50 protein-coding genes, 2 rRNA genes and 2 pseudogenes (1 of these 54 only partly in view) are annotated in these 57,303 nt (G+C 70.9%); 38 read left to right on the top strand and 16 right to left on the bottom strand.

Translation table 11 applies throughout. From position 1 onward, the window contains the following. Positions 1-2,681 (top strand): 23S ribosomal RNA (locus C2L59_RS00005); the annotation flags it as partial. 72 nt (positions 2,682-2,753) lie between these two features. Further along, a 5S ribosomal RNA gene (gene rrf / locus C2L59_RS00010) occupies positions 2,754-2,870 on the top strand. A 119-nt stretch (positions 2,871-2,989) separates the two neighbouring features. Here the strand turns inward: rrf and C2L59_RS48450 are convergent. Further along, positions 2,990-4,633 (bottom strand): hypothetical protein, encoded by a 1,644-nt coding sequence (locus C2L59_RS48450; RefSeq protein ID WP_233223174.1) that lies wholly within the window; start codon positions 4,631-4,633, stop codon positions 2,990-2,992. Positions 4,634-4,663: 30 nt separating this feature from the next. Here C2L59_RS48450 and C2L59_RS48455 point away from each other — a divergent pair, with 30 nt between their 5' ends. The 10 genes from C2L59_RS48455 to C2L59_RS00060 all read left to right on the top strand — a co-directional run bounded on the left by C2L59_RS48455 (position 4,664) and on the right by C2L59_RS00060 (position 14,452). Beyond that, a complete protein-coding gene (locus C2L59_RS48455) occupies positions 4,664-5,173 on the top strand; it encodes a hypothetical protein (RefSeq protein WP_233223175.1) in 510 nt (169 codons plus the stop codon). Next, positions 5,166-6,137 carry an HAD-IIA family hydrolase gene (locus C2L59_RS00020; RefSeq protein WP_103347424.1) on the top strand — a complete coding sequence of 324 codons (972 nt, stop codon included), beginning with the start codon at positions 5,166-5,168 and terminating at the stop codon, positions 6,135-6,137. Before C2L59_RS48455 ends, C2L59_RS00020 begins: the two co-directional genes overlap by 8 nt. Before the next feature lie 17 nt (positions 6,138-6,154). Further along, on the top strand, positions 6,155-6,352 hold the full coding sequence (locus C2L59_RS00025; protein WP_103347425.1) for a hypothetical protein: 198 nt from the start codon (positions 6,155-6,157) through the stop codon (positions 6,350-6,352). Positions 6,353-6,357: 5 nt separating this feature from the next. Continuing rightward, the gene (locus C2L59_RS00030; RefSeq protein ID WP_103347426.1) at positions 6,358-7,200 is read left to right on the top strand and encodes a TlyA family RNA methyltransferase; all 843 of its coding nucleotides are present in this window, start codon (positions 6,358-6,360) and stop codon (positions 7,198-7,200) included. Next, the gene (locus tag C2L59_RS00035) at positions 7,197-8,123 is read left to right on the top strand and encodes an NAD kinase (RefSeq protein WP_103347427.1); all 927 of its coding nucleotides are present in this window, start codon (positions 7,197-7,199) and stop codon (positions 8,121-8,123) included. Before C2L59_RS00030 ends, C2L59_RS00035 begins: the two co-directional genes overlap by 4 nt. A gap of 89 nt (positions 8,124-8,212) precedes the next feature. Next, positions 8,213-9,994, top strand: a complete 1,782-nt coding sequence (recN, locus tag C2L59_RS00040) for a DNA repair protein RecN (RefSeq protein ID WP_199198838.1) — start codon at positions 8,213-8,215, stop codon at positions 9,992-9,994. Between the two features lie 69 nt (positions 9,995-10,063). Beyond that, positions 10,064-11,050: a zinc-binding alcohol dehydrogenase family protein gene (locus tag C2L59_RS00045; protein ID WP_103347429.1), complete on the top strand. Its 987-nt coding sequence runs from the start codon at positions 10,064-10,066 to the stop codon at positions 11,048-11,050. Then, on the top strand, positions 11,047-12,222 hold the full coding sequence (locus C2L59_RS00050) for a DUF1266 domain-containing protein (RefSeq protein WP_103347430.1): 1,176 nt from the start codon (positions 11,047-11,049) through the stop codon (positions 12,220-12,222). The genes C2L59_RS00045 and C2L59_RS00050 overlap by 4 nt, the downstream gene beginning before the upstream one ends. 98 nt (positions 12,223-12,320) lie before the next feature. Then, positions 12,321-13,505 (top strand): putative cytokinetic ring protein SteA, encoded by a 1,185-nt coding sequence (steA, locus tag C2L59_RS00055; protein WP_103347431.1) that lies wholly within the window; start codon positions 12,321-12,323, stop codon positions 13,503-13,505. Further along, on the top strand, positions 13,502-14,452 hold the full coding sequence (locus C2L59_RS00060) for a copper transporter (RefSeq protein WP_103347432.1): 951 nt from the start codon (positions 13,502-13,504) through the stop codon (positions 14,450-14,452). The genes steA and C2L59_RS00060 overlap by 4 nt, the downstream gene beginning before the upstream one ends. A 4-nt stretch (positions 14,453-14,456) precedes the next feature. On the opposite strand, the gene C2L59_RS50170 is transcribed toward C2L59_RS00060, so the two are convergent. Then, a complete protein-coding gene (locus C2L59_RS50170) occupies positions 14,457-14,555 on the bottom strand; it encodes a carbohydrate-binding protein (protein WP_370444699.1) in 99 nt (32 codons plus the stop codon). A 315-nt stretch (positions 14,556-14,870) separates the two neighbouring features. Here C2L59_RS50170 and C2L59_RS50175 point away from each other — a divergent pair, with 315 nt between their 5' ends. Continuing rightward, complete coding sequence (locus tag C2L59_RS50175; protein WP_370444700.1) at positions 14,871-15,158, top strand: hypothetical protein; 288 nt, start codon at positions 14,871-14,873, stop codon at positions 15,156-15,158. A gap of 74 nt (positions 15,159-15,232) precedes the next feature. Here C2L59_RS50175 and C2L59_RS00070 read toward each other — a convergent pair whose 3' ends face one another. The 3 genes from C2L59_RS00070 to C2L59_RS00080 form a co-directional block, all read right to left on the bottom strand. Next, positions 15,233-16,498 (bottom strand): alginate lyase family protein, encoded by a 1,266-nt coding sequence (locus tag C2L59_RS00070; RefSeq protein ID WP_233223176.1) that lies wholly within the window; start codon positions 16,496-16,498, stop codon positions 15,233-15,235. 92 nt (positions 16,499-16,590) lie between these two features. Further along, positions 16,591-17,301, bottom strand: a complete 711-nt coding sequence (locus C2L59_RS00075; RefSeq protein WP_103347434.1) for an aspartate/glutamate racemase family protein — start codon at positions 17,299-17,301, stop codon at positions 16,591-16,593. Continuing rightward, positions 17,298-18,719, bottom strand: a complete 1,422-nt coding sequence (locus tag C2L59_RS00080) for an NCS1 family nucleobase:cation symporter-1 (RefSeq protein WP_103347435.1) — start codon at positions 18,717-18,719, stop codon at positions 17,298-17,300. The genes C2L59_RS00075 and C2L59_RS00080 overlap by 4 nt, the downstream gene beginning before the upstream one ends. 148 nt (positions 18,720-18,867) lie before the next feature. Here C2L59_RS00080 and C2L59_RS00085 point away from each other — a divergent pair, with 148 nt between their 5' ends. From C2L59_RS00085 to C2L59_RS00105, 5 genes are all read left to right on the top strand, one after another. Next, positions 18,868-19,536, top strand: coding sequence for a GntR family transcriptional regulator (locus tag C2L59_RS00085; RefSeq protein ID WP_103347436.1), 669 nt, complete (start codon positions 18,868-18,870; stop codon positions 19,534-19,536). 159 nt (positions 19,537-19,695) lie between these two features. Then, on the top strand, positions 19,696-20,886 hold the full coding sequence (locus C2L59_RS00090) for a peptidase S8 (RefSeq protein WP_103347437.1): 1,191 nt from the start codon (positions 19,696-19,698) through the stop codon (positions 20,884-20,886). A gap of 234 nt (positions 20,887-21,120) precedes the next feature. Next, entirely contained in the window at positions 21,121-22,281 is a 1,161-nt protein-coding gene (locus C2L59_RS00095) for an acyltransferase (RefSeq protein ID WP_103347438.1), read from the top strand. An 88-nt stretch (positions 22,282-22,369) separates the two neighbouring features. Then, positions 22,370-24,070, top strand: a complete 1,701-nt coding sequence (locus C2L59_RS00100; RefSeq protein WP_103347439.1) for a CTP synthase — start codon at positions 22,370-22,372, stop codon at positions 24,068-24,070. Further along, positions 24,067-24,696 (top strand): NUDIX hydrolase, encoded by a 630-nt coding sequence (locus tag C2L59_RS00105; RefSeq protein WP_103347440.1) that lies wholly within the window; start codon positions 24,067-24,069, stop codon positions 24,694-24,696. The genes C2L59_RS00100 and C2L59_RS00105 overlap by 4 nt, the downstream gene beginning before the upstream one ends. A gap of 135 nt (positions 24,697-24,831) precedes the next feature. Here the strand turns inward: C2L59_RS00105 and C2L59_RS00110 are convergent, their stop codons facing one another. Then, on the bottom strand, positions 24,832-25,350 hold the full coding sequence (locus C2L59_RS00110) for a DUF1707 domain-containing protein (RefSeq protein WP_103347441.1): 519 nt from the start codon (positions 25,348-25,350) through the stop codon (positions 24,832-24,834). 104 nt (positions 25,351-25,454) lie between these two features. Here C2L59_RS00110 and xerD point away from each other — a divergent pair, with 104 nt between their 5' ends. The 6 genes from xerD to C2L59_RS00140 all read left to right on the top strand — a co-directional run bounded on the left by xerD (position 25,455) and on the right by C2L59_RS00140 (position 30,398). Then, complete coding sequence (gene xerD, locus C2L59_RS00115; RefSeq protein ID WP_103347442.1) at positions 25,455-26,357, top strand: site-specific tyrosine recombinase XerD; 903 nt, start codon at positions 25,455-25,457, stop codon at positions 26,355-26,357. Between the two features lie 200 nt (positions 26,358-26,557). After that, complete coding sequence (locus C2L59_RS00120) at positions 26,558-27,529, top strand: ParA family protein (protein WP_103347443.1); 972 nt, start codon at positions 26,558-26,560, stop codon at positions 27,527-27,529. Beyond that, entirely contained in the window at positions 27,526-27,948 is a 423-nt protein-coding gene (locus tag C2L59_RS00125) for a cobyrinic acid a,c-diamide synthase (RefSeq protein ID WP_103347444.1), read from the top strand. Before C2L59_RS00120 ends, C2L59_RS00125 begins: the two co-directional genes overlap by 4 nt. Beyond that, entirely contained in the window at positions 27,948-28,850 is a 903-nt protein-coding gene (locus C2L59_RS00130; protein ID WP_103347445.1) for a ScpA family protein, read from the top strand. The genes C2L59_RS00125 and C2L59_RS00130 overlap by 1 nt, the downstream gene beginning before the upstream one ends. Next, the gene (gene scpB / locus C2L59_RS00135) at positions 28,847-29,659 is read left to right on the top strand and encodes an SMC-Scp complex subunit ScpB (RefSeq protein ID WP_103347446.1); all 813 of its coding nucleotides are present in this window, start codon (positions 28,847-28,849) and stop codon (positions 29,657-29,659) included. The genes C2L59_RS00130 and scpB overlap by 4 nt, the downstream gene beginning before the upstream one ends. Next, positions 29,646-30,398 (top strand): pseudouridine synthase, encoded by a 753-nt coding sequence (locus C2L59_RS00140; protein WP_103347447.1) that lies wholly within the window; start codon positions 29,646-29,648, stop codon positions 30,396-30,398. The genes scpB and C2L59_RS00140 overlap by 14 nt, the downstream gene beginning before the upstream one ends. On the opposite strand, the gene C2L59_RS00145 is transcribed toward C2L59_RS00140, so the two are convergent. Further along, entirely contained in the window at positions 30,377-31,207 is an 831-nt protein-coding gene (locus C2L59_RS00145) for a class I SAM-dependent methyltransferase (protein ID WP_103347448.1), read from the bottom strand. The two genes, C2L59_RS00140 and C2L59_RS00145, sit on opposite strands and share 22 nt — an antisense overlap. A 67-nt stretch (positions 31,208-31,274) precedes the next feature. Here C2L59_RS00145 and C2L59_RS00150 point away from each other — a divergent pair, with 67 nt between their 5' ends. Together C2L59_RS00150 and C2L59_RS00155 are read left to right on the top strand one after the other, a co-directional pair. Continuing rightward, on the top strand, positions 31,275-33,119 hold the full coding sequence (locus tag C2L59_RS00150; protein WP_233223177.1) for a Xaa-Pro dipeptidyl-peptidase: 1,845 nt from the start codon (positions 31,275-31,277) through the stop codon (positions 33,117-33,119). 82 nt (positions 33,120-33,201) lie between these two features. Continuing rightward, the gene (locus C2L59_RS00155; RefSeq protein ID WP_103347450.1) at positions 33,202-33,561 is read left to right on the top strand and encodes a hypothetical protein; all 360 of its coding nucleotides are present in this window, start codon (positions 33,202-33,204) and stop codon (positions 33,559-33,561) included. A gap of 21 nt (positions 33,562-33,582) precedes the next feature. On the opposite strand, the gene C2L59_RS00160 is transcribed toward C2L59_RS00155, so the two are convergent. From C2L59_RS00160 to C2L59_RS00170, 3 genes are read right to left on the bottom strand one after another with little or no spacing between them, the layout of a single operon-like run. Beyond that, entirely contained in the window at positions 33,583-34,776 is a 1,194-nt protein-coding gene (locus C2L59_RS00160; protein ID WP_103347451.1) for a cation:proton antiporter, read from the bottom strand. Between the two features lie 7 nt (positions 34,777-34,783). Beyond that, positions 34,784-35,266, bottom strand: coding sequence for a cation:proton antiporter regulatory subunit (locus tag C2L59_RS00165; RefSeq protein ID WP_199198839.1), 483 nt, complete (start codon positions 35,264-35,266; stop codon positions 34,784-34,786). A gap of 36 nt (positions 35,267-35,302) precedes the next feature. Next, positions 35,303-35,671, bottom strand: coding sequence for a DUF4267 domain-containing protein (locus C2L59_RS00170; protein WP_103347453.1), 369 nt, complete (start codon positions 35,669-35,671; stop codon positions 35,303-35,305). Positions 35,672-35,783: 112 nt separating this feature from the next. On the opposite strand from C2L59_RS00170, the gene C2L59_RS00175 reads away from it, so the two are divergent. From C2L59_RS00175 to C2L59_RS00215, 9 genes are all read left to right on the top strand, one after another. After that, the gene (locus tag C2L59_RS00175; RefSeq protein ID WP_103347454.1) at positions 35,784-36,329 is read left to right on the top strand and encodes a TetR-like C-terminal domain-containing protein; all 546 of its coding nucleotides are present in this window, start codon (positions 35,784-35,786) and stop codon (positions 36,327-36,329) included. A 90-nt stretch (positions 36,330-36,419) separates the two neighbouring features. Beyond that, complete coding sequence (gene cmk, locus C2L59_RS00180; RefSeq protein ID WP_103347455.1) at positions 36,420-37,124, top strand: (d)CMP kinase; 705 nt, start codon at positions 36,420-36,422, stop codon at positions 37,122-37,124. Further along, a complete protein-coding gene (locus tag C2L59_RS00185; protein ID WP_199198840.1) occupies positions 37,121-37,780 on the top strand; it encodes a 1-acyl-sn-glycerol-3-phosphate acyltransferase in 660 nt (219 codons plus the stop codon). Before cmk ends, C2L59_RS00185 begins: the two co-directional genes overlap by 4 nt. Positions 37,781-37,796: 16 nt before the next feature. Then, entirely contained in the window at positions 37,797-39,257 is a 1,461-nt protein-coding gene (gene der, locus C2L59_RS00190) for a ribosome biogenesis GTPase Der (RefSeq protein ID WP_103347456.1), read from the top strand. A gap of 326 nt (positions 39,258-39,583) precedes the next feature. Then, positions 39,584-43,468, top strand: a complete 3,885-nt coding sequence (locus tag C2L59_RS00195) for a Pls/PosA family non-ribosomal peptide synthetase (RefSeq protein ID WP_103347457.1) — start codon at positions 39,584-39,586, stop codon at positions 43,466-43,468. Positions 43,469-43,549: 81 nt separating this feature from the next. After that, a complete protein-coding gene (locus tag C2L59_RS00200) occupies positions 43,550-44,953 on the top strand; it encodes a M1 family metallopeptidase (RefSeq protein WP_103347458.1) in 1,404 nt (467 codons plus the stop codon). Between the two features lie 125 nt (positions 44,954-45,078). Beyond that, positions 45,079-47,373 (top strand): glycoside hydrolase family 95-like protein, encoded by a 2,295-nt coding sequence (locus C2L59_RS00205; protein ID WP_103347459.1) that lies wholly within the window; start codon positions 45,079-45,081, stop codon positions 47,371-47,373. Between the two features lie 25 nt (positions 47,374-47,398). Further along, entirely contained in the window at positions 47,399-49,669 is a 2,271-nt protein-coding gene (locus C2L59_RS00210; protein ID WP_103347460.1) for a Tat pathway signal sequence domain protein, read from the top strand. Between the two features lie 42 nt (positions 49,670-49,711). After that, positions 49,712-50,599, top strand: a complete 888-nt coding sequence (locus tag C2L59_RS00215) for a peptidylprolyl isomerase (protein ID WP_103347461.1) — start codon at positions 49,712-49,714, stop codon at positions 50,597-50,599. An 84-nt stretch (positions 50,600-50,683) separates the two neighbouring features. Here C2L59_RS00215 and C2L59_RS00220 read toward each other — a convergent pair whose 3' ends face one another. Continuing rightward, positions 50,684-51,550, bottom strand: a complete 867-nt coding sequence (locus C2L59_RS00220; protein ID WP_103347462.1) for a PDR/VanB family oxidoreductase — start codon at positions 51,548-51,550, stop codon at positions 50,684-50,686. A 1-nt stretch (position 51,551) separates the two neighbouring features. Further along, positions 51,552-52,172, bottom strand: a complete 621-nt coding sequence (locus C2L59_RS00225) for an MSMEG_1061 family FMN-dependent PPOX-type flavoprotein (RefSeq protein WP_199198841.1) — start codon at positions 52,170-52,172, stop codon at positions 51,552-51,554. Positions 52,173-52,228: 56 nt separating this feature from the next. Between C2L59_RS00225 and C2L59_RS00230 the strand changes: the two genes are divergently transcribed. Next, the gene (locus C2L59_RS00230) at positions 52,229-52,846 is read left to right on the top strand and encodes a TetR/AcrR family transcriptional regulator (protein ID WP_103347463.1); all 618 of its coding nucleotides are present in this window, start codon (positions 52,229-52,231) and stop codon (positions 52,844-52,846) included. Between the two features lie 27 nt (positions 52,847-52,873). Here C2L59_RS00230 and C2L59_RS00235 read toward each other — a convergent pair. The 4 genes and pseudogenes from C2L59_RS00235 to C2L59_RS00250 form a co-directional block, all read right to left on the bottom strand. After that, positions 52,874-53,188 (bottom strand): annotated as a pseudogene (locus tag C2L59_RS00235) (iron chaperone); the annotation flags it as partial. Between the two features lie 79 nt (positions 53,189-53,267). Then, a pseudogene (locus C2L59_RS50180) lies at positions 53,268-53,456 on the bottom strand (polysaccharide deacetylase family protein); the annotation flags it as partial. A 180-nt stretch (positions 53,457-53,636) separates the two neighbouring features. Continuing rightward, positions 53,637-54,446, bottom strand: coding sequence for an NAD(P)-dependent oxidoreductase (locus C2L59_RS00245; RefSeq protein WP_103347464.1), 810 nt, complete (start codon positions 54,444-54,446; stop codon positions 53,637-53,639). A gap of 23 nt (positions 54,447-54,469) precedes the next feature. After that, entirely contained in the window at positions 54,470-55,279 is an 810-nt protein-coding gene (locus C2L59_RS00250) for an IclR family transcriptional regulator (RefSeq protein ID WP_103347465.1), read from the bottom strand. 159 nt (positions 55,280-55,438) lie between these two features. Here C2L59_RS00250 and C2L59_RS00255 point away from each other — a divergent pair, with 159 nt between their 5' ends. Further along, positions 55,439-56,944, top strand: a complete 1,506-nt coding sequence (locus C2L59_RS00255; protein ID WP_103347466.1) for a sodium:solute symporter family protein — start codon at positions 55,439-55,441, stop codon at positions 56,942-56,944. 50 nt (positions 56,945-56,994) lie between these two features. Continuing rightward, a protein-coding gene (locus C2L59_RS00260; RefSeq protein ID WP_103347467.1) for a 5-dehydro-4-deoxyglucarate dehydratase crosses the window boundary here: on the top strand, positions 56,995-57,303 show its beginning. Its footprint extends 627 nt past the window's final position; only the first 309 of its 936 coding nucleotides appear in the window; the start codon lies at positions 56,995-56,997; its stop codon lies beyond the right edge, outside the window.

The raw sequence follows: 57,303 nt of genomic DNA on the forward strand, positions 1-57,303 counted from the left end.
TGGTGTTCCCGAGTAGCAGCGAGCTCGTGGAATTTGCTGTGAATCTGCCGGGACCACCCGGTAAGCCTAAATACTTCCTGAAGACCGATAGCGGACGAGTACCGTGAGGGAAAGATGAAAAGTACCCCGGGAGGGGAGTGAAAGAGTACCTGAAACCGTGTGCCTACAAGCCGTCAGAGCCTACTTGTTGGGTGATGGCGTGCCTTTTGAAGAATGAGCCTGCGAGTTAGTGCTGCGTGGCGAGGTTAACCCGTGTGGGGTAGCCGTAGCGAAAGCGAGTCTGAATAGGGCGCCTATAGTCGCGTGGTCTAGACCCGAAGCGGAGTGATCTACCCATGGCCAGGGTGAAGCGACGGTAAGACGTCGTGGAGGCCCGAACCCACTTAGGTTGAAAACTGAGGGGATGAGCTGTGGGTAGGGGTGAAAGGCCAATCAAACTCCGTGATAGCTGGTTCTCCCCGAAATGCATTTAGGTGCAGCGTCGTATGTTTCTCCACGGGGGTAGAGCTACTGGATGGTCTAGGGGCCTTACCGGGTTACCGAAATCAACCAAACTCCGAATACCGTGGTGTTAGAGTACGGCAGTGAGACGGCGGGGGATAAGCTTCGTCGTCGAGAGGGAAACAGCCCAGAACACCAGCTAAGGCCCCTAAGTGTGTGCTCAGTGGGAAAGGATGTGGGATTGCCCAGACAACCAGGAGGTTGGCTTAGAAGCAGCCACCCTTGAAAGAGTGCGTAATAGCTCACTGGTCAAGTGGTCCTGCGCCGACAATGTAGCGGGGCTTAAGCACACCGCCGAAGCTGTGTCATTGACACATGTGATCCATGCGAGCCCTTGAGGTTTGTGTGTAGTCGTGTTGATGGGTAGGGGAGCGTCCTGCACCCAGGGAAGCCGTGGCGGAAGCTAGCGGTGGAGGGTGTGGGAGTGAGAATGCAGGCATGAGTAGCGAATGCAGAGTGAGAAACTCTGCCGCCGGATGACCAAGGGTTCCTGGGCCAGGCTAATCCGCCCAGGGTAAGTCGGGACCTAAGGCGAGGCCGACAGGCGTAGTCGATGGACAACGGGTTGATATTCCCGTACCCGAGCATGTGCGCCCATGACGAGGCGTTTGATACTAACCACCCAAAGCCATCGCTTGAAGCCTTCGGGTGGATGGTGGTGTGTGGAGCGTGGGACCTGATTTCGTAGTAGTCAAGCGATGGGGTGACGCAGGAAGGTAGCTCCGCCAGGCGATGGTTGTCCTGGTGTAAGCGTGTAGGCCGAGTGGTAGGCAAATCCGTCACTCGTGAAGGCTGAGACGTGATGCGTAGCCGTTTGAGGCGAAGTAGAGTGATCCTATGCTGCCGAGAAAAGCCTCTAGTGAGTGCATGCACGGCCCGTACCCCAAACCAACACAGGTGGTCAGGTAGAGAATACCAAGGCGATCGGGTGAACTGTGGTTAAGGAACTCGGCAAAATGCCCCCGTAACTTCGGGAGAAGGGGGGCCAAACATCCTGAAGCCCTTCGCGGGCTAGGGGTGGGTGGCCGCAGAGACCAGCGGAAAGCGACTGTTTACTAAAAACACAGGTCCATGCGAAGTCGCAAGACGATGTATATGGACTGACGCCTGCCCGGTGCTGGAACGTTAAGAGGACCGGTTAGCCAGCAATGGCGAAGCTGAGAATTTAAGCGCCAGTAAACGGCGGTGGTAACTATAACCATCCTAAGGTAGCGAAATTCCTTGTCGGGTAAGTTCCGACCTGCACGAATGGCGTAACGACTTTCCGGCTGTCTCAACCACAGGCCCGGCGAAATTGCACTACGAGTAAAGATGCTCGTTACGCGCGGCAGGACGGAAAGACCCCGGGACCTTTACTATAGTTTGGTATTGGTTTTCGGTTCGGCTTGTGTAGGATAGGTGGGAGACTGTGAAGTGGTCACGCTAGTGGCTGTGGAGTCGTTGTTGAAATACCACTCTGGTCGAATTGGGAATCTGAACCTCGGGCCATGATCTGGTTCAGGGACAGTGCCTGATGGGTAGTTTAACTGGGGCGGTTGCCTCCTAAAGAGTAACGGAGGCGCCCAAAGGTTCCCTCAGCCTGGTTGGCAATCAGGTGTTGAGTGCAAGTGCACAAGGGAGCTTGACTGTGAGACAGACATGTCGAGCAGGGACGAAAGTCGGGACTAGTGATCCGGCACCTCCTGGTGGAAGGGGTGTCGCTCAACGGATAAAAGGTACCCCGGGGATAACAGGCTGATCTTGCCCAAGAGTCCATATCGACGGCATGGTTTGGCACCTCGATGTCGGCTCGTCGCATCCTGGGGCCGGAGTAGGTCCCAAGGGTTGGGCTGTTCGCCCATTAAAGCGGCACGCGAGCTGGGTTTAGAACGTCGTGAGACAGTTCGGTCCCTATCCGCCGCGCGCGTAGGATACTTGAGGAAGGCTGTCCCTAGTACGAGAGGACCGGGACGGACGAACCTCTGGTGTGCCAGTTGTTCTGCCAAGGGCATGGCTGGTTGGCCACGTTCGGAAGGGATAACCGCTGAAGGCATCTAAGCGGGAAGCCTGTTCCAAGATGAGGTATCCCACCCTTTGTGGGTTAAGGCCCCCAACAGACCATTGGGTTGATAGGCCAGAAATGGAAGCACAGTAATGTGTTGTCGAGTTGACTGGTACTAATAGGCCGAGGACTTGTCTACGAAGATGTTGCGCATCCACTCTACGGTTCTGAAACACCACGCCGGTGAACGGTGTGTGTTGTTTCGGAGTGTTTCGGTGGTTTTAGCGTCAGGGAAACGCCCGGTCCCATTCCGAACCCGGAAGCTAAGCCTGACAGCGCCGATGGTACTGCAACCGAAGGGTTGTGGGAGAGTAGGACACCGCCGAACTTACCTTCCGTACGGCCCGTTAGGATAGCCAGTTGGCTGCCCTAGCGGGCCGTACGCGTATGTCCAGAACAAGATTTTTCATGGCAGGAGGCCAGGTGTCCGAGTTCGGTCGACGAGACTCAAGCGATGATGGGTCCGGCCGGTCGGCACGTCGGGACGAAGGCTCCCGGGGCCGGTCGGACGGACCCCGGAAGAGCCAGGGCGGCGCGCGGCAGGACCGCGGCGGCCGCGACGGCGGTTACCAGGGGCGTCCGCGCCGTGACGACCGCGGTGTCCGCGGGGGCGGCAAGCCTTTCCACGGCGGCGACGGTGCCCGCGACCGCGACCAGCGCGGCGGATACGCAGGTCAGAGCCGCGCTTCCGGCGACCGCGACGACCGCCGGGGCGGCTACGGCAGCCGTGACACGGGTGGCCGTCCGGGCGCCGGCCGGTACTCCGACGGTCCGAGCCGCTCCGGCGGCGGCCGTTACGAGGACCGGGGCAACAGCCGCGCCGGCACGCGCAACGACAAGCCGGGCCGCTCCTCCGACGACCGCGGTGGCCGCCCCCAGGGCAAGTCCTCGCACGGCGACCGTAAGCCCCGCTGGGACAACCGCCGCGACGACGACCGCAGCAGCCGCCCCGGCGGTTTCCGCTCGGACGACCGTGGCCGCGGCCGGGATGACGACCGCGGCGGCCGGCCCGGTGGCTTCCGCTCGGACGACCGCGGTAGCCGCTCGGGTGGCTTCCGCTCGGACGACCGCGGTAGCCGCTCGGGTGGCTACCGTCCGGACGACCGGGGCCGCGGCGGCAGCGACCGCCGCGATGAGGACCGTGGTTCCCGTACCGGTGGGTTCCGCTCGGACGACCGCAGCCGCGGCGGTAGCGACCGTCGCGACGATTCCCGCGGCGGCTATCAGGGCCGCGATGACCGTGGCCCTCGGACGGGTGGTTTCCGTTCGGATGACCGCGGCCGGGGCGACCGTCGCGATGACTCGCGCGGCAGCTACCAGCGGCGCGACGACGACCGCGGCCCCCGTACCGGTGGGTTCCGCTCGGATGACCGTGGCCGCAGTGGTAGCGACCGCCGGGACGATTCCCGCGGTGGCTACCAGGGGCGCGATGACCGTGGCCCTCGGACGGGTGGGTTCCGCTCCGACGACCGCAGCCGCAGTGGCAGCGACCGCCGGGACGATTCGCGCGGTGGCTACCAGGGGCGCGATGACCGTGGCCCTCGGACGGGTGGGTTCCGCTCCGACGACCGCAGCCGCAGTGGCAGCGACCGTCGCGATGACTCGCGTGGCAGCTACCAGCGGCGCGATGACGACCGCGGCCCCCGCACCGGTGGCGCCCGCAGCGACGATTCGCGTGGCGAACGCGGCACTTACCAGCGCCGCGACGACAACCGCGGCGAGCGTGGCAGCTACCAGCGCCGCGACGACGACTCCCGCGGCGAGCGCACCGGCGGCGGCGCCGGTGCCGGTGCCAGTGCCAGTGCCAGTGCCAGTGCCGGTAAGCGCTACGACCGTGACAGCCGCAGCCAAAGCGACCGGCCCCGGCGGGACCCGCGGCCCAAGGTTGGTGGCCCGCTCGACGACGAAGCCCTCGCCAAGGAACTCCTGGAAGCGCCCGAACTGCCCGAGGACATCGAGTTCTCCGACCTCGACGAGGAGGTCCGCCGGGAGCTGCGAACCCTGCCGAAGGGCCTGGCCGAGACCGTCGGGAAGCACCTCGTCGCCGCCGGGGGGCTGATCGACAGCGATCCCGAAGCCGCGCTCGAGCACGCCAAGTACGCCAAGGCCAAGGCCTCGCGCGTGCCCATCGTGCGGGAAGCCCTCGGCCTGGTCGCCTACCACGCCGGGAACTGGTCCGAAGCGCTCTCCGAACTGCGGGCCGTCCGGCGGATGACGCGCAGTGACGAGCACATCGCCATCATCGCCGACGCCGAACGAGCCCTCGGGCGGCCCGAGCGCGCGCTCGACCTGGCGAAGGAAACCGACACCGCGAAGCTGAACAAGGCCACGCAGGTCGAGCTCGCCATCGTCGCGGCCGGGGCGCGGCGGGACCTCGGGCAGCTCGATGCCGCCGTCGTCTCGCTGCAGGGTGACGACCTCAAGGCCGAGAAGCGCGACCCGTGGAGCGCTCGCCTCTTCTACGCCTACGCCGACAACCTCGAGGCCGCCGGGCGCAAGGACGAGGCCATCCGGTGGTTCCTCAACGCCGCCGAGGCCGACGCCGAGGACGAGACCGACGCCGCCGAGCGGGCCGCCGACCTGTCCAACGAGAACGCCGGCGAGAAGGACACCGAAGCGACCGATGAGTGACGCCCTCCTCGCGGCCTACGACGCGGTCCTCTTCGACCTCGACGGGACCGTCTACCACGGCACCCGGGTCATCCCGGGTGCCCCGGAGACGGTCCGGGCCGCGCGGGAGCACGGCACACCCGTCCGGTTCGTCACCAACAACGCCTCCAAGGCCCCGGACGAGGTCGTCGCGCACCTCACCGGGCTCGGCATGCCCGCCGGGACCGATGAGGTGCACACCAGCGCCCAGGCCGGCGTGCAGCTGCTGGAAGAACGGCTCGAGCCCGGCGCCGAGGTGCTCGTCGTCGGGACCGAGTCGCTCGCCGGCGAGGTCGCCGGGGCCGGGCTGAAGCCGGTGCGGGAAAACGGCGACGGCGTCCGGGCCGTCGTGCAGGGGCATTCGCCCGACAACACCTGGGCCGCGCTGGCCGAGGCATGCCTGGCCATCCGCGCCGGCGCGCTCTGGGTGGCCTGCAACGTCGACGCGACGCTGCCCAGCGAGCGGGGCCTGCTGCCCGGCAACGGCTCGATGGTGGCCGCGCTGCGCACCGCCACCGACGTCGAACCGCTGGTCGCCGGGAAGCCGCAGCCACTGCTGTTCGAGACCGCCGCGCGGTCCGCCGGCGCGAGCCGTCCCCTGGTCGTCGGGGACCGGCTCGACACCGACATCGCCGGCGCGGTCGCCGCGGGCATCGACTCCCTGGTCGTGCTGTCCGGGGTCGCGACGCCGAAGCAGCTCATCGAGGCCGTCCCGGCCGAGCGGGCGACGTACCTCGCCGACGACCTGACCGCGCTCACCGAGCCGGCGGACGACCTCAAGGTCGGCCCGCGGCCGGGCTGGACCGTGTCCACCGACGGGGGCGTTCTCACCGCGACGGGTGACGGCGGCGACCTGGACCTGCTGCGCGCGCTGTGCCACACGGCCTGGGAGACCGGCGTCACCAAGCTCGGCGGCGACGCCGAAGCGCGGCTGGGCGACCGCTGACTGATACCGTTCGCACCGTGCAGGACCATCCCTTCCCCGTCCCGGGCCCGCCGCCCGGTTCGTTCTCGCAAGCGACCGACCCGCGCGCCGGGATCGACGAAGCCGTCGCCGGGCTGGACGACCTGGACGCGCTGCCGCTCGCGGAGCACGTCGAGCGCTTCGACGCCGTGCACACCGAGCTGACGGTCGCCCTGTCCAGCATCGACAAGGTCTGATCGGCGTGCCCAAGCGGGCCCGCCTCGACGCGGAACTGGTTCGGCGCGGCCTCGCCCGGTCGCGGGAACAGGCCTCCGCCCTGATCACCGGCGGCAAGGTCACCGTCCGCGGCATGGTCGCGGCCAAGCCCGCCACCGGTGTGGAGTCCGACGCGCCCATCGTGGTCAGGGACGAAGACGACCCCGGCTGGGCCTCCCGGGGCGCGCACAAGCTGCTCGGCGCGCTGGAGGCGTTCACGGACCTGACCGTCGAAGGCAAGCGCTGCCTGGACGCCGGCGCGTCCACCGGCGGGTTCACGGACGTGCTGCTGAGGAACGGCGCCGCGACCGTGATCGCCGCCGACGTGGGCCGTGGCCTGCTCGACTGGCGGATCCGCACCGACGAACGGGTAGTGGTCATGGATCGGACCAACGTCCGCAACCTCGGCCCCGACGACCTCGGCGGGCCGGTCGACCTCGTCGTCGGCGATCTCTCGTTCATCTCGCTCAAGCTCGTCCTGCCGGCCCTGGCCGCCTGCGCGCGCGAAGGCGCCGACCTGGTGCCGATGGTGAAACCGCAGTTCGAGGTGGGCAAGGACCGCCTCGGCAGCGGCGGGGTCGTCCGCGACCCGGAACTGCGTGCGGAGTCCGTGCTCACCGTCATCGACGAGGCCGCGAAACTCGGGCTCGCGCTGCACGGGGTCACCGCCAGCCCGCTGCCCGGGCCGTCCGGGAACGTCGAGTACTTCGTGTGGCTCAGGAAAGCCTGTGTCACCGAGGAACGTGTGGCCGAGTCCACTGTGGACGCGGTAGACAGGTCCGAGGCCGAGCGGCTCGTCCGGACCGCCGTCGAGGAAGGGCCCGCATGACCACCGAACGTGAAGTGCTCCTCATGGTGCATCCCGATCGCGAAGCGACCGGCGAAGCCGCGCGCGAGGTTTCGGCGCGCTTCGCCAAGGCCGGCATCCGGATCCGGGTGACCGACCACGACGTCTGCGCGCTGATCAGCCCCGAGGAGCACGGCGTCGGCGCGACCTGCACCGTCGTCGACCCGGACGACAACCCCGCCGACGGCGTCGAGCTGGTCTTCGTCCTCGGCGGCGACGGCACGCTGCTGCGCGCGGCCGAGCTGGCCCGGCCCGCCCGGGTGCCGGTGCTCGGCGTGAACCTCGGGCGCGTCGGGTTCCTCGCCGAGGCCGATTCCGACGCGCTGGCCGACACCGTCCAGCGGGTCGTCGACGGCGACTACCAGGTCGAAGAGCGGATGACCATCGACGTCACCGTCACCCACGACGGCGAAGAGGTCGCCCGCACCTGGGCGCTCAACGAAGCCAGCGTGGAGAAGAGCACCCGTGAACGGGTCCTGGACGCGCTGATCGAGGTCGACGGCCGTCCGGTGTCCGCCTTCGGCTGCGACGGTGTGCTGTGCGCCACACCGACCGGCTCGACCGCGTACGCGTTCTCGGCGGGCGGCCCGATCATCTGGCCCGACGTCCAGGCGCTGCTGGTGGTGCCGAGCAACGCGCACGCGATGTTCGCCCGGCCGCTGGTCGTCTCCCGCGACTCGGTGATCACCGTCGGGATCGACCCGGACGGCTCGTCGGCCGTCCTGACCTGCGACGGAACCCGGCCGATCGACCTGCCGCCGGGCGCGCGGGTGCGCGTGACCTGCGGCAAGACGCCGGTGCGGCTGGTCCGGCTGTGGGACGGGCCGTTCACCGACCGCCTGGTGCAGAAGTTCTCGCTGCCGGTGAAGAGCTGGCGGGAGCGGCACGCGCGCCCCTGTGAATAAGACCGCTGGGCGATTCGTTCGAACATATCGGCGACGCGCCGGGTGCCCGCGCGCGCAGAGTGTCGGTGGGGGCCGCTACCGTAGGCGGCGTGCTGGCCGAGATGCGCATCCAGGGCCTCGGAGTCATCGAGGACGCCCTGCTGGAACTGCACGCGGGCTTCACCGTCGTGACCGGTGAGACGGGTGCGGGCAAGACCATGGTCGTCACCGGGCTGCACCTGCTGTCCGGCGGCCGCGCCGAGGTGTCCAAGGTCCGGACGGGGATGCTCAAGGCGTTCGTCGAAGGACGGTTCACCTACGCCGGCGTCGAAGGCGCCGAGCGGATCGTCGCCGATTCGGGCGCGGACGTGGACGAGGACGGCAGCGTGATCGCGCTGCGCGCGGTCGCCGTCGACGGGCGGTCACGCGCCCACCTCGGCGGCCGGTCCGTGCCGGTCGGCGTGCTCGGGGAGCTGTCCGAGCAGCTCATCGCGGTGCACGGGCAAAACGACCAGCTGCGGCTGCTGCGCCCGGCCGAGCAGCGTGCGGTCATCGACCGGTTCGCCGGTGACGCGGTGGCGAAGCCGCTGAGCGCCTACCAGGAGATCCGGTCCGAGTGGCTGGCGGTGATCGCCGAGCTGACCGAGCGCTCGACGCGCTCGCGGGAGATGGCCCAGCAGGCCGACCTGCTCAAGCACGGGCTCACCGAGATCGACGCGGTCGCGCCGGAGCCGGGCGAGGACGCCGAGCTCACCGCGCAGATCAAGCGGCTCGCGGCGGTCGACGAGCTGCGCGCGGCCGCGACCGAGGCGCACGTCGCCGTGTCGGGCTCGCCGGACGGCGACCCGGACGCGCCGGGTGCGGCCGGCCTGGTCTCCGAGGCGCTGCGGCGGCTTTCGACGTCGGAGGACGCCGTGCTGCGCGAACTGGCGCCGCGGCTGGAGGAGGCGTCGGTGCTGCTCGCCGACGTCGGGGCCGAGCTGGGCAGCTACGTCGAGACGCTGGACGCCGACCCGGCGCTGCTGGAGAAGGTGCTGGCCCGCCAGTCCGACCTGAAGAGGCTGACCCGCAAGTATGCGGCGGACGTCGACGGCGTGCTGGCCTGGGCCGACGACGCCCGGCGCCGGCTGGAAACCATGGACACCTCGGAAGAGGCGCTGGCCGAGCTCGCGATGCAGCGTGACCAGCTGGCGGTCCAGCTGGCGGCGCACGCGGGCGAGGTTTCGGCCGCGCGGGAGAAGGCGGCGGCCGAGCTGGCCGCGGAGATCACCCGCGAGCTGTCGGGGCTGGCGATGGGCCAGGCCGCGATCGACGTGACGGTCGAGCAGCGCCCGGCCGAGCACGGCGACACGCACGCGCTGACCATCGACGGCCGCGCGGTGCACGCGGGCGCGGACGGCGTCGACGACGTCGAGCTGCTCCTGCGCGCCCACGACGGCGCACCGCCGCTGCCGGTGCACAAGGCCGCGTCGGGTGGTGAGCTGTCGCGGGTGATGCTGGCGATCGAGGTGGTCCTGGCGCATGCGGACACGGTCCAGACGCTGGTGTTCGACGAGGTCGACGCGGGTGTGGGCGGCCGCGCGGCGGTCGAGATCGGCCGCCGGCTGGCCCGGCTGGCGCGCACGCACCAGGTCCTGGTGGTGACGCACCTGCCGCAGGTCGCCGCGTTCGCGGACCAGCACCTGGTGGTGGACAAGGGCCACAGCGGCGGCGTCACGCGCAGCGGCGTGAAGAACCTGAGCTCGACCGAGCGGGTGAGCGAGCTGGCGCGGATGCTCGCGGGCATGGACAACGAGACGGGCCGGGCGCACGCGGAGGAGCTGCTGGCGACGGCCGAGAAGGACAAGACCGAGTTCGAGCCCAAGAAGAAGCGCGCGGCGAAGAAGAAGTAGCCGCCCGGGGAAATACTCTCCGCCTCCCGGCAGTTGCCGTGACGACTGCAGGCGAAGAAAGGACCCCCGATGCGCGCGGTGGTGCTCCGTGAACCCGGCCCCGTCGAGAACCTCGAACTGACCGAGCTGCCGCTGCCGGCGGTGAAACCCGGCTGGGTGCGGATCGCCGTGAAGGCGTTCGGCCTCAACCGGTCCGAGCTGCACACCCGGCTCGGGCTGGCCGAAGGCGTCACCTTCCCGCGGGTGCCCGGGATCGAGGCCGTCGGGGTCGTCGACGCCGGTGCCGGCTTCGCGCCGGGACAGCAGGTCGCCACCATGATGGGCGGCATGGGCCGCACCTTCGACGGCGGCTACGCCGAATACACGCTGGTCCCGGCGAACCAGGTCATCCCGTTCCGCAGCGACCTGCCGTGGGAGGTCATCGGCCAGGTCCCGGAGACGCTGCAGACCGCGTACGGCTCGCTCACCACCGGCCTCGACCTGCAGGACGGCCAGACGCTGCTGATCCGCGGCGGCACGTCCGCCCTCGGGTTCGCCACCGCGACCCTGGCGAAGGACCTCGGCGCCACCGTCTTCGCGACCACCCGGCAGCCCGGAAGGCTCGAAACCCTGCGCGAACACGGCGTCGACCACCCTGTCCTCGACGACGGTGACGTCGCCGCGCAGGTCCGGAAGATCGCGCCCGACGGCGTCGACGCCGCACTCGAACTGGTCGGCACCCCGACCCTGCCGGACACCCTGAACGCCACCCGCGTGCACGGCACGGTCTGCTTCGCCGGCATGTTGTCCAACCAGTGGACGATCTCGAACTTCTATCCGATCGGCTACCTTCCGGACGGCGTGCGGTTGACCGCTTATGGTGGGGAGGCGGACGACCTGCCCGCCTCCGTCCTCCAGCGCTACCTCGACCGGATCGCGGCCGGCGAAGCCAGCCTCGGCCCGGCGAAGGTGTACCCGATGGCGGAGATCCGGCAGGCGCACGACGACCTGGAGCACAACCGGACGGCGGGCAAGCTCGTCGTGCTTACCGGCCGAGCGGAGGGAGCCGCCCCGTGATCCTGCCGCCGCCCGCCGACGTCGAAGCCCAGCTCGCCGCCGCGCGGCGGGATGGCGACCTCGACCGGTACCTCGGCCTCCTCGCCGGCGAGGAGCTGTTCGTGCCGATCCGGCGGGTGGACGCGCACCGCATCCTCGACGAGCACGCGGAGACCTTCCCCAACGTCTACTTCGAGACCGGCGGTGACGAGTTCCTGCAGGTCTTCACCCGCGGCGCGCTGCCGGACCCCGGCCCGGACATCGTGGCCATGAGCGGCTCGCTCGACTGGGCGGTCGACGGCGTCGGGCGGCACGAGCGGGTCGTGTTCAACCGCGGCACCCGTGGCGAGTGGCGGCTGCCGGGGGCGACGCTGCAGCCGTGGCTCGACGCGCACGGGGACGACGTCACGCCGCTGGAAGAGCAGGTCGAACGGCTGATCACCGCGCCGTACGGGCACCTCGAAGGACCCATCGCGCACGCGCTGGCCTGCGGCGCGCACCTGGCCGTGCTCGAAGCGACGCCGTGGAACGTCCTGGACGCGCGCTTCCACGACTACGTCGCCGAAGTGCGGGGCCTGCGGGACTGGTGGGGCGTGCCCGACCCGCCCGGCTGGCGCGCCACCATGACCGGCCTGATCGGCGACGGCTACGCGCTGACCCCCGGCAACCTGGTCCTGATGCTGCGGCTGCGGTTCGCCGCCGAGTACGGGCTGCCCCGCGCCGAGTTCGATCCGCTGACCTGGGCGCAGCTGGTGGACCGGTGGTGCACCGAGCACGACGCCGCCGACCAGGCGGAAGAGCTGCGCGACACGGTCCGGCGGGTGTCCCGGTACGAACGCCGGCTGCGGGCCGACGGCCTGGTCGACGCGGACGGGTGCGTCACGACGGCGTTGTCCTGGGACGTCGGCCGCGCGGTCACCATCGCGCGCGGCGGGCTGGCGGCCGGCTACTGCGACGCGCTGACCGCCGAGCTGATGGTGCTCGAGGCCGGCTCGCTCGCGCGTCGCTACCACCAGTCATGGGCCGACCTGTCGGCGGGGTACGTCATGGGCCGGGTGCTGCACGCCGGCGAGGACGACTTCGGCGAGTGGTACCCCGCGGCCGTGCGCGTCCACCACCAGCTCCTTCAGGACCCGGCGAGCCCGTGGCTGAACCTCGGTTTCGGCTCGCTGTCGGAGGAGTCGGACGCCTGACCCGCACGGGGGAGGGCGACCGGGCTCACCACAACGAGTCACGGCCGCTACGGCGTGGCGTACAACGTCCCACGAGCAAATTTGTCACCATCGGCCACATGAAGCTCACCGGGTTGCTCACGCGGAACCAAGAACCCCTCCCGGGGATCACCGGGGTGGCCCGGGTCGACCGCCGCACCCGTGAGCTGCTGCGCCGGCTCAGTCCCGGCGACATCGTCGTGCTCGACCAGCTGGACCTCGACCGCGCGACGGCCGACGCCCTGGTCGAAGCCGAGGTCGCGGGCGTGGTCAACGCGTCGCCGTCGATCTCCGGCCGGTTCCCGAACATGGGCCCGGAGATCCTGGTCGCGGCCGGCATCCCGCTCGTCGATTCGGTCGGCAGCGAGCTGCTGCGCTCGATCAAGGACGGCACGAAGCTGCGGCTGCACGACGGCGTCGTGTACGTCGGCGAGCGCCAGGTCGCCTCCGGCATCGAGCAGAACGCCGAGAGCGTGGCCGACCAGATGATCGAGGCCAAGGCCGGGATGTCGACCCAGCTGGAAGCGTTTTCGGCCAACACCATCGAGTTCCTCCGCCGCGAGCGCACGCTGATCCTCGACGGCGTCGGCGTGCCGGAGCTGAAGGTGGCGATCCGCGACCGGCACGTGCTGGTCGTCGCGGGCGGCAACGGGCACGCCGAAGACCTCAAGAAGCTCAAGAAGTACGTCGCCGAGCACCGCCCGGTGCTGATCGGCGTCGACGCGGGTGCCGACACCCTGCGCGTGCAGGGCTACCAGCCGGACGTCGTCGTCGGCGACCCCACCGGCATCGGCACCGCGACGCTGCGCGGCGGCGGAGAGGTCGTGGTGCCCGCGCAGCCCGACGGGCACGCCCCCGGGGTCGAGCGGATCCAGGACCTCGGCATCGGCGCGGTGACCTTCCCCGCGACGGGCAACGCCGAGGACCTCGCGCTGCTGCTGGCCGACGCGCACGGCGCCAGCCTGGTCGTCACCGTCGGCTTCCAGGCCACCCTGCGCGAATTCCTCGACCACGGCCGGTCCGGCTCGAACCCGTCGACGTTCCTGACCCGGCTGAAGCTCGGCACGAAGCTCGTCGACGGCAAGGCCGTCGCGACGCTGCACCGCAACCGGGTGTCGATCGGCGCGGTCGTCCTGCTCGTGCTCGCCGCGGTCGTGGTGGTCGCCGCGGCACTGCTGGTGTCCGACGTCGGCTCGGTCTACCTGGACTGGATCAAGGGCACCTGGAACTCGTTCTTCGCCTGGGCCAAGGGATTGTTCACGTGATTTCGCTGCGCTACCACGTAGTTTCGATTGCCGCCTGCTTCCTCGCGCTGGCCGTCGGGGTCGTCCTCGGCTCGACCGCGCTCAACGGCACGCTGCTGTCCGGGCTGGCGGGGGAGAAGAAGGACCTCGGCAGCCAGGTCGCCGACCTGGAGGCGCAGCGCAACGCGCTCAACGCCCGGCTGGCCGACGCGGACGCGTTCGCCGGCTCGATGGGCCCGAAGGTCGTCGCCGGTGCGCTCGACAAGCGGTCGGTGGTGCTGGTGACCACCGAGGACGCCCGCCCGGCCGACCGTGACGTGCTGAAGCAGCTGGTCGGCCAGGCGGGGGCGACGGTGACCGGCGAGGTGCAGCTGACGTCGGCGTTCGCCAACCCGGAGAAGGCCGACCAGCTCCGCGACGTCGTCACGCGGCTGCAGCCGGCCGGCTCGAAGTTCCCGACGGCGGGGGACTCCGGCACGCTCGCCGGCGCGCTGCTCGGCTCGGTGCTGCTGCTGGACAAGACCACGGCGAAACCGCAGTCCTCGCCCGAGGAGCTGGCGGCCGCACTGGGCGGCCTCACCGACGGCGGGTTCGCCAAGGCGGGCCCGGACGTCAAGCCGGCGCAGCTGGCGATCGTGCTCACCGGCGCCCAGGCGACCGGCGACGGCGCGGGTGACCGCGCGGCGACGATCGCCCGGTTCGCGACGCAGCTCGACCGCAGCGGCGCCGGGGCGGTGCTCGCCGGTGACGCCGGCTCGGCCGACGGCACCGGCGCGCTGGGCGTGGTCCGCGCGGACACCTCGGCGACGTCCATCCTGTCCACTGTGGACAACGTGGACACGTCGGCGGGCCGGGTGAGCGCGATCCTGGCGCTGAAGGAACAGCTCGACGGGGGCGCCGGGCGTTACGGCATCGCCGGCAACGCCCAGGCGCCCGCGCCCGGGGTCGGCAGCCCCGCGGGGAACTGACCGCTCAGCTCGCGAGCCAGCGGGCCGGGACGTTCGGCGGTTCCCAGCCCACCAGCGAGGTGTGGGCCTGGCGGCACGTGTACGTGACGCCGTTGTAGGTCACCTTCGCCCCCGACGCGTACGCCGTGTTCGGCGCCCACGCGGGAATCGACGGCGGCGTCGTGGTCGTGGGCGGGATGCTGGTGGTCGTCGGCGGGGTTGTCGACGACGCCGGACAGCCTTGTACATCGCGGCGCCGGGGACGTTGCCGCTCAGCGCGTGCCCCGGCGACGGACCCGAAGCCGGCTGGTACAGCCCGTGGTTCGAGCCGGCGGGCACCCCGGTCCAGCCGCGGTAGCAGAACGGGATGCCGAGCGTCAGGGTGCCCGCCGGGAACCCGCCCGCGATGCCGTACGCGCTGTTGCCGGGCAGGTAGTCCTTGATCACCGAGCCGGTCGGTCTGGATCTTCGCGATCTTGTCCTGGCCGCCGGGGAGCGCGGCCGAGAGCGCGTAGCGCTTGCCGCCCAGGGCGTCCAGCTGGCTGCGGAACTCCGCGAGCAGCGCCGTGTAGTTCGCGGTGTCGGCGGCGCTGTGGTGGTTGCCGACGTGCCCGGTGGGGAACCCGGGTACTCGCAGTCGATGTCGATGCCGTCGAAGATGCCGGCCGCGGCGGCGTCGGAGAAGTACCTGGAGTACGTCCAGCCGCCGATCGATAGCAGCATTTGAGGTTCGGGTGCTTCGCCTCGAGTTCCGGCGTGCGCGATGGGACGCGGTGTCCGGATTTCGTGCGGAACCGGCCCCTACTTCAGCGGCGGGTCCAGCGGGAAGCAGGACAACCGCACCGCCCACGTGTCACCGCCCGCGGGCGAGGGCATCCGCTTGAGCGCCGCCGCCGCGTCCGGGTCGTGGCCTTCCTCGGCCGCCGCGTGGAAGATGTCCGCCGCGATCGACTGGTCGAACACGCCGATCTGCTGGTGCGGCCAGGCTTCGGCGCCGTGCAGCGCGCCCGGGATCAGCTGGTCGACGACCTTCCGCAGCGTCACGCCGTTCGGAGCCCGGTACTTCCAGACGTCGACCCCGAGGTTCTTCCCGACCTCCGCCAGCCGGCCCCACGCCGTGAGGTTGAAGTTGACGTAGTGCCAGGACATCGTGCGCGACAGCTCGAGCGGCTGGCTGCCGTCGGCGGCGAACTGCACCGGGAACCGGTTCTGCTCGGTGTCCAGGACGATCTTCTTCGCCGCGTCCCGTTTGCCCAGGTACGCCGAGATGGTCGCGTTCTGCATGTCGAGGAACGTGCCGTGGTTGTTGGTGGCGGCCAGTTCCAGCTCGGCCTGCGGGCTGGTCTGCATCCAGCCGAGGTACTGCGTCAGCCACGCCCGGATCCCGGAGCGGTCCTTCCCGGTCCAGCCCGGCGCACCGCCGTCGAGCAGCGCGAACGCGTCCAGCAGCTGGCTGAACGACTGCGTCGAGTCGATGATCCCGGTGCCGCTGATCGTGGTCCGGCACGGGACGACCTGCGAGTACGTCATGTTCGGGTTCATCCGGGTGGCCGGGTCGAGGAACCACGTCCGGATGTCCAGCGCCGCCCGCTTCGCGTACTTCGCGTCGCCCGTGTAGTACCAGGCCAGCGAGAGGTAGTACATCGCGTCCCACGCCCACATCCGGTAGGTGTGGTCGGTGATCGCGTCGGCCTCCGGGTTGCGCTGGCCGTCCTTGCTGACGTAGGGGCAGCCCTGCGGGTTCTCCGGCGTCTTCGGCTGGCTCGCCCACCAGTACGGCGCCTGGCTCGTGTAGTCGTGCTTGTCTCCGCTGGGCGGGGCGGACGGCTTGTCCATGACCGACCACGGGCCGTCGGTCAGTGCGGTGTTCGCCTTGGCCAGCACGGCTTTCAGCGCGTCACGCTGGGCCTTGGTCGCGTGGCCGCTGCGGATCGCCTGCTTGATGCCCGCCAGCTTCGCGCCGTCGGTGACGATCGTATGCGGTGGGGACGCGGCGACCGCCGTCCCGCTCACCGGGACCAGGAGCATGCTCGCGGAAACCGCAAGCGCACCGAAAACTCTTCGCACGTCGACCGCCCTTTCGGGGACGTCGGAATCCCCACGTCGTCACCGGGCGGCGGTACGGCTGCAGGGATTCTGACGTCCTCGTGCGGCGGGTGTCAATCGGTCGGCCAGGTGCGTCTCTTGTCCAGCGGGCGTGCGTACGAACCCGCGCGGCTCGTCTTCAACCCCAGTGCCACCAGGGACTCCGCGAGCCGGACCGCGGCCGCGACGCCGTCGATGACCGGGATGTCCAGCATCGTCGCGATCTTCCGGTCCAGGCCGGTCATCCCGGCGCAGCCGAGCACGAGCACCTCCGCGCCCGCGTCCCGTGCCCGGCGGCCGGCGGTGAGCAGCGCCGATTCCGTGCGCCGCTCGTCGGTCAGCTCCAGCACGCCGAGCCCGGCACCGGTGACCGTGACGCAGTTCTGCGCGACGCCGGCGGCGTGCAGGCTGTCCTCGATCAGCCCGCATGTCCGGTCCAAGGTGGTCACCACGCCGTAGCGGCGGCCGAGCAGGCAGGCCAGGTGCGCGGCGGCCTCGGTGATGTCGACGACCGGGACGTCCAGCAGCTCGCGCGCGCCCTCGCGGCCGTGCTCGCCGAACCCGGCGAGCACGACGGCGTCGAACGGTTCGTCCAGGCCCCGCAACAGATCGAGCACGGCGGCCGCGGACAGGAAGCTGTCGAGCCAGCCTTCCGCCGACTCGGGTCCCCAGCGAGGGGTCCGCGCCAGGATCTCCGTGCCGGGACTCGCGGCCGCGCGCGCCCCGGCTTCGATCTCCTTGGTCATCGCCTCGGTGGTGTTGCAGTTGGTGACGACGATCTTCATCGGTGCTTCCTCGACACCACGTAGTAGAGGGCCGCCGAGGACGCCGTGCCGATGAACCACGAGTACGGCGCGGCCGGTGCGAAGAACGGCACCAGGGCGATGACGGCGGACAGCGCCGCGGTCGGGAAGAACGTCACCAGCGCCCGTGGGTTCACGCGCGGGTAGATCCCGCCGTCCACGAACAGCTGGGCGACGTCCACCTGGCCGCGCCGGATCAGGTAGTAGTCGACGATCATGATGCCGAACAACGGGCCGAGGAACGCGCCGAGCCCGCCGAGGAAGTAGTTGACCACTGCCGGCGAGGAGTACAGCTTCCAGGGCAGCACGCACAGCGCCGCGACCGCGCTGATCATCCCGCCGATGGTGAACGTGATCCGCCGCGGCCAGATGTTGGCCAGGTCGTAGGCGGGGGAGACGAAGTTGGCGACGATGTTGACGCCCATGGTGGCGACGGCGAACGTCAGCGCGCCGATGATGAGCACCGGCGTGTTGTGCACCTTGGCCAGCAGCTCGGCCGGGTCGGTGATGGCCTCGCCGAACACCTGCATGCTGCCTGCGGTGACGACCACCGACAGCAGCGCGAACGCCGTCGAGTTGATCGGCAGGCCCCAGAAGTTGCCGCGCTTCACCGTCTTCTGGTCCGGCGCGAAGCGGGAGAAGTCGCAGAAGTTGAGCATCAGCGTGCCGTAGGTGGCCAGGATGAGCCCGGCCGCGCCGAACCACTGGCGGATCTGCTCCCCGGTGGACAGCTGCTTCGGGCTGCTGGTGAAGGAGATGTTCCAGTGCCCGGCCGCCAGGATCCAGACGGCGAGGGCGATCATCACGACCCAGATCGCCGGGCCGCACCAGTCCTGGAACTTGCGCACCGACTCCATGCCGCGGGTCAGGATCAGCGCCTGGACCGCCCACAGCGCGACGAAGCAGATCCAGCCGAGCGCGTGCAGGCCGAGGAACCCGTGCTCGGTCAGCGGTTTCAGGCCGGGGTCGATGGCGAGCACGAGCAGCGTGATGGCCACGCTGGCGAGGTAGGTTTGGATGCCGTACCAGAAGATCGCGATGACCGCCCGGATCAGCGCGGGCAGGTTGGCGCCGAACGTGCCGAAGCTGATCCGCGCGACGACCGGGAAGGGCACGCCGGTGCGCTGGCCGATCCGGCCCATCAGGTTCATCCCGGCGTAGATGATGACGAACCCGAACAGCAGGGCGGTGAACACCTGCCAGGCCGACAGGCCCAGCACGAAAAGACCGGCCGCGAAGGTGTAGTTGCCGAGGTTGTGCACGTCGAACATCCACAGCGCGAAGATGTCGTAGACCTTCCACCGGCGTTCCTTCGCCGGCGCGAGGTCTTCGTTCCACAGCCGGGGATCGGGCGGTGGGGTGGTCTCCTGCGAAGGTTCGGTGAGCGGGGCGGCGGTCATGGAGGCTCTCCGATCGACGTGCGACGACGGCGATTTGGGATACCAAACTTTGGAATCCCAAATATCACCCCGAGGTCCGGTCGAGTCAACCCTCCGGACGATAAACTCGGGTAACGGCCGGTTACGGCAGTGTTGAAGGAGGGGCGAGGTGAACGAGCGGCAACCCCTCGCGGCCACCCGGCAGCGGGTCCGCGAGGAGCTGCGCGAGCGGATCCTGACCGGGCGCCTGCGCCCGGGCGACCGGCTGGTCGAGCGCGAGCTGGCCGAAGACCTCGGCGTCTCACGGGTGCCGGTCCGGGAGGCCATCCGCAGCCTGGAGGCCGAAGGTTTCCTCGTCGTCCAGTCGCCGCGGCGGGTCGTCGTCCGGCAGCTGGCGCGGGTCGACGTCGAGGAGCTGTTCGACGTCCGCGAGGCCCTGGAGGGCCTGGCGGCCGGGCTGGCGGCGGCTCGCGCGGGGGCCGCGGAGCTCAAGCGCCTCGATCGCGTGCTGGCCGACGCCGCCCGCGCCACGGCCCGCGGCGACGCCGCCCGGATCACCGTGCTGAACTCGCGCTTCCACGACGAGATCGTCGCCATCGCGGGCAACGCGCTGCTGTCGACGATGCTCCAGCCGCTCGAGGGCCGCCTTCGGTGGCTCACGAGCCAGAACGAGCACTGGGCCGAGCTGCTCGACGAGCACCGGCGCCTGTTCGAGGCGATCGCGTCCGGGGACCCGGACCGGGCGAAGGCGTCCGCGGTGGAACACGTGCGGGTGAACCGGGATGTCACGCTGCGTTCGTTGTTCGCCGAGGAGCCCGGCGAGCGGCCGACGGGCTGACATCGCCGCTTTGGCGTGGATTGCGTCCGACGCCCGCTTTTTCAGCCGTTCGTACCAGGGGTGACGCGACTTTGGTCTGTGTCACGCGGCCGAACGGCGGCTTACGGTCTTCGGTCACCGGTCTCGCCGACCGTGTCCCCGTTTTTCCGGAGGTTCACCGTGCGTAGTGCGACAGTCTTCGCCGCCGCCTTCACCCTCGCGCTCACCGTCACCGGCGTTGCCGAGGCGGCCCCCGCCGGCCACGGCCACGCCCAGCGCGTCTGCTCGGTCGCGCCGGCCGGCTTCGCGGCCTGCAACGCCTGGATCAACACCGACACCGCCGCCGCTCTGGCGGCCACGCCGTCCGGGCTCGGGCCGGCCGACCTGCTCTCCGCGTACAACCTGGGCTCCCTCGCGAACAGCGCCGGCGCCGGCCGCACGATCGCCATCGTCGACGCCTACGACGCCCCGACCGCCTTCGCCGACGTCAACGTCTACCGCGCCCAGTACGGCATCCCCGCGCTTGCGTCCTGCTCGCCGTCGTCGGTCAACGCCAGCACCACCCCGTGCTTCGCCAAGGCCGACCAGAGCGGCGGGACCACCTACCCGCGCAAGGACGGCGGCTGGGCCCAGGAGATCTCCCTCGACCTCGACATGGCGTCGGCGATCTGCCCGAAGTGCAACATCCTGCTGGTCGAGGGCACCTCGTCGAGCTTCGCCAACCTCGGCACCGCGGTGAACACCGCCGTGCGGCTGGGCGCCGAGGTGGTCAGCAACAGCTACGGCGGCAGCGAGTTCTCCGGTGAGGCGAGCTCCGAAGGGCAGTACTTCAACCACCCGGGTGTCGCGATCACCGTCAGTTCCGGTGACTCCGGGTACGGCGTCGAGTTCCCGGCCGCGTCGCGGTACGTCACCGCGGTCGGCGGGACCAGCCTGAAGCGGGCGTCGAACACCCGCGGCTGGAGCGAGACGGCGTGGAGCGGCGCGGGCAGCGGCTGCTCGGCGTACATCACCAAGCCGTCGTGGCAGACCGACAGCGGCTGCGGCAAGCGGACGGTGGCCGACGTCAGCGCCGTCGCCGACCCGGCCACCGGGGTCGCCGTCTACGACAGCACCGCCTACCAGGGCCGGTCCGGCTGGATGGTGTTCGGCGGCACCAGCGTCGCGGCGCCGGTCGTCGGCAGCGTCTACGCCCTCGGCGGTGTCAGCGGCGTCACGGGCGCGAACACGGTGTACTCGCACACAGCTTCGCTCCACGACGTGAGCGGCGGCAGCAACGGCTCGTGCGGCGGCAGCTACCTCTGCACCGCGGTCACCGGCTACGACGGCCCGACCGGCCTCGGTACCCCGAACGGGGCCGCAGCCTTCTGATTTCCCTTGCGGAGGGCCACCACGCGGGCGGTGTCGCGCCCGGGTGGTGGCCCTTCACGCTGAGCATTAACATGATCACTGTAGTCACGCACCCCGAGCGGGAGTGGCATATCCGACAGGCCCCAGCAGCCCGGCCAACAGGCGCCTCCCAGTGGCTTCATGGGAAATTCACAGAATGGGTGGCAAGTCTGAGAACGTGAACCACGCCGACGACAGTGCCGGATCGGCGGCACGATGACGACTGCCCAGGCCACGCTCGAAGCCCCCGCCCGCAGCACGAGACCGGGCGGCAAAGCGCCCTACCTGCACCAGATCGACCTGTTCCGGTTGGTCACGTTCGCCTGCGTCATCCTCATCCATGTGGTGGGCGCGACGAACTACGCGCAGGACGTGGGCGCCAACGCGGTCGAGACGCCGCTGCACTTCACCCGGGAGGCGTTCTTCGCGCTCACCGGCTTCGTGCTGGTGTTCCAGAACCGCCGCCGCGAGTTCACCGCCGCGGACTTCTGGCGCCGCCGGCTGCCGCTGGTCGCCACGCCCTACCTGGCCTGGTCGATGTTCTTCTGGGCGTATTCGCTGGTGACCGGGGTGCAGCAGCCGGGCTCGCTCGAGGCGTCGATGCGCCTGCTGCTCAAGGACCTCGTCACCGGCGGCGCCTGGTACCACCTGTACTTCCTGCTCGTGACGATGCAGGTCTACCTGCTGTTCCCGTGGCTGATGAAGCTGCTGCGGGCGACCGCGGGCAAGCACGGGTGGCTGCTGCTGGGCAGCGGGGCGCTGCAGGTCGGCGTCACGTTGTTCATGACGTACCAGCCGCTGGGGGTGAGCTACGAGACCATCACCCACCTGTACGCCACGATCGTGCCGTACCAGTTCTACACGCTGTCCGGTGCCGTGGTGGCCATGCACTTCGAGACCGTGCACGCCTGGGCGGGCCGGCACCGGCTGCTGCTGGGCGGCGCGCTCGTCGCCGTGCTCGCCGGCACCGAGTGGTACTACCTGCGCACTGTCCACAGTGGAACTTTCCCGCAGGTGGCCAGCGACCCGTTCCAGCCGTACCTGATCCCGTGGTTCCTCACCGTGATCGCGGCGATCTACGCGTTCAGCACGTGGTGGGCGGCACGCCGGCGCGAAGGCAGCCGCGGAGCCCGGCTCGTGTCGTGGGCGGCGAACCGGTCGTTCAGCGTCTTCCTGGTGCACCCGCTCGCGCTGGCCCTGCTCGGCCCGCTCATCCCGGTCGCGGCGGAGCGGTTCGGCGCGCCGTGGCTCAGCGTGATCGTCTACGTGGCGACGATCGCCCTGACGATCACCATGGTCGAGGTGCTGCGGCGGCTGCCGGGCAGCCGCGCGCTCACCGGACGGCCGCGGTTGCGCCCGGCGCGGGTTGCGGCTTAGTCACCCGTGCGGGTGGCCCAGGTCATATCCGGCGGCTCGGGCATGTCACAGCGCGCGGATCCGCAGCGGTGGGATATGCTGGCGGCCCGTGGGACTTCAGTCACGGGCAACCAAGTACGTTTTTGTCACCGGAGGCGTCGCCTCCTCTCTGGGCAAGGGACTCACGGCTTCCAGCCTGGGTCAGCTCCTTACCGCACGCGGGCTTCGCGTCACGATGCAGAAGCTCGACCCCTACCTCAACGTCGACCCCGGGACGATGAACCCGTTCCAGCACGGTGAGGTGTTCGTCACCGACGACGGCGCCGAGACCGACCTCGACATCGGGCACTACGAGCGGTTCCTCGACCGCGACCTCGACGGCAAGGCCAACGTCACCACCGGCCAGGTCTACTCCGAGGTGATCGCCAAGGAGCGCCGCGGCGAGTACCTCGGCGACACCGTGCAGGTCATCCCGCACATCACCGACGAGATCAAGGCCCGGATCACCGCCGCGGCCGAGCCCGACGAGAACGGCCAGTCGCCGGACGTCGTCATCACCGAGGTCGGCGGCACGGTCGGCGACATCGAGTCCCTGCCGTTCCTGGAGGCCTGCCGCCAGGTCCGCCACGACGTCGGCCGCGACCACTGCTTCTTCCTGCACGTCTCGCTGGTGCCGTACCTGGCGCCTTCGGGCGAGCTCAAGACGAAGCCGACCCAGCACTCGGTCGCCGCGCTGCGCAACATCGGCATCCAGCCCGACGCGCTGGTCTGCCGGGCCGACCGGGAGATCCCGGAGGACCTCAAGCGCAAGATCGGCCTGATGTGCGACGTGGACACCGAGGCGGTCATCGCCTGCCCGGACGCGCGGTCCATCTACGACATCCCGAAGGTGCTGCACGGCGAGGCGCTCGACGCCTACGTCGTCCGCCGCCTCGGCCTGCCGTTCCGCGACGTCGACTGGACGGTGTGGGGCGACCTGCTCGACCGGGTGCACAACCCGAGCGAGGTCGTGCGGATCGCCGTGGTCGGCAAGTACATCGACCTGCCGGACGCCTACCTCTCGGTCACCGAGGCCCTGCGTGCGGGCGGGTTCGCCCACCGCGCCAAGGTCGAGATCGTCTGGGTGGCCTCCGACGACGCGCAGACCGCGTCCGGCGCGGCCTCCGTGCTGTCCGATGTGGACGGTGTGCTGATCCCGGGCGGGTTCGGCATCCGCGGCATCGAGGGCAAGGTCGGCGCGATCGAGTACGCCCGCACCCGCGGCGTCCCGCTGCTCGGCCTGTGCCTCGGCCTGCAGTGCATGGTCATCGAGGCCGCGCGGCACCTGGCCGGCATCGAGGACGCGGGCTCGTCGGAGTTCGACGAGAACACCACGCACCCGGTCATCTCGACCATGGCCGACCAGCGTGACGTCGTCGCGGGGGAGCGGGACATGGGCGGCACCATGCGGCTCGGCGCGTACCCGGCGAAGCTGAAGGCGGGTTCGCAGGTCGCGAAGGCGTACGGCACCACCGAGGTGTCCGAGCGCCACCGGCACCGCTACGAGGTCAACAACGCCTACCGCAAACAGCTCACCGACGCCGGCCTGGTGTTCTCCGGCACCTCGCCGGACGACCACCTGGTCGAGTTCGTCGAGCTGCCCGCCGACAAGCACCCGTTCTTCGTCGGCACCCAGGCGCACCCCGAGCTGAAGAGCCGCCCGACCCGGCCGCACCCGCTGTTCAGCGCGTTCGTCAAGGCCGTGGTGGATCGCAAGGTCGCCGAGCGGCTGCCGGTCGAGCTGCCCGAGGCATCGGTGGCGGCCCGATGACCGCGCCGGGCGAGCACGAGTTCAGCGTCGCGGCCAGCCGGGACGTCCACATCGGACGCGTCGTCGGCCTGCGGATCGACGAGGTCGTGATGCCGGGCGGCGGCACCGCGACCCGCGAGGTGATCGAGCACCTCGGCGCGGTGGCGATCGTCGCGCTGGACGAGGACCAGCAGGTCACGCTGATCCACCAGTACCGGCACCCGATCGGGCACCGGCTGTGGGAACTGCCGGCCGGCCTGATCGACCACCTCGGCGAGGACCCGGTGGACACCGCTCGCCGGGAACTGGTCGAGGAGGTCGGGCTGGCCGCGTCGGACTGGGTGACGCTGGTCGACGTCGCGGCGTCGCCGGGCTTCACCGACGAGGTCGTGCGGGTCTTCCTGGCCCGCGGGCTGTCCGATGTGGACCGCGAGGTGCTCGGCGACGAGGAAGCGGACCTGGTGATCCGCAAGTTCCCGCTCGCCGAGGCGGTCCGGATGGCCCTGGCGGGCGAGCTGCTCAACGGCGCCACGGTGTCCGGCGTGCTGGCCACCCACGCGGTGCTCACCGGCGTGGCCACGGCCCGCCCGGCGGACGCCCCGTGGACCGACCGCCCGACGGCGTTCGCCAAGCGCAAGGAAGCCTGAGCCCGCTCCGCTGCGCTGCGCCCGCTCCGCTGCGCCTCGGCTCAAGCGCCCCAATGTGGCGTTGGGTGCATCCAACGCACCGAACGCCACATTGGGTGCGGTGGATGCACCGAACGCCACATTGGGGCGGTCGGGTCAGGGGCGCAGCGGGCGGCCTTCGGCGTCGCGGCCGCCGTTGGCCAGCAGCACGATGCCGTCGATGATCGGCCAGAGCGTGCCCGCACCCAGGGTGATCACGCAGACGAACAGCTGCAGCAGGCCGAGGCCGACCTGGCCGGTGTAGAACCGGCCGACGCCGAAGGGCAGCACGATCTGCAGCACGCCGGCCACCGTCTTCGACCGGTACGAGTACGGCACCGGCTGCGGGTACGGCTGCGGGTACGGCGTCGGGGGCGGCGCGTACACCGGCATCGGAACCGGCATCGAGACCGGGGCCGGCATCGGCGCCGGCGGCGGCCCGAAGAAGCCCGGGTGGGGCTGGGGCAGGTCGCGGAACAGCGGCCGGAGGTTGCCCAGGGTGGCCGCCGCGTAGGCGTCCGTCACCCGCGTCTCGTACTCGTCCGGGGTGATGCGGCCCATGCCGAAGTGGTCGGCGAGCAGCCTCGCCGCTTCCTCCCGCTCGGCCGTGCCGATGCGGAGTTCGTCGGACTCCATGAATCCAAGGTAACCGCGCGGAGCCGGGAACGGGGTTTCTCCCCGGTCACGAGCCCCGGGCGGCCTAAGGTGACGGCGTGGCAGGCGCGGGCAGCACGGATGGCGTGATCGCCGCGTACCTCGACCACCTGGCCGTCGAACGCGGGACCGCGCGCAACACCCTGGACAGCTACGCCCGTGACCTGCGCCGGTACGCCGCGCACCTGGCCGGCCTGGGCGTCGCTGAGGTCGCCGACGTGACGTCCGCGCACGTCACCGCCTTCGGTGCCGCGCTGCGGGAGGGCGACGAGGAGCACAAGCCCCTGGCCGCCTCCTCGGCCGCCCGGGCCCTGGTCGCCGTGCGGGGGCTGCACAAGTTCGCGCACGCCGAGGGCCTCACCGAGCACAACCCGGCCCGCGAAGTCCGGCCGCCGACCCCGGCCAAGCGGCTGCCCAAGGCGCTGCCGGTCGACGACGTGCTGCGGCTGCTGGAGACCCCGCCCCCGGACGGCGAGCGCCCGCTGCGCGACCGGGCGCTGCTGGAGGTGCTCTACTCCACCGGGGCGCGGATCTCCGAGGCGGTCGGCCTGGACGTCGACGACGTCGACCCGGCCGAGCGCACGGTGCTGCTCGACGGCAAGGGCGGCAAGCAGCGGCTGGTGCCGATCGGCCGTCCCGCGCTCGCCGCGCTGCACGCCTACACCGTGCGCGCCCGCCCGGTGCTCGCCGCGCACGGCCGGGGCACGGCGGCGCTGTTCCTCAACGCCCGCGGCAGCCGGCTGTCGCGGCAGAGCGCGTGGCAGGTCCTCAAGGACACCGCCGGCCGGGCGGGCATCACCGCCGTCGTGTCGCCGCACACGCTCCGCCACTCCTTCGCCACGCACCTGCTCGAAGGCGGCGCGGACGTCCGGGTCGTCCAAGAACTCCTCGGCCACGCCTCGGTGACGACGACCCAGGTGTACACGCTGGTCACGGTCAACACCCTGCGCGAGGTGTACGCGACGGCGCACCCGCGGGCACTGGGCTAGACGGCCCTGGATCCATCCATGCCCCCGCCACCACCCTCAACGGAGGCGCTTCGCGCCGCTGTGTTTTCCCCGAAGCGCCTTCCCAGCCTGCACCGACGGTCGAGTGACATTGCCCCGTCGAGTCCGGCGCGTTGCTTTGCCGGGGCTCCGACTCCGGACATAGGCTGCGGCGGACGCGACGAACAAGGAGCCTTCTCGCCATGTCGACACCGAACCAGCCGGCCGTCCCGGCCGAGTCCGCCGGGTCGGCGGCGGCGAACCTCAACGACGTCAAGATCGCGACGCCGGAACTCCACGACGGCGACGAGCCGCAGGAACGCAACGGCAAGAAGGTGAAGCTGGAGGGTATCGGCCCGACCGGCCGCCCGATCCGCGAGCACCCCGATCCGGCGCCGCTGGACAGGCACGGCCCGGCCAAGATCATGGCGATGTGCAACCAGAAGGGCGGCGTCGGCAAGACGACGTCGACCATCAACCTGGGTGCCGCCCTCGCCGAGTACGGGCGGCGGGTGCTGCTCGTCGACTTCGACCCGCAGGGCGCGCTCGCCGTCGGTCTCGGCATCCAGCCGCACGAACTGGACCAGACGGTCTACAACGCCATCATGGAGCGGTCGGTCAGCGCCACCGACGTGCTGATGAAAACCCGCGTCGACGGCGTTGACCTGCTGCCGAGCAACATCGACCTGTCCGCGGCGGAGGTCCAGCTCGTCGCCGAGGTGGGGCGCGAGCACACGTTGTTACGGGTCCTTCGTCCGGTCATGAACGACTACGACTATGTTCTTGTCGACTGCCAGCCCTCGCTCGGCCTGCTCACGGTGAACGCGCTGACCGCCGCGGACGGCGTGATCATCCCGCTGGAGTGCGAGTTCTTCAGTCTGCGAGGCGTAGCTCTCCTGATCGACACCATCGAGAAGGTCCAGGAACGCCTCAACCCCAAACTGGACATCGTGGGGATTCTCGCCACCATGTACGACCCGAGAACCCTGCATTCGAAGGAGGTCATGGCTCGCGTGGTGGAGGCATTCGGCGAGACCGTGTTCGACACGGTCATCAACCGCACCGTGCGGTTCCCCGAGACGACGGTCGCGGGTGAGCCGATCACGACCTGGGCGCCCAAGTCGGCCGGCGCGGCGGCGTACCGCCAGCTGGCCCGCGAGGTGATCGCTCGGTGAGCAGGCGCGCCTCCCTGCCGGGAGCGTCGGAACTCTTCAGGATTACGACCAGCACCGCCAGCCCCGCTCTCGATCTCCCTCCCCAGCCCCCGCCCGAGCCCGACGAGCCCGACGAGAAGGCCAAGCCCGCGGGCAACGGCCGGACCGAACAGCTCGCCCGCAGCGCGGCCCCGCACGGCTCCGGCCGGACCAAGCACGACGCGAAAATCACCGTGTACGTCTCCGGCGACGAGCTCCTGGCCATGGAACAGGCCCGGCTGACGCTGCGCGCGAAGCACGACCTGGTCGTCGACCGCGGCCGCCTGGTCCGCGAGGCCGTCGCGGTGCTGCTGGCCGACTTCGACCAGAACGGCGAGGAGTCGGTGCTGGTGCAGCGGCTGCGGGTGGTCGGCTCAGACGGCGGCGAAACCGAGGGCTGATGGACGAGCCGGACCCGGCTCCCGAGGACCAGGTACCCGAAGAGCACCAGACGGTGCACGGCGGGATGATCCCCGAAGGCGTCAACACCGAAGAACTCAGCACGTCGAAGTTCAAGGTGCGGCTGGCCAACTTCGAAGGGCCGTTCGACCTGCTGCTGCAGCTGATCTCGCAGCACCAGCTCGACGTCACCGAAGTGGCGTTGCACCGGGTCACCGACGACTTCATCGCCTACACCCGCGCGCTGGGCACGGACTGGAACCTCGACGAGACGACGGAGTTCCTGGTCATCGCGGCCACGCTCCTGGACCTGAAGGCGGCGCGGCTGCTGCCGTCGGCCGAAGTGGAGAGCGAAGACGACCTCGCCCTGCTCGAAGCCCGCGACCTGCTGTTCGCGCGGATCCTGCAGTACCGCGCGTACAAGCAGGTGGCGGCGCTGTTCGGCGAGCTGGAGCAGAACGCGCTGCGGCGGTACCCGCGGTCGGTGGCGCTGGAGGAGCGGTTCGTCGGGCTGCTGCCCGAGGTGATGCTGGGCGTGACGCCGCAGAAGTTCGCCGACATCGCGGTGGCGGTGTTCCGGCCCAAGCCGCCGCCGACCGTGTCGATCGCCCACATCCACATGGGCCGCATCTCGGTGCGCGAGCACGCGGCGATCCTGCGGGTGATGCTGGCCGAGCGCGGCCAGGCGACGTTCGGCGAGCTGGTCGACGACTGCGAGCACACGGTGGAGATCGTGGCGCGCTTCCTGGCGCTGCTGGAGCTCTACCGCGAGGCGACGGTCCAGTTCGAGCAGACCGAGGCACTGGCCGAGCTGCACGTCCGCTGGACGGGCGGCTCGAAGGAAGAAGCCTCCGCGGCGGCCGAGCTGGACCGCGCGTTCGGAGACGAAGAGGAGTACGGGTGAGCGACGAGCAGGTGTCCCCGCCGGAGCCGCCGGTGGGTGAGCCGGCGGAGGCCGCGGCGGAGCTGGCGCTGGCGGAGGCATTGTCCGGCGAGCCGGTGACCGAGGACGGTTCGCCGGTGGAACCGCTGACCCCAGCTACCCCGGAGCCCGCTTCCGCCGAGCCTGAAGGCGCCGAGCCTGAAGCGGCCGCCGTGGCCGAGCCGGGTCCCGAGGATCCCGAGTCCGATCTGGTCGCTGCCGGGGACTCGGACTCCATGCCGGACCTCGCCTCCGACGAGGCCCTCGAAGCCGCCCTCGAGGCGCTTCTCCTCGTCGTCGACTCGCCCGCGAGCGAAGAGCTGCTCGCCGACACCCTCGGCCAGCCCCGGGCGCGGATCGTCGTCGCGCTGCGGACCATGGCGCAGAAGTTCACCGACCGGACGTCCGGGATCGACCTGCGGCGCGTCGGCGAAGGGTGGCGGTTCTACACTAGGGACGTCCATGCCCCGTTCGTGGAGAAGCTCCTGCTGGACGGCCAGCGGTCGAAGCTGACCCGGGCCGCGCTGGAGAGCCTCGCCGTGATCGCGTACCGGCAGCCGGTGACCCGTGCGCGGGTTGCCGCGGTGCGGGGTGTGAACGTGGACGGCGTGATCCGGACGCTGCTCGCGCGCGGCCTCATCGAAGAGATGGGGACCGATCCCGAGACGACCGGCACGCTGTACGTGACGACCGAGCTGTTCCTGGAGCGACTGGGGCTGTCGTCACTGAACGACCTGCCCGCCATCGCTCCGTTGCTACCCGAAGTGGACACCATCGATGACATCCAGTGAACACCCCGACGGCGTCCGCCTGCAGAAGGTGCTCTCGCAGGCCGGGGTCGCCTCCCGGCGCGCGGCGGAGGACCTGATCGTCGCCGGCCGCGTCGAGGTGGACGGCGAGGTCGTCACCGAGCTGGGCCGCCGCGTCGACCCGGACAACGCGGTCATCCACGTCGACGGCACCCGGGTGAACCTGCGCGACGACCTGATCTACCTCGCCCTGAACAAGCCCAAGGGCGTGCACTCGACGATGTCGGACGACCGCGGCCGCCCCTGCGTCGGCGACTACCTGCGCGGCCGGTACGAGGAGACGCCCGGCGTCGTGCACGTCGGACGGCTCGACGAGAACACCGAGGGCCTGCTGCTGCTGACCAACGACGGCGACCTCGGCCACCGGCTGATGCACCCGTCCTACCGGGTCCTCAAGACCTACCTCGCCGAGGTCGACGGCCTGGTGCCGCGCGGGCTGGGCAAGGAGCTGCGCAAGGGCTGGGAGCTGCCGGACGGCATCGTCAAGGTCGACCAGTTCCGGGTCAAGGACATGCACTCCGGCAAGTCGCTGGTCGAGCTGGTCATCCACGAGGGCAAGAAGCACATCGTGCGCCGCCTGCTCAAGGACACCGGCCACCCGGTGCTCAAGCTGGTCCGCACCGCGGTCGGCGACGTCCAGCTCGGCAACCAGCGCGTCGGCTCGATCCGGCGGCTGACGAAGACCGAGGTCGGCGCGCTCTACCGCAACGTCGAGCTCTGACGCAGGGCGGTCACGAACCCGTCGAGTGTCTCGTCGCCCGGACGGTGGTACTTCACGGCCAGTTCGGCGTGGGAGACGACGGTGGGTGCCCAGCCGTGGCCGCGCAGCCACTCCGGCGCCTCATCGCCGAGACCGCCGTGCCACAAGCGGGTGATGCGCTCGGCACCCGGGGTGGCCTCGGCGCGGGCGAGCAGGCCGTCCCGCGTCTCGGCCGACCGGTGCTCGAACGACACCCGGCTGCCCGGCGCGGACAGCTCGGTCACGGTCGACAGCAGCGCGTCGGCCTCTTGGCGGGTCAGGTAGACCAGCAGGCCCTCGGCCAGCCACGCGGCCGGGAGACCCGGGTCGAACCCGGCGGCCCGCAGCGCACCCGCCCAGTCGTCGCGCAGGTCGGCCGGGACCACGACGCGCTCGCACGACGGCACGGCGCCCTGGCGGGCGAGCACCTCGTCCTTGAACGTGAGGACCTCGGGCAGGTCGAGCTCGAACAACCGCACGCCCGGCGGCCACGCGAGCCGGAAGGCGCGGGCGTCGAGCCCCGCGGCGAGCACCACGACCTGGGCGCACCCGGCGGCCAGCAGGTAGTCGTCGTAGAACCGGGTGCGGATCGCCACCTGGCGGGCGAAGAGCGCGCCGAGGCCACCCTGCGGGGTTTCGCCCGGTGCGACGGGCAGCAGGGAGCTGCCGGCCGCGTGGAACGCGGCCGCGTACGGATCGTCGAACAGCCGGTCCGGGCGGCGGCTTTCGTACGCCCGCAGCGCGGCGACACCGACGGCGGTGAGGCTCACCGCGGGCAGGGACTCCGTCATGATTTCCAACGTACGCCCGACTTTCCGCCGTAGTGGGGGCGATCGCCGGCTCGCTAGCGTGACGGTTATGCGACTCGGTGTGGTGTGCGGGGTCCTCGCGGTGCTCCTGTCCGGTGCGGTGACCCCGGCGGCCGCGGCGCCCGCGGCGAGTGAACCGGTTTACGACTACGCGAAGGCGGTCCGCGAAACCGTCTGGGTCGACATCGGCCGCGACGGCGACGGCGACGGGCGCTCCGACCGCGTCGCCGCCGACATCGTGCGGCCGGGCGAGCTGACCTCGGGCGTGCCGGTGATCATGGACGCCAGCCCGTACTACTCGTGCTGCGGGCGCGGCAACGAGAGCGAGCTCAAGACCTACGACAGCGCCGGGAAGCCGGTGAAGTTCCCGCTGTTCTACGACAACTACTTCGTGCCGCGCGGCTACGCGGTGGTGCAGGTCGACCTGGCCGGGACGAACCGCTCGGCCGGCTGCGCGGACGTCGGCGGCCCGTCGGACGTCGGCTCGGCCCGCAAGGTCGTCGACTGGCTGAACGGCCGCGCGACCGGCTACAGCGCGAAGACCGGCGGCAGTGCGGTGACCGCGGGCTGGACCTCCGGCAACGTCGGGATGATCGGCAAGTCCTACGACGGCACGATCGCCAACGGCGTCGCGGCGACCGGCGTCGCCGGGCTCAAGACCATCGTGCCGATCTCCGCGATCAGCTCCTGGTACGACTACTACCGCTCCGACGGCGCCACCTTCGGCTTCAACCCGGCGGGGCTCGCGCAGACCGTCGAGGCGCGCAACAGCGGGCAGAACTGCTCGGCGCAGAACCAGGTCCTCACCACCGGCGCGACGGCGAACGGCGACTACGGGCCGCTGTGGGCGGCGCGGGACTACGTCACGAACGCGCGGAACGTGCGCGCCAGCGTGCTGCTGTCCCACGGCGTCAACGACCTCAACGTCAAGACCCTCCACTTCGGACAGTGGTGGGACGCGCTGAACGTCGAGAAGAAGATCTGGCTGTCGCAGACCGGGCACGTCGACCCGTTCGACTACCGGCGCGCGGACTGGGTCGACCTGCTGCACCGGTGGTTCGACCACTACCTGCTCGGGATCGACAACGGCGTCCAGAACGGCCCGATGGCCAGCGTCGAGCGGCAGCCGGACCAGTGGGCCGACCAGAGCCGCTACCCGGCGGCCGGTGCGGCGGCCACGACGCTGCGCCCGGGGGCGTCCGGCACGCTCGGCACGGCGCCGGCGTCCGGGACGGCGTCCTTCACGGACAACCCGAACGTCGGCGAGGACACCTGGGTGACCAGCCCGGGCAGCGCCGCGCTGACCTACTCGACCGGGGCCCTGGCGTCCGACCTGCAGGTTTCGGGGACGTCGTCGATCACCGTGACGGCGACACCGAGCACGGCGTCGGCGCGGGTGTCGGCCCTGTTGGTGGACCTCGGCGCGGCGACGATCCGCAACTTCGCCGGCAGCGGCGAGGGGATCAAGACGGGCACCACGGAGAACTGCTGGGGTTCCTCGACGACGGGCGACGACGCCTGCTACCGCATCGCGACGGCGGACGTGAAGAAGGTGACCTACACGATCATCAGCCGCGGCTGGGCGGACCTGGCGAACTACGCATCCCTTTCGCAGGAACGACCGCTGACACCGGGGACGGCGTACACGATGACGTTCCGGCTGGCGTCCACGGACCACATCGTCCCCCGCGGCCACGCACTGGCGTTGATCATCGGCGGCACGGACGCGAGCTTCATCCGCGGCCCCGCCCAACCGGGCCGGCTGACCCTGGACCTGTCCCGCACCTCGCTGTCGGTCCCGGTGGGGGGCGTCCTCCCACCGGCGACGACCCACCCGGCTGCCCTCGGCGGCGGCGCGTTCGTGGCGTCGGCGGGCCGGGCGGACCTGCGCTGACCGGTTGCCCCGGAAGGCCGATGCCGCCCGCAAAACCCGGTGTTAGGCTCGAATTTCCCTTGTCCCGCAACGAGGAGCCGCCATGCCGGACCGGACGAGACCGAAGGCCGCGTGGGCGGCCGCCGTCGTCGTGACGGCGGCCGGCGTGCTGTCGCTGGCGCCCGCGACGGCCGCTTCGGCGGCGACCACGACGTCCTGCGCGTCGGCGTACTCGATCGGCCCTCCCGGCTGGCACCTCCCTTCGCCCACGGTTCACCTGGGGACGTCGTGCACGGGGTTCTCCGATGCGGGTTCGCCGTACGTCTTCAAGATCGCCATTTTCAACGCCATCTCGACCCAGCAGCCGTATAACACTTACCTGCACAACATCACGGCGACGTGCCCCGCGTACTCCTACAGCGGGACGGATCTCGTCGCGACGGGCTGCACCTTCAGCGTTTGATCCGGCGTCGGCCGGTAACACTCAGCCGGCCTCGGCCGGGGCCGTCTTCGTGGCGGACTTGCGCTGCAGGGCGCGGGCGATCGGCTCGACGACCCGGGCCGCCGTCGGGCCGAGGATGGCCATCAGCAGCACGTACGCCGTGGCCAGGGCCGCCAGCTCGCCGGTGACCGCTCCCGCTGTCACCGCCAGGCCGGCGATCACGATCGAGAACTCGCCGCGGGCCACCAGCGCCGCCCCCGCGCGAGCCCGGCCCATCTTCCCGATGCCCTGGCGGCGGGCCGCCCACCAGCCGGTGCCGACCTTCGTCGCGGTCGTCACCACCGCCAGCACGACCGCCCAGCCGAGCACCGGCGGGATCGACGCCGGGTTCGTGTTGAGCCCGAAGACCACGAAGAACACCGCGGCGAACAGGTCGCGCAGGGGTTCCAGCAGGTGCGTCGCGTTCTCCGCGGTCGAGCCCGAGATCGCGATGCCGAGCAGGAACGCGCCGACCGCGGCCGACACCTGCATCGCCGACGCCAGCCCGGCCACCAGCAGCGCCGCGCCGAGGACCTTGAGCAGGAACACCTCGCGGTCCGGGCTGTCGACGGCGGCCGAGACGTACCGGCCGAACTTGAGCGCGATCACCAGCACCACGGTGATCACCAGCAGCGAGATCCCGACGGCCTCCATGCCGCCCAGGAACGACACCCCGCCCAGGACCGCGGTGAGGATCGGCAGGTAGAGCGCCATCACGAGGTCCTCGAACACGAGGATCGACAGCACCACCGGCGTCTCGCGGTTGCCCAGCCGGCCCAGGTCGCCGAGGACCTTGGCGACGATCCCGGACGACGAGATGTAGGTGACGCCCGCCATCACCATCGCGCCGACCGGGCCCCAGCCCAGCAGCAGCGCGACGGCCGCGCCGGGCGCCGCGTTGAGGACGATGTCGAGCAGGCCGGCCGTCCACGAGCGGCGCAGCCCGGTGAACAGCTCGGCCGCGGAGTACTCGAGGCCGAGCAGGAGCAGTAGCAGCACGACGCCGATTTCGCTGGCCAGGTGCGTGAAGCCGCCGATGTCGGTCAGCGGGATCAGGCCACCGGAGCCGAAGCAGAGACCGCCGAGCAGGTAGAGCGGGATGGGGGAGAGGCCGATCTTGCCGGCCAGGCGCCCGAGTGCGCCCAGCACGAAGAAGACCGCCCCCAGTTCGATCAGGGACAGCGCGGTGTGGTCCATCGGCCGCTCAGCCGTACTTGAGGATCTTGGCGGCGGCTTCGAGGCCCTCGCTCGTGCCGACCGCCACCAGCAGGTCGCCGCCGGTCAGGGTGAAGTCGGGCGTGGGCGAGGGGTGGACCTGGCCCGCCCGCGCCACCGCGACCACCGAGACGCCGGTGCGGGTGCGCATCGCGGTGTCGCCGAGCGTCCGGCCGTCGAACGGGCCGGACGGCTTGATCGGCAGCTGCCGCGTGCTGATCCCCGGCAGGTCCCGGTGCTCCTCCGTCAGCTGCGCGACCAGCTGGGGCGCGCCGAGCAGGTTGGCCAGCGTGCCCGCCTCGTCCGCGGTGAGCGGGATCGAGGCGGCGCAGGCGTCGGGGTCGTCCGACTTCGACACGATCAGCTCGGTGTGGCCGTCCCGCTGGGTGACGACGCCGATGCGACGGCCGGTCCGGGTGCTGAAGTCCTTGCGCACCCCGATGCCGGGCAGGGGGGTTACTTCGACGTTCACCCAACCACCGTAACCCACGTGTCCGATTCGCGACGTTCAGCCGAGCAGGAGCAGCAGCGCGGCGACGACCATCACGGCGGCGGTCAGGCCGTGGACGGCGAAGGCGATGGCCTTCTTCCCGCGGTGGCGCAGGACGATCAGCATGTCGAACAGGGGCCAGACGGCCGCGGTGAGGATGACCCAGCCCAGCGCGTGCGGGTCCCCGTAGACCATCAGGGCCAGCGGAACCAGGCCGGCGCCGACGTCGCGGCCGCCCTTGACGTTCAAGAAGGTGTCGGCGTCCTCGGGAACGTCGGTGAAGCCGAAGCCCGCCGCGATCTTCCGCGGCGCGAACAGGTAGTTGAGGCCGACGTAGATGATCCCGAGCGAGACGATCGCGACGAGGACGTAGCCGGTGACGAGCATGATGTTTCCTCCAGTGTTCTAGCATCGCTAGGATTGCTAGCAACGCTAACCTAGCACCGCTATTTTGTCTAGCAGTGCTAGAATGTGACGTATGACCCAGGGACAACGGCGGGTGCGCGACCGCACCGAGCGAGCACGACGGATCGTGGCCGCGGCGCGGGAGCTGGCCGAGGCGGAAGGCTGGGACGCGGTCACCACCCGGAAGCTCGCGGCGCTGATCGAGTACAGCCAGCCAGTGCTGTACAGCCACTTCCCGGGCGGCAAGGACGCGATCATGGCCGCGGCCGCGCTGGAGGGCTTCGCCGAGCTGGCTTCGGTGCTGGCGGACGCGCGGGCCGGCGGCCTGGCCGGTGTCGTCCGCGCCTACGTCGGGTTCGCCGAGGCCAGGCCCGCGTTGTACGACGCGATGTTCACGCTCGCCTCCGAGCTGCGGTTCGCCCAGGACGACACCCCGGAGGTGATGAAGGCGAACTTCGCGGAGCTGCTGGCGGTCATCGAACCGGTGGCGGGGGCGCAGAACGCCGGCCCGCTGACCGAAGTGTTCTGGAGCACCTTGCACGGCCTGGTGACCCTCGACCGGGGGCACCGGCTGTCGCCGGCCCACCGTGACGAGCGCCTCGCGCTCGTGGTGGCGCGCTTCGGCACGCGGGGCGACTGATCTCCTCCGCACCCCGACCGGCAGAATGGACCCCGAGCCGACCGAGACGAGAACGCGAGGAGAGTGCCGGTGACGGGAGCCCTACGTGGTGTGGTCGCGCTGGACGGCCCGTCGGGGACCGGGAAGACCACCGTCGCCCGCAAGCTCGCCCAGCGCCTCGGCGCCGGCTACCTCGACACCGGGGCGATGTACCGGATGGTCACCCTCGCCGTGCTGCGCGCCGGCGTCGACCCGGCCGACCCGGACGCGGTCGCCGCGGTGGCCGACCGGGCCGAGTTCACCATCGGCACCAGCCCCGACCGGCCGGAGATCCGGCTGGCCGGCGAGGACGTCGCCGCCGACATCCGCGGGCCGGAGGTCACCAAGGCCGTGTCGCCGGTCTCGGCCGTGCCGCACGTGCGTGAGCTGCTGGTCACGCGGCAGCGGCGGATCATCGAGGACGTCGTCGGGCACCGGGGCGGCATCGTCGTCGAGGGCCGGGACATCGGCACGGTCGTCGCGCCGGACTCGCCGCTCAAGGTCTTCCTCACCGCGTCCGCCGACGTCCGCGCGTCGCGCCGCAGCACCCAGGACACCGCGGCCGGGCGCCAGTCGTCGGTCGCCGACGCCCTGGCTTCGGTCGAGCGTCGCGATCGCCTCGACTCGACCCGGGCCGCCTCGCCGCTGCGCGCGGCCGAGGACGCCGTGCCGGTCGACACCTCCGAGCTGTCGATCGACCAGGTGATCGTCGCGCTGAGCGAGCTGGCCAGCCACCGCGGCCTGCTGGCGAGCTGCAAAGAAGAAGTAGCTCGATGAGTGCTGACGGACTCCCCGAGGGATCCGTCGGCGCACTCCACGACGCCGGGCGGGTCTTCGCCCGGTACCATCTGCGCGCGGCCTTCCGCATCCGCGTGCACGGCCGCGAGCGCGTTCCCGCCACCGGGCCGCTGCTCGTGATCGCCAACCACAGCTCCATGATCGAACCGCAGCTGATCTTCGGAATGCTTCCGCGGCGTTCGGCGTTCCTGGTCAAGGCCGAGATGTTCGGCGGGATCGTCGGCAAGTTCATGCTGGCGATCGGGCAGATCCCGCTCAAGCGCGGCGAGATCGACCGCAAACCGCTGCTGACCGCGGTCGGCGTGCTCAAGGACGGCGGCGTCGTCGGGATCTTCCCCGAAGGCACCCGCGGTACCGGGGATGTCGGCGCGGCCGAACGCGGCGCGGCCTGGCTGGTCCGGGCCTCCGGCGCGACCGTGCTCCCGGTCGCGACGCGGGGCACGCTCAAGCCGGCCGACGGCAGGCGGCGCTGGCGCCCACGCGTGGACATCCTCGTGGGGGAGCCGTTTTCGCCGAAGGTGGGGCCCGGGAAGACCGGGCTCGACCAGGGCACCGAAGAGCTGCGCGGTGAGCTCGCGGCGCTCGTGAAGACTTTGGACGACTGGCGTGCCGAACACGGATTCGGCGCGGTATAAGGGAAACAGGGTAGTAATGGAAGAGTACGACGGCGTCGGCGAAGTCGACGGCACCTGGTCCGACGAGACCGAATTCGCCGCGCTCGACGCGCAGATCGAGGCGGCGGAGGCGGCCGAGGAGGCCGCGCTCGCGCAGCCGGTGCTCGCCGTCGTCGGCCGCCCGAACGTGGGCAAGTCGACGCTGGTCAACCGCATCCTGGGCCGGCGCGAAGCCGTCGTGCAGGACGTGCCGGGCGTGACCCGCGACCGCGTCGCCTACGACGCCTACTGGGGCGGGCGCAGGTTCACCCTGGTCGACACGGGCGGCTGGGAACCGGACGCGACCGGCCTGCAGGCCTCCGTCGCCGCGCAGGCCGAGCTGGCCATGCAGACCGCGGACGCCGTCCTGCTGGTGATCGACGCGTCGGTCGGCGCGACCGCGACCGACGAGGCCGTCTCCAAGGTGCTGCGCCGCTCGAAGAAGCCGGTGCTGCTGGCCGCGAACAAGGTCGACGACGACCGGCTGCTCGCGGACACCGCGTCGCTGTGGTCGCTCGGCCTCGGCGAGCCGCACCCGGTCAGCGCGCTGCACGGCCGCAGCTCCGGCGACCTGCTCGACGCCATCCTCAAGGCCCTGCCCGAGTCGCCGCGCGAAGGCGGCGCCGCGACGTCGGGTCCCCGGCGCGTCGCGCTGGTCGGCAAGCCGAACGTCGGCAAGTCCAGCCTGCTCAACAAGCTGTCGGGCGAGGAGCGCTCGGTCGTCGACTCGGTCGCGGGCACCACCGTCGACCCGGTCGACTCGCTGGTCGAGCTGGACGGCGAGACCTGGCGGTTCGTCGACACGGCGGGCCTGCGCAAGCGCGTCAACTTCGCCGCGGGCGCCGAGTACTACGCCTCGCTGCGCACCAAGACCGCGATCGACGCGGCCGAGGTCGCGATCGTGCTGCTGGACGCGGCCGAGCCGCTGTCCGAACAGGACCTGCGGGTGCTGACCATGGTCGTCGAGGCCGGCCGCGCCTGCGTGCTGGCGTTCAACAAGTGGGACCTGGTCGACGAGGACCGCCGGCACGCGATGGTCCGCGAGCTGGACCGCGGCCTGGTCCGCGTGCCGTGGGCGGAGAAGGTAAACATCTCGGCGCTGACCGGCCGTTCGGTGCGCAAGCTCGCGCCGGCCCTGCGGACCGCGCTGAAGTCGTGGGACCAGCGGGTGCCGACCGGCCAGCTCAACGCGTGGCTGTCCGACCTGATCGCGGCCACCCCGCCGCCGGTCCGTTCGGGCAAGCAGCCGAAGGTGCTGTTCGCGACCCAGGCCGGCATCCGGCCGCCGACGCTGGTGCTGTTCACGACCGGCTTCCTCGAGGCGGGCTACCGCCGGTTCATCGAGCGCAAGTTCCGTGAGCAGTTCGGCTTCACCGGCAGCCCCGTCCGGGTGAACGTGCGGGTCCGCGAAAAGAAGGCGAAGCCCAAGGTCGGCGGCAAAGCCGCTCGAACCCGGTGAGCGATTTGCCGTAACTCACGTGATCAGGGACGTAATTCGCGTGATTGGGGCCGGAAATGGCGAGTTACGGCCCCAATCACGCGAGTTACGGCTTCAATCACGTGAGATGCGAGCTGGATCACGCTGATCAGGCGATTATCGTGAGGTCTGACACGCTGGCGTGACCCTGTGGATATCTTTTGGTGATTCACAGGTATCGTTGAAGGTCGTTGCGGGCGCCTCAACCGGAGAGCAAGCCCGGTTGAGGCTCCCGAAAGGTGAGTGGTGGGCTTGCGCGCCCATAATTCGTCCCGGCACGTCTTCGGTACGGTCGGGGTGTCCGCCCGATGACCGTCACGATCGAACCCACCGGATCCGCCGCCGAGGTCACCCTCGCCCCGGTCGCCGACCGCGCGCTCTTCTGGTCCGGCCTCGGCGCCGGTGAGCGCACCCTGCTCGACATCCTCGCCGCCACCGCCGAGCGGTACCCGAACGCGGCCGCGATCGACGACGGCACCACCACCCTGACCTACCGGCGCCTGCTCGAGGAGATCGACGCCTACGGGCGCCGGCTCACGGGCTACGGCGTCGGCCTCGGCGACCGCGTCGGCATCCGGATCTCCTCCGGCACCGCCGAGCTGTACATCGCCATCCTCGCCACGCTGTCCGTCGGCGCCGCGTACGTGCCGGTCGACGCCGACGACCCGGACGAGCGCGCCGAGCTGGTCTTCGAAGAAGCGCAGGTCGCCGCGGTCGCCACCGACGGCACGATCAACGTCCACTCCACGCCCGCTGGCCGCGAAGGCCGCCCCGGGCCGGCCGAAGACGCCTGGATCATCTTCACCTCCGGCTCCACCGGCAAGCCCAAGGGTGTCGCGGTCACCCACGCGAGTGCCGCCGCCTTCGTCGACGCCGAGGCCGAGCTCTTCCTCACCGACGAGCCGATCGGCCCCGGCGACCGCGTCCTGGCCGGGCTGAGCGTCGCGTTCGACGCCTCCTGCGAAGAGATGTGGCTGGCCTGGCGCCACGGCGCCTGCCTGGTCCCGGCGCCCCGTGCGCTGGTCCGCACCGGCGTCGACCTCGGCCCGTGGCTGGTCGCGCAGCGCATCACCGTCGTCTCGACGGTGCCGACGCTGGCCGCGCTCTGGCCCGCCGACGCACTCGAAGACGTCCGCCTGCTCATCTTCGGCGGCGAAGCGTGCCCGCCGGAGCTGGCCGAGCGCGTCGCCGTCGAAGGCCGCGAAGTGTGGAACACCTACGGCCCGACCGAGGCCACCGTCGTCGCCTCCGCCGCGCAGCTGACCGGCGAGGGCCCGGTCCGGATCGGCCTGCCGCTCGTCGGCTGGCAGCTCGCCGTGGTCAACGACGAAGGCGAGCCGGTCGCCATGGGCGAGACCGGCGAGCTCGTCATCGGCGGCGTCGGCCTGGCCCGCTACCTCGACGCGGCCAAGGACGCCGAGAAGTTCGCGCCGCTGCCGTCGCTGGGCTGGCCGCGTGCCTACCGCTCCGGCGACCTGGTTCGGGCGGAAGAAGCGGGCCTGCTGTTCCTCGGCCGGCTCGACGAGCAGGTCAAGCTCGGCGGCCGCCGCATCGAGCTGGGCGAAGTCGACGCCGCGCTGCAGGCCCTGCCGGGCGTGCAGGGCGCGGCCGCCGCGATCCGCCGCACCAAGGCGGGCAACCAGGTCCTCGTCGGGTACGTCGTGCCCACGGGCGAGAGCTTCGACCACGACCAGGCCGCGACGCGCCTGCGTGAGCACCTGCCCGCCGCGCTGGTGCCGCTGCTCGCCGTCGTCGACGACCTGCCGACGCGCACCTCCGGCAAGGTCGACCGCAACGCCCTCCCATGGCCATTGTCCACAGTGGAGGCTTCCGGGCTGACCCCGACCGAGACGTGGCTGGCCGAAGGCTGGGCCGAGATCCTCGGTGTCTCGGTCGACAGCCCGAAGGCGGACTTCTTCACCCACGGCGGCGGCAGCCTGACCGCCGCGCAGGTGGTCGCCCGCATCCGCACCCGGCACCCGCAGGTGTCGGTGGCCGACATCTACGCCCACCCGCGGCTGGGTGCGCTGGCGGCGATGCTGGACGCGCTGAGCGGCCAGGCCACCGAACGCCGGGACATCGCGCCGACGAAACGCCGCGCCGGTGTCATCCAGACGCTGCTGATGGTCCCGCTGATGGGCCTGGTCGGGCTGCGCTGGGCGACGCTCGCCGCCGCGCTGTCGAACGTGTTGTCGCTGCTCGGGTTCGCCTGGGCGCCCACGCTGAGCTGGGCGTGGATCGGCCTCGCCTGGGTCGTGCTGTTCAGCCCGGCGGGCCGGATCGCCATCGCCGCGGGTGGCGCGCGCGTGCTGCTGTCCGGCGTGCGCCCCGGCACCTACCCGCGCGGTGGCAGTGTCCACTTGCGACTGTGGACGGCCGAGAAGCTGGCCGAGTTCTCCGGCGCCGACAGCGTCGCCGGCGCGTCCTGGATGACGACGTACGCGAAGGCGCTCGGCGCGCGGATCGGCAAGGACGTCGACCTGCACTCGCCGCCGCCGGTCACCGGCTTCCTCAAGCTGGGCCGCGGCGCGGCGATCGAGCCCGAGGTCGACCTCACCGGCCACTGGGTCGACGGCGACGTCGTGCACATCGGCAAGGTCCGCGTCGGCGCGGAGGCCCGCGTCGGCGCGCGCAGCACGCTGTTCCCGGGTGTCCGGATCGGCAAGGGCGCGGAGATCGCGGCCGGGTCGACCGTCCGCGGTGCCGTCCCGGCCGGGCAGCGCTGGGCCGGTTCGCCCGCCGCGCGCGTGGCCAAGGACGAGCGGGACGCGCTGAAGTGGCCGTCGAGCCGCCCGCCGCGCTCGCACTTCTGGGCCGCCGTCTACGGCGTGACCTCCGTGGCGCTCGGCTTCCTGCCCGGCGTGGCCGCGCTGGCCGGCGCCGCCGTCCTCGGCTCCGCGATTTCCGGCGCTCCGACGCTTCTCGACGCGTTCACCCGCGCGATGATCTTCGTGCCGGTCGCGACCGTGGCGTACTTCGCCGCGTACATGCTGCTCGTGCTGGCCGGCGTCCGGTCGCTGAGCATCGGCATGGTCGAGGGCTACCACCCGGTGCACGGTCGCATCGCGTGGCAGGTCTGGGCCACCGAACGGCTGATGAGCATGGCCCGCGAAGGGCTGTTCCCGCTGTACGCCAGCCTGTTCACGCCGGTCTGGCTGCGGCTGCTCGGCGCGAAGGTCGGCCGCAACGTCGAGGCGTCGACCGTGCTGGCGCTGCCGAAGATGACCAAGGTCGACAGCGGCGCGTTCCTCGCCGACGACACCATGGTCGCGACCTACGAGCTCAACCACGGCTGGCTGCACGTCGCCCCGGCCCGGATCGGCAAGCAGGCGTTCCTCGGCAACTCGGGGATGACCGCGCCCGGCCGTTCGGTGCCGAAGCGCGGCCTGGTCGGCGTGCTGTCGTCGACGCCGTTGAAGGCGAAGAAGGGCTCGTCGTACCTGGGCATGCCGCCGCTGCCGGTCCGCCGCGCGATCGGCGACGCCGACACGAGCCGCACCTACACCCCGGCGCTGCACCTGAAGGCGGCGCGGGCGCTGGTCGAGCTGTGCCGGATCGTCCCGGTGATGTGCGGTGTCGCGCTGACCGTCGTCGTCGCGTTCGGGCTGCTGTGGACGGCGTCGGCGTTCGGTTCCGGCGTCGCCGCGCTGCTGGCCGGGCCCGCCCTGCTGGCCGCGGGGATCGTCGCCGCGCTGACCGCGACGGTGATGAAGTGGCTGCTGGTCGGCAAGTTCCGCGAGGTCGACCACCCGCTGTGGAGCTCCTTCGTCTGGCGCAACGAGCTGGCCGACACCTTCGTCGAGGCGTTCGCGGTGCCGTGGCTGATCGGCTCGGTCGGCGGCACCCCGCTGCTGACCGCGTGGCTGCGCACGATGGGCGTCAAGATCGGCCGCGGCGTCTGGCTGGAGACGTACTGGCTGCCCGAGGCCGACCTGGTGTCGCTGGGCGACGGCGCGACCATCAACCGCGGCTGCGTCGTGCAGACGCACCTGTTCCACGACCGGATCATGACCATGTCCCGGGTGACCCTCGGCGAGGGCGCGACCCTCGGCCCGCACGGCATCGTGCTGCCGGGCGCGGGCATCGGCGCACGCACGACGGTCGGCCCGGGCTCGCTGGTGACCCGCGGCGACGAGGTGCCCGCCGACACCCGCTGGCTGGGCAACCCGATCTCGGCGTGGCCGGGTAAGTAACGAAAGCGGGACCAGGCGCGCCGGACTCACCTGTGCCGTGCGAGCCTGGTTTCAGCACGCACGACGAAAGGTTCGCCACGGGTGATTTCGAAGGCTCCCGCTCCCGGCGCGGACACCTCCGGCGACCCCTACCTGCCCGCGCACGGCAACGGCGGCTACCGGACCCGGCACTACGACCTGATCCTCGACTACAAGGTCGCGCCGAACCGGCTCTCGGCGGTGGCGGTGATCACCGCGGAGGCGACGCAGGCGCTGTCCCGCGTCAGCCTCGACTTCGGCGAGTTCCGGATCAACCGGGTGCTCGTCGACGGGAAGCCCGCGAAGTACCTGAAGCGCGGCGCGAAGCTGCACGTGAAGCCGGCGAAGCCGATCCCGGCGGGTGGGGTGTTCACCGTCGAGGTGCACTACGTCGGCAACCCGCGCCCGGTGGGGAGCCGCTGGGGTGACGTCGGCTGGGACGAGCTGACCGACGGCGCCCTGGTGGCGAGCCAGCCGGTCGGGGCGCCGTCGTGGTTCCCGTGCAACGACCACCCGTCGGACAAGGCGGCGTACCGGGTGAGCGTGACGACGGCGTCGCCCTACCTGGTCGCGGTCACCGGCACGCTGGTCGAGCGGTCGACGTCGGCGAGCACGACTCGCTGGGTCTTCGAGCGCCCGGAGCCGACGGCGACGTACCTGATGAGCGTCCAGATCGGCCGCTACGACGACGTCGAGCTGACCGGCCGCGGCTGGGGCTCGCCCGCCGGCGTGGGCGCGCGCCTGCTGAGCCTCGGTTTCGGCCGCGGCGGCGTCGAGTCGGTCGCCCCCACGGTGCCGCAGCACGCGGCGGTGCCCCCGCGGCTGCGGCGCGCCTTCGAGCGCGACTTCGGCCGGCAGGGCCGGATGGTGGAATTCCTGCAGCGCCTGTTCGGCCCGTACCCGTTCGCCGAGTACGTCATCGTGATCACCGACGACGACCTCGACGACCCGATCGAGGCCCAGGGCATGGCCATCTTCGGCGCCAACCACGTCGACGGCCGCCGCACCCACGAGCGGCTGGTGCTGCACGAGCTGGCTCACCAGTGGTTCGGCAACAGCCTGACGGTGGCGGACTGGCGCCACATCTGGCTGAACGAGGGCTTCGCCACGTACGCGGAGTGGCTGTGGTCGGAGGAGTCGGGCGGCCCCCCGGCGGCGGTACTGGCGCGCGACTGGCACGCGCGCATCAAGGCCAAGCCGGCGGACGTGCGGATCGCCGACCCCGGGATGGCGAGGATGTTCGACGAGCGGGTGTACAAGCGCGGCGGGTTGACGCTGCACGCGCTGCGGGCGGAGCTCGGGGATCCGGCGTTCTTCGCGCTGCTGAAGTCGTGGGCTGAGGAGCACCGGCACGGGTTGGTGACGACGGAGGCTTTTGTGGCGGCCGCGGAGTTGCAGGCGGGGCGGTCGCTGAGCGCGTTCTTCACCCGCTGGCTGTACACGCCGGCGCTGCCGCCGCTGCCCTGATTCATCGGATGTCTCTGCCGCTTTCCGGGTGAACTCCTCTGGTGTTTTGGGCACCCCTCTGCAAGTATGACCGGACGCCGCCGCATGATCTCGCCGAAACGTCGTATGAGTTCGGAGGATGCTTCATGGACGCTGTGTCCCGGCGGACGGTGCTCCGCTCCGCCTCGGTCCTCGCCGGGGCCGCCGCCTTCGGAGGGCTCTGGGCCCGCGCGGCGCCGCCCGCGGTCGCCGCCGGCGGAAATCCGCACCGGGAGGTCGCCGGAGATGCGCGGATGGTCTGGCGGCGGCTGCCCAAGAACTGGCAGGAAGGCCCGTTCCTCGCCAACGGCTACCTCGGCGCCCAGGTCTACGCCGGCGCGACGCCGAACGCGCTCAAGTTCATGCTCGGCCACACCCAGGTGCAGGACCAGCGCATCCAGTGGGAAGCCGGCATCGGGCTCTCGCGCCTGCCCATCGGCTACCTCACCCTCACCCTGGCCGGCGCGATCACCGCCGTCGACTGGACGCTCGACCTCTACAACGCCGAGCTCGGCGGCACCATCACCACCACCCAGGGCTCGGTCGCCTTCTCCGCCGTCGTGCACAACGACCTCGGCGTGCTGCTCGTCTCGCTGACGCCGAGCGCGGGCGAAACGAACCCCGCCTGGGCGTTCCGGCCGCTCGAGTCCGCCACCACCCGGACCGTCCGCAAGCCGCCCGAGTACGTCGCCAACCCCGCGCCCGAGCAGGCCGGCGGTTACTGCGCGCAGCCCCTGCTCGCCGGTGGCGGGTACACCACCGCTTGGCAGGAACGCGCGATCGGCACGAGACGGCTGTTCGCCGCCGCCGTCGCCTACAGCTTTCCGGGCACCACGCACACCGCCGACGCGCGCAACGCGGTCCGGAAAGCGCTTGCCGCCCGCCCGGACGCGCTGCTCGCCCGGCACCGCCGCTGGTGGAACGACTACCACCGGCGCAGTTTCGTTTCGGTGCCCGACAAGCAGGTGCAGCGGTTCTACTGGATCCAGCTGTACAAGATCGCCGCCGCGACCCGCGCCGGCGGGCCGGTCGTGTCCGAATGGGGGCCGTGGTTCCCCGAGGTCGGCAACAGCTGGACCGCCGTCTGGTGGAACCTCAACGTCCAGGTCACCTACCCGATCGTCAACAGCACCAACCACCCCGAACTCGACGCCGTCACCGAGACGTTCCGGCGCGACCACGCGAACCTCGAAGTCTCCGTCCCGCCCGCGTACCGCGACAGCGACACATACGCCCTCTCGCACCCCGGTGACTGGCGGCTGCGCCCCGGCGGCACGCGCTCGGTGGGCGTCCCGGGGACGACGTCCAAGACCGACCAGACCGGGAACCTGTTGTGGGGCCTGCACAACGTGTGGCTGGCCTACCGGCACCACATGGACCGTCGCGTGCTCCGCGACGTCCTGTACCCGACGCTGGCCAAGGCGCTGAACTTCTACCGCCACTTCCTGTTCACCGGCCCGGACGGGGCGCTGCACCTGCCGCTGACCCGGTCGCCGGAGTACGCCGACGCGCCCGACTGCACCTACGACCTGTCGCTGATCCGGTGGGCGGCCCGCACGCTCGTCGACTCCGCCCGCATCCTCTGCCTCGACGAGCCGCGCGTGCCGATCTGGCACGAAATCAGCGCGAAACTCGTGCCGTACCACGAGGATCCCGCGAATGGTGTGCTGATCGGCGACGGCGTTCCCCTGGCTGCGTCGCACCGGCACTTCTCGCACCTGTTGTGGCTGTACCCGCTGCGGGAGAGAGTCTGGGACCGCCCGGGCGACCGCGACCTCATGACGCGCACCTTCACCCATTGGGCCGCCGACCAGACGGCGTGGCACGGCTACAGCTACGCGGCCGCGTCGTCGATGCAGTCCGTGCTGGACTCACCCGAAGAAGCATTGCGGTACCTGAAGTTCTTCCTCGACCGCAACGTCGTGGCCGACACCGAGCTGACCGCGAACACGATGTACCGCGAGGGCGCCAACTTCGCCATCGAGAGCCCGATCACCGCCGCCCAGTCCGTTGTGGACATGATGGTGCAGGGATCCGGCGGGGTGCTCAAGGTCTTCCCGTCGGTGTCGGCGACCTGGCGGGACGCCTCGATCGCCGGGCTGCGCGCCGAAGGTGCGTTCCTCGTGGACGCTTCCCGTCGCGACGGCAAGACGGAATTCGTGCGTGTGCACAGCGAAGCCGGTGAGCCCCTGGTGCTCCAGCACGGTGTCGCCGGGGACGTCGACGTCCGCGACGAGCACGGCCGCCGGCTGCCGTGGCGGCCGTCCGGACCCGGGCGGATCGCGATCGGGCTGCGGCGCGGCGGCACCGCTGTCGTCACCCCACGGGGCAGCCGGCCGGCCTTCGCGCCGCGGGACGTCCCGGCGCTCGGTCCGGCGCCGGCGTGGGGCCTGCCGAGCTGAACCGAGCTCTCGACGAGGAGGTCGAATGGACATCACCCGCAGAACCGTGCTCGGTGGCGCGCTCGCCGGGATCGCCGCCGCCGGCTTGACCCCCGCGTTCGCGGAAGCGGAACCGGGGAGCGACGACTTCGGCTGGGCCGGGTTCCTCGGCACCGCGGACCTGTATTGGCGGCGGCTGCCGAAGACCTGGTACGAAGGCCCGTTCCTGGGCAACGGGTTCCTCGGCTCCGGCATCTACGCCGAGCCCGGGCGGAACGCGATCCGGTTCAACGTCCAGCACAGCCAGGTGCAGGACCACCGGCCGGAGTTCGGCTCGCTGTTCGGCCTGGCCCGGCTGCCGATCGGCTACTTCACGCTCGAACCGGTCGGCGCGATCACCGCGATCGACTGGCGGCTGGACCTGTGGAACGCCGAGCTCACCGGCACGATCACGACCGCGGCGGGCAGCCTGAGCCTGCGCGCGATCGTCCACACCGGACAGGCCATGCTCGCGGTCGAAATCCGGCCGTCCGAAGGGGAGCGGGCGTTCAGGTGGGTGTTCCACCCAGCCGTGGCGGTCAGCCCGCGCGCCGATCCGGTGTGGAACAAGCCGCCGCCGGCGGGCTACACCGCGAACCCGCCGGTGCAGCTGTCGGCGAGCGGTGACACGCAGCTGGCCGTCCAGCCGCTGCTGGCCGGCGGCGAGCACGTGACGGCGTGGCGGGAAGTCACGCGTGGCGGCGCGCGGACGCTGTACACGTCCGTGGCCTGGTCGCACCCGGAGAAGACGTCGGTGGCGCGGGCGCTGGGCACGGTCCGGACGAGGGAGTTCGCCGTCCTCGCCCAGGACCACCGGCGCTGGTGGCACGACTACTACCGGCGTAGCTTCTTGTCCATTCCGGACACCCGGTTGCAGGGTTTCTACTGGATCCAGCTGTACAAGGTCGCCTCGGCGGCCCGGCGCGAGGCACCGGTGATGGCGACGTCCGGGCCGTGGCTGGAAAACACGCCGTGGCCGGCGACCTGGTGGAACCTCAACGTCCAGCTCGAGTACTGGCTGATCCACGGCTCGAACCACCTGGAGCTGGACGCGGTCAGCTACGCACTGGACAAGTACCGGGCCAACCTGACGAGCCAGGTCGCTTCGCCGTACCAAGCCGATTCGGCGGGCATCCCGCGGACGACGGACATGACGCTGCTCAACGGCGTCTCGAACCCGACCAGCGGGTTCCCGGTCGGGATCCCGGGGCAGGACACGCCGACGCCGGAGGTCGGCAACCTGACGTGGGCGCTGCACAACGTCTGGCTGTCCTACCGGCACACCATGGACCGCCGGCTGCTGCACGGCACGCTGGTTCCGTTGCTGCGCAGAGCGATCAACTACTACCTGCACTTCCTGGCGCCGGGCCCGGACGGGAAGCTGCACCTGCCGCCGACGTTCTCGCCCGAGTACGGCGTCAACGCCCCCGACTGCACCTACGACCTCTCGCTGATCCGCTGGGGCTGCAAGACACTGCTGCAGCACGCTCCCGGCGACCCGCTGGCGCCTCGCTGGCGGGACGTCCTGGCGACGCTGGTGGACTACCCCGCCGACGTCGACGGGTACATGATCGGCGCCGGGGTGCCGTTCGCGAAGTCGCACCGGCACTATTCGCACCTGCTGCAGATCTACCCGCTCCACGACGTCACCTGGGAGCAGCCGGAGCACCGGGCGATCATCGAGACGTCGCTGAACCACTGGGTCGGCTTCGAAGGCGCGCTGCAGGGCTACACCTTCACCGGGGCGGCGTCGATCTCGGCGCAGATGCTGCGCGGCGACCAGGCCGCGTTCTACCTCGGCGAGCTGCAACGGCGGTACATCCAGCCGAACACGATGTACAAGGAGTCCGGGCCGGTCATCGAGACGCCGCTGTCGGCGGCGAAGTCCCTGCAGGACATGCTGGTGCAGAGCTGGGGCGGGGTGATCCGGCTGTTCCCGGCGGTGCCGGCCGCCTGGGGTGACGTCGCACTGCGGGACTTCCGCACCGAAGGCGCGTTCCTGCTCAGCGCGTCCCGCACCGGCGGGAAGACGCGCTGGCTGAAGGTGCACAGCGAGGCCGGGGCGCCGTGCGTGCTGCGGCCGGGCATCGACGGCGACCTCGCGGTGACCGACGCGCGGGGCCGGGCGCGGCGCTGGCGGCGGCTGGCCGGCGGGGACGTCCAGGTGGAACTCGGGTGCGGCGAAGACGCGTTCGTGTACCGGAAGGGGGATCGGCCGGACTTCGGCGTCCGGCCGGTGACGCCGTCCGGGCCGAGCGCGCCGTGGGGGCTGCCCTGATCGGCGTTTTCGCTAGGGTGTTCTCCGACGAGGGGAGCGGGGATGAGCGAGCCGGGCGGCAGACCGGGCCAGTACCCGCCGTGGCCGGTGCCCGTGCCGCCGAAGCGGTCGTCGGCCACGGCGATGGTGCTGGTCATCGGGTCGGTCGTGGTCGTCGTGGTGATGGTCTTGGCCTTCCTGGCCTTCGGCTCGCCCGGGTTCCTGCGCAAACCGGACGGCCAGGCCGGCGGCGCGTTCTGGTCGTCGTCGTCGTCATCGAGCTCGCCGCCGGTCGCGCCCGGCCCGCCGGCCGCGATCCCGGGCGAGCGCGCCCCGATGCCGAAGCGGACGCGACCGCTGGCCGACCCGGTGACGTGCGCGTTCACCCCCGATCCGGGCCCGCCGGCGCCGAAGAAGGCCGCGCTGCCGCCCGACGGCCCGGCGTCGTCGACCGGGACGGCCGGCGTGCAGCTGGCGACGACCGCGGGGGACATCGGGCTGACGCTGGACCGCGCGTTGGCGCCGTGCACGGTGGTGAATTTCCTGAGCCTGGCCCGGCAGGGGTTCTACGACGGCACGTCCTGCCACCGGCTGTCGGTCAGCACCGGGCTGCAGATGCTCCAGTGCGGCGACCCGGTCGGCGACGGCACCGGCGGCCCGGGCTACACGATCCGCGACGAGGTGTTCCCCGAGCTGACGTACGGCCGCGGCATCCTCGCGATGGCGAAGACGACGGCCCCGGACTCCGGCGGATCGCAGTTCTTCCTCGTCTTCGGCGAGACGAACATCCCGCCGGAGTACACGGTCTTCGGCGGCATCGACGACCCGGGCCTGGCGACCCTCGACGCGATCGCCCGCCGCGGAATAGACCCGGCCAAACCCGGCCCCGGCGACGGCAGCGGCCCACCCACGACTCCGGTGACCATCACCCACGTCACCGCCACCCCGTAACTCGTGTGATCACAGCCGGAACTGGCGTGATCGGAGCCGTGACTCGCGTGATCGGAGCCGCTGACCGCGAGCCGGCCGTCCAGGTCAGAGGTCCAGCACCAGGCGGGGTGATCGCGCGCGGGAGACACACGGGTACATCCGGCCCGCCGCCGCGCCGATGTCGTCGCGGTGGTCCGGTTCGCCCTCGATGACCGTCACCTCGCAACTGCCGCACACGCCCTCCCGGCACGCGGACGGCACCGGGCGCCCGGCGTTGTTCAGCGCGTCGAGCAGGGATTCGTCCGCCGGGACCGGGATCGTGCCGCCGGATCGGGTGAACTCGACCTCGAACGGCGTGTCGGGCCCGGACGTCCGTGGGGTGGGCTGGAAGCGCTCGGTGTGCACCCGCGGGAACACCGCCTCGGCCGCGTCCAGCATCGACGCCGGCCCGCAGCAGTACACCTCCGCGGACGGGAACTCGCGGGCCAGGGCCACGAGGTCGGGGCGTCCGGGCCGCACGCGGTTTCCGTACTCGGCCGAGAGTTCCGCGGCGAACGGCCGGCCCGCGTACGCCAGCGTCGCCGCTGCGCCGGACGCGACCGCCGCACGCAGCATCGGCAGGATCGGCGTGATCCCGATCCCGCCCGCCACGAACAGGTACTCCGGCGCCGGCAAGAGCGGGAAGTGGTTGCGGGGAAACGAAACCGACAGCGTGCGGCCCGGCCGCAGGAACAGGTGGACGTACTCGGACCCGCCCCGGCTCAGCGGGTCGTGGCGGACGGCGATCCGGTAGGCCGAGCGGTCGGCGGGGTCGCCGCAGAGCGAGTACTGCCGCGTCAGCCAGTTCGGCAGCTCCAGGTCGATGTGCGCGCCCGGCTCCCACGGCGCCAGCGGGCCTTCGTCGCCGCGCAGGACCAGCGAGACGACGTCGCCGGTGACGCGCTCGACGCGGTCCAGGATGGTTTTCTGCATGTCAGTACAGCCTCCGGTAGCCGGCTTCGAGGAGCTGCTCGAACAGCACCGGGTCGGCGTTCATCTGGTCGGCGGCGATCTCCCCGGCCGAGGGCAGCTCCGCCGCGAGCGCCTGGCTCGCCGGGTCCCACAGGCGCGACCGGATCAGCGCGCGGCCGCAGTGGAAGTACACCTGCTCGACCTCGACGACGATCGCCAGCGCCGGCGACTTCGCCTCGGTGCGCATCCGGGCGAGCACGTCCGGGTCGTCGGTGACGTACGCGCTTCCGTTGACACGCAGCGTTTCCCGCATGCCGGGGACGAAGAACAGCAGGCCGACGCCGTCGTTCACGGCGATGTTGCGGAAGGAGTCGGCGATCTTGTTGCCGGGCCGGTCGGGCAGGGCCACCGTGCGCTCGTCGAGGACCTTCGCGAAGCCGGGGTAGTCGCCGCGGGGCGAGCAGTCGGCGCGGCCGGCCGCGTCCGCCGTCGCGAGGGTGAGGAACGGCGAGTGCGCGATGAAGCGGCGGGCGTGCCGGTCGATGCGGTCGCCGATCTTGGCCTCGATCATCGCCTCGGGCTCGCCCAGCCGGTCCCGCACCTCGGCCGGGGACACTCGGCGCAGCGTGTTTGTGCTGGTCATGACATAATTATGAGCAAATGCTCAGGTCTTGACTACTCGCTTTCGCCGGAGGGGCCGTGACACCGGACGAGCGCCGCATCCAGCCACGTAAACAGCCGCGGCAGGTCCGCGCCGAGCTGACCCGGCAGCGGATCCTGACCGCGGCTGCTCACGTTTTCGGCGCCCACGGCTACGCCGCCGGCACCACCAACCGCATCGCCGAGCGCGCCGGCGTCTCGATCGGCTCGCTGTACCAGTACTTCCCGAACAAGGACGCGATCCTCGCCGAGCTGCTGACCCGCCACCTCGACGACGGCGCGGCGGCCGCGGCGAAGATCCGGGACGGGGAGCTGCCCGGCCCGATCGAGGACATCCTGCGGCTGCTCGTCCGCAGCGCGATCGACTCCCACCTCGACGACCCGCAGCTGCTGCGGATGCTCAACGAGCAGGCGCCGCGGCCGGCGGAGCTGCTGGAGAACGTCGAGCGGCTCAAGCGGTACTGGTACGGCTACCTGCAGGAGATCCTCGACGGGCACCCCGAGGTGCGGCTGGCGGACACGGCAACGGCCGCGCGGCTGATCTTCACGACGATCGAGCTGGTCGTCCACCAGCTCGCGGCCGAGCACGAGCCGGTGGACAGCCGCAGGCTGGAGAACGAGATGGTCGCGATGCTGACGCGGTACGTCCGGGGCTGAGCTCCGGCCGCCGCGGCGGCACGGGACCTACTTGACCGCCTGCGCCACCAGGGCGGCGATTCTCTGCTCGACCGCAGGCGTGACGTCGGTCAGGGCGAAGCCGGCCGCCCACATCGGTCCGTCGTCCAGGTTCGCCTGGTCGCTGAACCCGAGGGTCGCGTAGCGCGCCTTGAACTTCTCCGCGCTCTGGAAGAAGCAGACCACCTTGCCGTCGAGGGCGTAGGACGGCATGCCGTACCAGAGCTTCGGTTCCAGGACCGGGGCGTGGGCCGTGACGATGGCGTGGACGCGCTCGGCCAGGACCCGGTCCGGCGGCGCCATCTCGACGATCTTCGCGACCACTCGGGAGGGCGACGAGCTTCTTGCCGTTCGGTGGCCGGAACAGGATTTCGCCGGGGTAGCCGGTGGTGCGGATGGGCGTCGGTGCCTTCGACCTCGTCGGCGACCCAGGACGGGTCATGCCGATCATCCGGTCGTGGCCGAAGCTGTGGTCGCCGGGTTCGTGGCCGGCTTCGGCGATGTCTTTCGCCAGGCCGGGATGCGCGGCGATGTCGCGGCCGACGATGAAGAAGGTCGCCGGTACCTCGCGGGCCGTCAGGGTGTCGAGGATCGTTCTGGTGCCGGCGGGGGCGGGGCACCCCGAAGCCTGATTGTGACGACGGACGGCGGCGGCTTGTCAAGGCGGGAAAGCGTGCCTTGACAAGCCGCCGCCGTCCGTGTTCTGGCTTCGGATCGGGGTTGCCGGCGGTCTGGGTGCCCCTTCGGGGCCTCCTACAGCGCCCCTTGGGCGTCAGAGGGGGTTGAACACGCCCAAGGGGGCCGTGCAGAACGGGCCGCCTACGTACTCCGCCGCCGGGCCTGTCGGTGCCGGCTTTGCCGCCAGTTGCTCCGCGTACACCTCTGCGTCGTCCAGGGACTTGTAGCCCAGGGCTTCCGCCTCGGCCAGTGAGTAGATCCGGCGGGTGTTGTCCGAAACGCCCCAGATCAGGCGGTACCCCGGTGATGGTGCCGAAAGGCACGCCTCGAACAACCTGGCGCCGTCGTCGGGGGAGAGCCAGGTGGCCAGGCCGCGGGGGCCCAGGGGGAGGGGGGTCTCGAAGCACGAGCCGATGCGGATCACGATCACGTCCATGCCGAAGCGGGAGTGGTACAGGCTGCCCAGGGCCTCGATCGCCGCCTTGGAGACGCCGTAGTACGTGTCCGGCCTCGGTGAGCTGTCCGCCGGGAGGTCCTCGTCCACCCGGCGGAAGCCGACCGCGTGGTTGCTCGAGGCCAGGATCACCCGCCGGATCCCCGCCGCCTGCGCCGCCTCCAGGACCGTCTGCGTGCCGTTGATGTTGACGTCCAGCGTGGCTTCCCAGGTGTTCTCGCGGCTGTGGCCGCCCAGGTGGATCAGCGCGTCGACGCCCTCGCACGCTTGCGCCATCGCCGCCGGGTCGGTGACCGACGCCGTCACGATCTCTTCGGAAGCGTCGGAGGCGGCCGGCTGCGGGGCCAGGTCGAGCAGGCGCAGCACCCGGCCCGGGCGCCGCAGGCGGGGGCGCATCAGGGTGCCGACGACACCCGCCGACCCGGTGATGAGCACACGCTGGTCCGTCATGGGGTTCCTCTCACACTGCAGGGTTAACGGATGCCGGCCCGGCGCAGCTGCTGCCCGAGCTCGGCGGTGGTCTCGGCGAGCAGCTCGCCGACGCGGCGGGCGTCGTCGTCACTCACCTGGGCGATCGGCATCGAGCAGCTGATCGCGTCGGTGCCCGGGATGCGGTACGGGATCACCGCGGCCACGCACCGGACGCCCAGCGTGCCTTCCTCGATCTCCGCGGCGTACCCGCGTTCGCGCGTCGCGGCGCACTCGGCGTGCAGGCCTTCGAGCGTCGTGATGGTGTTCGGCGTCAACGCGGTCAGCGACACCGGCATCAGCGCCTCGATCTCGTCGTGCGTCAGCTCGGCCAGCAGCGCCTTGCCCAGCGCCGTCGCGTGCGCGGGCAGCGTCCGCCCGACGCGGGAGACCAGGTGCGTCGAGCGCTGCGACTCCCGCGTCTCCAGGTAGACGACCTCGGTGCCGTTGCGGCGGGCGAAGTGCGCCGTGAAGCCGGTCTTCTCCCGGATGCGCTCCAGGGCTTCGGTGGCGAACGGGACCACGGCGTCGCGATCCAGGTACGCCGTGCCGCAGATCAGCGCGCGGACGCCGAGGCGGTAGCGGGCGGTGTTGGTGTCCGCCTCCAGCCAGCCGGCTTCCAGCAGCGTCCGCAGCAGGCCGTGCAGCGACGAGCGGGGGAAGCCGGTGCGCGCGTGCAGATCCGACAGCGACAACCAGACGTCGTTCGCCGCGAACGTCTCGATGAGGTCGACGGCCCGGCGCGCGGACTTCACGCCCGAGGACTCGGCGGGGGCGCCGTCGGCCGCGGCCGGGTTGTCCACCTTCTGCGGCATTTGTGTGCCTCCGTCCGGCCGTTGACTTGTGACCCCGGCCATATTAGCGTCCCGAACAACGTTCTTATGGATGAACATAATCACTATAACAGACTCCGTTCATGGATGTGAACATCTCGTTCGAGACCGCATCGCCGTGGACGCGGAAAGGAGCCTGCGGTGCACGCACTCGACTGGACGATGGTCTGCGCGTACTTCGCGCTGATGATCGTGATCGGCTGGTGGTCGCACAAACGGGTCAGCGACGTGAAGGACTTCTTCACGGCCGGCGGCAAGATGCCGTGGTGGCTGGCCGGCATCTCGCACCACATGTCCGGTTACAGCGCCGTGCTCTTCGTCGCGTACGCGGGCGTCGCGTACACCAGCGGCGTCACCGTGTACTTCTGGGGCTTCGCCAGCATCGGCATCGGCGTGGGCATCGGCAGCTGGCTGTTCGCCGCCCGCTGGAACCGGTTGCGCTCGAAGCTCGGCGTCGCTTCGCCGCTGGAGTACCTGGCCAAGCGGTACAACGTGCCGACGCAGCAGGCCCTCGCGTGGAGCGGCAGCCTGCTGAAGATCTTCGACATCGCGGCCAAGTGGTTCGCCGTCGCGACACTGCTGCACGTCTTCGCCGGGCTGGACTACAACCTCGGCATCCTCATCACCGGCGCGGTCACCCTGGTCTACTGCACCATCGGCGGCCTGTGGGCCGACGCGCTCACCGACTTCGGCCAGTTCGTCATCCAGGCCATCGCCGCGATCGTGATGATCGTCGTCGTGCTCGGCAAGCTGGGTGGCATCTCCGCGCTGTGGACGATGTGGGACAAGCTGCCCGAAGGCCACGTCGACCCGGTGACGTCCAAGTACACCACCATCTTCCTGCTCGTCTACGTGCTGGTGAAGACGCTGGAGTACAACGGAGGCATGTGGAACCTGGCGCAGCGGTACATGGCCGCGCCGAGCACCCAGGAGGCCAAGCGGGGTGCGCGGCTTTCGTCCGCGCTGTACCTGTTGTGGCCCCTGGTGCTGATGTTCCCGATGTTCGCCGCGCCGCTGCTCATCCCCGGCGTCAAGGACCCGACGCAGTCCTACGCGATCATGACCACGACGTTCCTGCCGCCGGGCCTGATCGGCCTGGTGCTGGCCGGCATCTTCTCGCACACGATGGCGATGGTTTCCTCCGACGCCAACGCGATCTCCGCGGTGATCACCCGGGACATGATCCCGGCGATGTTCCGCCGCACCCGGCAGTGGACCGACGCCCAGGGCCTCAAGGCGGCCCGGATCACCACCGTGATCTTCGTCGCGCTGACCATGCTGGTGGCCACCCAGGCGCAGAACCTCGGCGGCGTGCTGCAGATCGTGGTCAACTGGGTCGCCGCGCTGATGGGGCCGATCTCGATCCCGCTGCTGCTGGGCATGCTGCCGTGGTTCCGCAAGTGCGGCCCGCGCGCCGCGCTGATCTCCTGGGCGGGCGGCCTGCTCGACTACGCGCTGGTGTACTACGTGTTCAAGGCGAACCAGACCGTGCTGGTCGCGACGCCGATCCTGGTTTCGCTCGCCCTGTACATCGGTCTCGGGCTGCTCGCCCCCGAGCGCAGCGCGGCCGCCGATGAGATCGTCGACACCGTGAACGCCGACGACGACGTCGACCGCAAGCAGGAAGGCACGACCGTGCCCGCCTGACACCGGCCACACCCGGCCGCAACCGAAGAAGGACGAGAGAGCGGAAACTGATGGCACAGAACGAGATCGAGCTGGACGGCCTGCTGGCGTTCCCCCTCACCCCGTTCACCGAGGACCTCGAGGTCAACCTCGACGCGCTCGCGGAGAACGTGGAGAGCCACATCGCGGCGGGCGCCGGTGCGCTGTTCGTCGCGTGCGGCACCGGCGAGTTCAGCTCGCTCTCGCCCGCCGAGCACGCCTCGGTGCTCGCCCGGTCCCGTGAGGTGGCCGCCGGCCGCGTCCCGGTCTGGGTGGGCGCCGGGGGCGGCGCGGCGTCGGCGCGGGCCGGCATCGCGGCGGCCCAGGCCGGGGGTGCCGAC

The sequence above is a fragment of the Amycolatopsis sp. CA-128772 genome (assembly GCF_002904295.1).
In the GTDB taxonomy this organism is placed as follows: Bacteria; Actinomycetota; Actinomycetes; order Mycobacteriales; family Pseudonocardiaceae; genus Amycolatopsis.

What these genes read in the sequence shown, in the direction of transcription:
- C2L59_RS00020 (WP_103347424.1), top strand. Translation starts at nt 5,166, where the DNA reads ATGAGTGACGCCCTCCTCGCGGCCTACGACGCGGTCCTCTTCGACCTC.
- C2L59_RS00035 (WP_103347427.1), top strand. Translation starts at nt 7,197, where the DNA reads ATGACCACCGAACGTGAAGTGCTCCTCATGGTGCATCCCGATCGCGAA.
- C2L59_RS00045 (WP_103347429.1), top strand. Translation starts at nt 10,064, where the DNA reads ATGCGCGCGGTGGTGCTCCGTGAACCCGGCCCCGTCGAGAACCTCGAA.
- steA (WP_103347431.1), top strand. Translation starts at nt 12,321, where the DNA reads ATGAAGCTCACCGGGTTGCTCACGCGGAACCAAGAACCCCTCCCGGGG.
- C2L59_RS00075 (WP_103347434.1), bottom strand. Translation starts at nt 17,301, where the DNA reads ATGAAGATCGTCGTCACCAACTGCAACACCACCGAGGCGATGACCAAG.
- C2L59_RS00080 (WP_103347435.1), bottom strand. Translation starts at nt 18,719, where the DNA reads ATGACCGCCGCCCCGCTCACCGAACCTTCGCAGGAGACCACCCCACCG.
- C2L59_RS00095 (WP_103347438.1), top strand. Translation starts at nt 21,121, where the DNA reads ATGACGACTGCCCAGGCCACGCTCGAAGCCCCCGCCCGCAGCACGAGA.
- C2L59_RS00105 (WP_103347440.1), top strand. Translation starts at nt 24,067, where the DNA reads ATGACCGCGCCGGGCGAGCACGAGTTCAGCGTCGCGGCCAGCCGGGAC.
- C2L59_RS00110 (WP_103347441.1), bottom strand. Translation starts at nt 25,350, where the DNA reads ATGGAGTCCGACGAACTCCGCATCGGCACGGCCGAGCGGGAGGAAGCG.
- C2L59_RS00120 (WP_103347443.1), top strand. Translation starts at nt 26,558, where the DNA reads ATGTCGACACCGAACCAGCCGGCCGTCCCGGCCGAGTCCGCCGGGTCG.
- C2L59_RS00130 (WP_103347445.1), top strand. Translation starts at nt 27,948, where the DNA reads ATGGACGAGCCGGACCCGGCTCCCGAGGACCAGGTACCCGAAGAGCAC.
- C2L59_RS00140 (WP_103347447.1), top strand. Translation starts at nt 29,646, where the DNA reads ATGACATCCAGTGAACACCCCGACGGCGTCCGCCTGCAGAAGGTGCTC.
- C2L59_RS00145 (WP_103347448.1), bottom strand. Translation starts at nt 31,207, where the DNA reads ATGACGGAGTCCCTGCCCGCGGTGAGCCTCACCGCCGTCGGTGTCGCC.
- C2L59_RS00150 (WP_233223177.1), top strand. Translation starts at nt 31,275, where the DNA reads ATGCGACTCGGTGTGGTGTGCGGGGTCCTCGCGGTGCTCCTGTCCGGT.
- C2L59_RS00155 (WP_103347450.1), top strand. Translation starts at nt 33,202, where the DNA reads ATGCCGGACCGGACGAGACCGAAGGCCGCGTGGGCGGCCGCCGTCGTC.
- C2L59_RS00160 (WP_103347451.1), bottom strand. Translation starts at nt 34,776, where the DNA reads ATGGACCACACCGCGCTGTCCCTGATCGAACTGGGGGCGGTCTTCTTC.
- C2L59_RS00170 (WP_103347453.1), bottom strand. Translation starts at nt 35,671, where the DNA reads ATGCTCGTCACCGGCTACGTCCTCGTCGCGATCGTCTCGCTCGGGATC.
- C2L59_RS00185 (WP_199198840.1), top strand. Translation starts at nt 37,121, where the DNA reads ATGAGTGCTGACGGACTCCCCGAGGGATCCGTCGGCGCACTCCACGAC.
- der (WP_103347456.1), top strand. Translation starts at nt 37,797, where the DNA reads ATGGAAGAGTACGACGGCGTCGGCGAAGTCGACGGCACCTGGTCCGAC.
- C2L59_RS00195 (WP_103347457.1), top strand. Translation starts at nt 39,584, where the DNA reads ATGACCGTCACGATCGAACCCACCGGATCCGCCGCCGAGGTCACCCTC.
- C2L59_RS00205 (WP_103347459.1), top strand. Translation starts at nt 45,079, where the DNA reads ATGGACGCTGTGTCCCGGCGGACGGTGCTCCGCTCCGCCTCGGTCCTC.
- C2L59_RS00210 (WP_103347460.1), top strand. Translation starts at nt 47,399, where the DNA reads ATGGACATCACCCGCAGAACCGTGCTCGGTGGCGCGCTCGCCGGGATC.
- C2L59_RS00215 (WP_103347461.1), top strand. Translation starts at nt 49,712, where the DNA reads ATGAGCGAGCCGGGCGGCAGACCGGGCCAGTACCCGCCGTGGCCGGTG.
- C2L59_RS00220 (WP_103347462.1), bottom strand. Translation starts at nt 51,550, where the DNA reads ATGCAGAAAACCATCCTGGACCGCGTCGAGCGCGTCACCGGCGACGTC.
- C2L59_RS00225 (WP_199198841.1), bottom strand. Translation starts at nt 52,172, where the DNA reads ATGACCAGCACAAACACGCTGCGCCGAGTGTCCCCGGCCGAGGTGCGG.
- C2L59_RS00245 (WP_103347464.1), bottom strand. Translation starts at nt 54,446, where the DNA reads ATGACGGACCAGCGTGTGCTCATCACCGGGTCGGCGGGTGTCGTCGGC.
- C2L59_RS00250 (WP_103347465.1), bottom strand. Translation starts at nt 55,279, where the DNA reads ATGCCGCAGAAGGTGGACAACCCGGCCGCGGCCGACGGCGCCCCCGCC.